A 57,671-nucleotide genomic window follows, 5' to 3' on the forward strand; every position below is an offset into this window, starting at 1 on the left:
TGGACATTACGAAAAGGGCCAATCCGAATAACCAAGGCATCTGTGTAACTATATGCTCGATAGATCCCTTTAATTCAGTCATATTGCCGGCGATAAATGTATCTCCCATCCAAGCGATACCGAAGATCGCTACCACCGCTTGCATGCCTGCGGAAAAAACGGAACCCTGTGCGGCCTTGATACCATCTGTTTTTGTAAATAATAAGATGAAAGCGGAGGCTGTCAACATTAATACCTCAATAATATGTGACATCTGCATCGAGACCTTTTCCGTGCCGACGGTAAAGACCGGACGTAGGGACTCCATAGAACCAAAAATAACGATCGCTATCGTAGCGAGAACAAATATAGAGACCGATAAGGCCGCTTTCATTTGGTTTTCAACGCCTTTCGCCTCGTAATGCTTCGTGCTGAACTCATGGTTCGCTACCCGCTTTAAGTATTCCGGATCTTGATCCAATTCTTTACCAACCCTTAAAGAATAGATCGCTCCCGCCAATACCCCCAATAAGGTACAAGGAACAGATATCATAAGGATATTCATCAAGGAAATATGATATCCGGATAACATACTAAGCATGGCTACCGTAGCCGCCGATATCGGACTGGCCGTAATAGCCTGCTGGGAAGCGATCACGGCGATCGCCATCGGACGTTCGGGACGGATCTTCGTTTCCGTAGCGACCTCGGCGATTACCGGAAGGACCGAATAAGCCACATGCCCCGTTCCGGCTATGAAGGTAAACAAATAGGTGACGAACGGGCTTAATATCGTGATTCGTTGAGGATTCTTGCGAAGCAATTTCTCCGCCCACTTAACCATCAGATCAAGTCCGCCAGCGGCTTGCATACAACTAGCTGCCGCTATTACGGCAACGATCATAAGCATGACATCGATAGGAGGGGAAGTGGGCTGGAGCCCGAATCCAAAGGTGAGTATACCGAGTCCGAGACCTCCTAACACGCCTAATCCGATACCACCGATACGGGCACCTATAATAATGGCTATTAAAACGAAAGCTAATTGTAACAACATGCTGTGCAATTCTTTTGATTTAGTTTGTATTGGAGACAAAAATACTTATTTTTGTTCCGCTATGAATAACAAAAACACAAAAAACGAATGAAAAGAACAAGTTTCGCTATTTTGATCGGTTTGTTTTGCCTTTTCCCTGCGCTTTTCTCGCAAGTACGCAGTGAGTTCCTGTTGGAAAAGAATTGGAAGTTCACCCGGGAAGACCGCCCGGAGTTTATCAATCCTACTTTCAATGATAGTAAGTGGCAATCCGTGACCGTTCCGCATGATTGGGCGATTTACGGCCCTTTCAGCTCTCAGAATGATAAGCAAGAGGTCGCTATCGCCCAAGACGGACAAACGGAGGCCATGGAACATGCCGGCCGAACCGGAGGTTTGCCTTTCGTGGGAGTTGGCTGGTACCGGACCGAGTTTGAGGTTCCTCAATTTACGGATGGGAAGCGTGCCACGATCCTGTTCGACGGTGCGATGAGCCATGCCAAGGTCTACGTGAACGGGCAAGAGGTTGGATATTGGCCGTATGGCTATAATTCTTTCTATTTCGATATCACGAAACAGCTCATCCCGGGGAAAAAGAACACCTTGGCGGTTCGCCTTGAGAACTTGCCGGAATCCTCCCGTTGGTATCCGGGAGCGGGATTATATAGGAATGTACATGTAATCGTGACGGAAAACGCCTATATCCCGGTCTGGGGAACTTATATTACGACCCCGACCGCCACGAAGGAATTTGCGAAAGTCAATGTACAGACGAAAATCGTACTGCCGGAAGGGGCCGATGCCAGCAAGTATAGCGTGAAAACCAGTGTATGGAATCCGAACGGGCAAAAGTTGACGGAGCAGACTACGCCTCTCTCACAGATTAAGTACAATGATAATAGCCTCTCCCAAGAGTTTATCATCCAGACCCCGACTTTATGGTCGCCGGATATGCCTGCCTTGTATTCTGCGGAGACTCGTCTCTATGAGGGCGATCAACTGAAAGATCTCTATACGACCCCGTTCGGTATCCGTTCGATCGAGATCATTCCGAATAAAGGCTTTTTCTTGAATGGTGAGAAGACGGTATTCAAAGGCGTTTGTAATCACCATGACTTAGGCCCGTTAGGGGCTGCCGTCAATGATGCCGCTATCCGTCGTCAGATCCGGATCTTGAAGGACATGGGATGCAACGCTATCCGTACTTCCCATAATATGCCGGCTCCCGAGTTGGTAAAGGCTTGCGATGAGATGGGTATGATGTTGATGGCAGAGAGCTTCGACGAATGGAACAAGGCGAAATGCGCGAACGGCTATAATTTGATTTTCGACGAATGGGTGGAGAAAGACCTCGTGAATTTGGTACATCATTACCGGAATAACCCGAGCGTCGTGATGTGGTGCGTCGGTAACGAGGTGCCTAACCAATGGGATGAGAGCGGTTGTAAGATCTCCAAGTTCTTACAGGATATCTGCCATCGGGAAGACCCGACTCGTCCGGTGACGCAAGGTATGGATGCCCCGGATGCCGTCGTGAATAATAATATGGCGGCGGTAATGGATGTGGCGGGATTTAATTATCGTCCGTTCCGGTATCAGGTGAATTACCAGAAATTACCCCAAGGGATAATCTTGGGAAGCGAGACTGCCTCCACGGTTAGCTCACGAGGGGTGTATAAATTCCCGGTAGAGCGTAAGGCGATGGCTGTCTATGAGGATCACCAAAGTTCCTCGTACGACGTGGAGCATTGCAGCTGGTCTAATCTGCCGGAAGACGATTTTATCCAGCATGAGGACCTTCCGTATTGTATCGGGGAATTCGTATGGACAGGATTTGATTATCTGGGCGAGCCTACTCCTTATTATACGAATTGGCCAAGCCATAGCTCCTTGTTCGGTATTATCGATTTGGCGGGTATCCCCAAGGATCGTTACTATCTATACCGTAGTCATTGGAACAAAAGCGCCAAGACATTGCATATCCTGCCGCATTGGACATGGCCGGGACGTGAGGGCGAGGTGACACCCGTATTCGTTTATACCAATTATCCTTCCGCCGAATTGTTTATCAACGGAAAGAGCCAAGGGAAACGTACGAAAGATCTAAGCATCGGTATCGATAGTAGTTATACCGAAGCGGCTCAAAAGAGTTTCGAGCGCCAGAAACGATATCGTTTGATGTGGATGGATACCAAATACGAGCCGGGAACTTTGAAGGTGGTCGCTTATGACAAGGAGGGTAACGCTGTGGCCGAGGAGGAGGTTCATACCGCAGGGAAGCCGCATCATATTGAGTTATCCGCCGATCGTAACCAATTGACGGCTGACGGAAAAGACCTTTCTTTCATCAATGTTAGAGTCGTAGACAAGAACGGGAACCTTTGTCCGGATGATACCCGACAGATCCAGTTTAAGGTTCGTGGTGCCGGAGCCTACCGTGCGGCGGCAAATGGAAATAGCGCCAGTCTGGAACTCTTCCATCTTCCGGAAATGAAACTGTTTAGCGGGCAACTTACCGCTATCGTGCAGACGGCCGAAGAACCGGGAACGATCTATTTCGAGGCTTCCGCGCCGGGAGTAAAAGGGGCGACCTTGGAATTGATCAGTAAATAAGCTTGATTATCATATAACGCAAACCGTGCGATTCAAGTCCGGAGACGGCTGTGAATCGCGCGGCTTTTTTATACGATATTCCCGAATACATCAAAGGTAATCGTCTCGTCCTGCCCGTTATGTGAAACCTTGAATAGGTAGAAGGTGCCATTGGCATTCAATAACGTATATATTGACTGTACCTTGTCGCTAGCGTAAGCGGAGGATTCGAAGCCTTGCATCACGATCTGCGGAACCTCTTGCTCGGACATGGCCCATGTGGTACTTTGCCACCTGTAATCCTTATTCAATTGCGCCACTTTATAAATCTGGTTATCGATCATATCCAGCTCGTAACCTAGGCTGTTCTGTTGGATATCCAGCAACTCGGCGTTGGCGAAAGTGATCTCCATCAGGTTGCTGACCTCTTTCGGGATAACGATCGGCGCGTCATTATTGATCTCATCATCCACGGCTTTGATCAGGTTTCCATACTGTGAATAATACAGGTCTACTTCGCTATTGGACTGCTCTGCCTCGATCTTGTAAACGATTCCCATATTTAGGCGATTGATGGCGTACGTGTCATCCACGGTCCAATTTGAGTAAAAGCCTTGTTTGAAGGCGGTGGATACCGCTGCCGGTAATTGGGCGAAAGAGATGTCTATCTTTTCCATCATCCATACGCCTTGATCCGTGAACCAAGCGGTTGTCTCGGAACCTTCATTATTGAAATCTACCACATAATAGTTACCTTCGATCTCAAAAACAGGGTTCTTGGCATCGGGATATTTCTCTTGGAAAGCGTTCTCTACCGGGGGGAGAGGGATAATACCTTGATGATCATCATCATTTTTGCTACAGCCAGAGAAAAAGAGAGTCAGACCGGCTATACATGTGAATAGGATAAGTCTTGTGTTCATACATTTTGCGTTTATAAGTTTTGGGCATAGAACAACAGGTCTATCGGAAAAGTTTTGAGCGAAATCGATTTAAGTATATTGAATCAAGAACAAGGATCTTGTTTCGACGAGATCCTTGTTCTTGTATAATTGCTACGGATTTACGTTCAAATAATAGGTTGCTGTGCCTATTAAAGAACTTCCATTATACATTGCGCAGGTGATGCGAAGAGATCCACCGTAATGTTGGGAGTTTAGATAGACACTAACATCTAATCGATTACCGGAAGGATAAGTGTACCATCTATCGCATTCTCCATAGAATTCAGCGTTCCAGCTATACGAGGTCGGAGTTCCTGTCTTTGTGTAAGCATATAAAGTCGTCGTGGCATTACCCCCTGGCGCATTGATAGAGGAACTGCCGCTACTATAATCCTCTTGACTCTTCCCTATATAAACAGTCGGCATATCATTTTTTTTCATATATTTTAAGCTTGATGCATCAAAGGGACAATGAGCTTTGGGATGCCTCATAAGAGCGTATTCCCCCCATTTGGAGATGAATATATTGGGCGTAGATGTCGTTACGGCAGAGTGATTATCACTAAGATAGGATACTTTGGTTGCGGCACCTGTTGTTGATATATAACTACCATCTAACCAATATACGTTTGTGGGATTAATAGTCCATCCCATCCAAACTGCTGATCCGCCTTCTGTCATATACCAAGCATAGGCATGACAATTGTAAGTGGTTGTTGAACTACTTATTAGAGTTGCTTGTGAATAGGTTGTTGTACAATATTGGTCATGGCTCGCTTTTTGTGAGGCTGATAATTCCTCACTTCTGTAGTAAGTGTCATTAACGAGTGTCCCGTTAGGAGTGTAAACAGTAGCGGCTGCTCCTTGAGCTTTTGTCTCAACATTGAGATTCGGCTCCCAAATCATGTTTAAATTCTCCATAGTGATCCATTCATTGGGGAATTTTTCGATTCGTTCTCCGGAAAGCAAGAATAGTAATTGCCCGCAAGAAGCACAAGAATTCACCCCATCCAAAACGAGAATGTGTTCTTTTCCATCTCCTTGAATAGTAAAGACCCAAGGGTATGGATAGTCTGTTCCCTTGACATGGGAGTGAGCGACAGAATCTACTACATTCACCAACCATTTAGGATATGTTATCTTTCCGTCTTTAATGACAATTTCTGAACTGGATGTCAAGATTTCTTTATCACCTCCTTGCATATTATCCATTTCATTGTCACATGCGTTCAGCGTGAATGCCAGCATGATTATTAAATAGTATAATACTTTTTTCATGATCTCAATTTATTAAAGGTTACAATGTATTGTTTTAATAACTCTTCGATTACATTACTGCCCGTTAGCTTTTCATCGATGGTGAATTGTTTAAATTTGGGCGTAATGGTCTTGTTGTCTATCCGTTCTAGACTTCGACCTAGGAGATAGACTACGGTTTTTAGACCATATTGTCCATAAATATCCGGGTTGTTTTGTTTGTAAAGGAGTCTCTTTACGGCTTCGGAGGAGATCTCTTGCTGTAAAAGATTATTTGTATTAGATAATATCGTCTCATTAGACAGAAGAGCCTCGATTACCATTTGCCGACTAATTTCATTACCTATTTCTATGGAAGTCAACACTCCTGCTTTCAGTAATTCTTGTTTTTTCATCTTCTCAAATAGCAAAGAAGCATTGTCTTTCCTTTTGAATAACTCTTGTAACCCGTTAAAACGTGCGGAAACCTTGCTAATGCCTTCCTGTATTCCATTGTAAGCGAATATGTCGCCTAATAATGGGTAAGCAAGGCAAAGTTCTATAAGCTCTTCTGTTGATACCGTTTTTAATATCTCTGCCGGAATTTGGCAGGCTTTCAGCATATCCTCATGTGTGGATAATGCTTGCCAAGCCTCCGTTCCTGGTTTTATGGGGTAATCCCAACTTTTTATTGATTGTGCGTTCATATCTATCGATATAAACACGAGGAGGAAAATGCTCCAGACGAAAGTTACTGTTTTTTTCATCTCTCTTTAGAATTTAGGGTAAATAATATAAGATTGGTATTCCTTGATTATGGATTTTTCCAAAAATAGTCCTTTTTGTAAAGATAATCAAGTATTTATATGTTAATTATGATTGAATATCTGTAGATTCCCATTGCTGATGTCTTTGTTTTCGTACAAAAGCGGACACAGTGTTCGATATCGGACATCTCTTTTGTTTTATTTCTTCAATAAATCAATCACTTACGTTTTTGGCACGGGGTTTGCTCTTTGGAGGGTGGAAAATAAAAACAAACGAAATATGGACAGAGAGATATCAAAAGAGGTTCGGCAGAAGGAGCAGCGTAAACAGTTTATAAAGCTGGGGGCGGGGATCGGTATTGCCGTTGTCTTGATTGGCGGGGTGATCGGTTTTATGCAAACCAGCCTGCAACGGAAGGACTTGGTTTTTTCAACGGTAGATAAAGGAGTGATCGAGGTTTCCGTTAGCGCATCCGGCAAGGTGGTACCTGCTTTCGAGGAAATCATCAACTCACCGATCAACTCCCGTATCGTCGAGATTTATAAAAAGGGAGGCGATTCCGTGGATGTAGGTACTCCGATCTTGAAACTGGACTTGCTAAGCGCCGAGACGGATTATAAGAAACAATTGGACGAGGAGCAAATGAAACGCCTCCAATTGGATCAACTCCGTATCCAAAACCGCAATAAGCTTTCCGAGATGGAGATGCAATTGAAAGTCTCTCGCATGGAACTGAACCGAAAGGAAGTGGAGTTGCGCAACGAGCGTTATCTGGATAGCCTAGGCGCCGGAACGACCGATAAGGTCCGTCAAGTGGAACTGGACTATAACGTTAGCGTCTTGAAACTGAAAGAGGATGAGCAAAAATATGAGAACGAGAAATCCTTGACGGATGCCGATTATAAAGTGAAAGAACTCGACCTGAACATCTTCCGAAAGAGCCTAGCCGAGACGAAGCGTACCTTGGAAGACGCCCAGATACGCTCTCCCCGCAAGGCGATCCTGACCTACGTGAACAACGAGGTAGGTGCCCAAGTCTCTCAAGGCAGTCGTGTCGCTATCGTCTCCGACTTGTCCCATTTCAAGATAGAGGGGGAGATCGCCGATACCTATGGTGACCGGATCGCCGCCGGTAGCAAAGCCGTCGTAAAGATCGGCAACGATAAACTGGATGGGGTGGTTAGCGATGTTACCCCCTTATCGAAGAACGGTGTAATCTCTTTCACGGTACAGTTGGAGGAGGATAATCATCGCCGCTTGCGCTCCGGTTTGAAGACCGATGTATACGTGATGAATGCCATCAAGGACGATGTGCTGCGTATTTCCAACGCCTCGTTCTACGTCGGGAAAGGAGAGTATGAGTTGTTTGTTGTCAACGGAGACCAATTGATCAAGCGGAAGGTACAGCTGGGAGACAGCAACTTTGAGTATGTAGAAGTAGTAGGTGGCTTGGAACCGGGCGACGAGGTAGTCGTTTCCGATATGACAAGCTTCAAGGAAAAGAATAAACTGAAATTGAAATAAAGGATGTTCAAGCAATACTTTAAACAAGCCATCCATGCGCTGAGAGAGAATCGTCTTACAAGCGTGGTTTCTATCTTGGGTACGATGCTGTCGGTGGCCATGATCTTGGTTGTCGTGTTGCAATTCCAAATCAAGCTGGTAGGTTATAGCCCCGTATCGAAGCGAGACCGGATGCTTTATATCTACTCCGTGAACACTAAATCGAAGGATGGGAGCGAGAATAACAATACGGGCCTTTCCGCCGAGACGATACGTGAATGCCTCTATACGCTGAAAAAGCCCGAGGCCGTAACCGTGACGGCACAGAATAGCCACGTTATCTCCATTCCGGGTAAACGATTGTTCGAGGAATATACTGTCTATTATACCGATCCCGCCTTTTGGAAAGTATTTGACTTCAAGTTCCTTTCCGGCAAGCCTTTTACGGAGGCCGATTTCAATTCCGGTCTGCCTCACGTGGTTATTTCCGATAAGTTGGCGGGTATCCTGTTCGGTACCCAAGACGTGGTCGGTCGTGATATCTTGGTAAATAACGTGATGCCTTGCACGATCGCGGGAGTGGTAAAGCGCCCGTCGAAAGCGGCCAGCGAGGCATTCGCCGATGTATGGATGCCTTATACGGCGAATACCCTGTACACCAATAGCGGAGGTTGCGACGGGATGTGTGGCCCTTTCGGGGCGGAGATCTTGGCGCATAAGCTCTCGGACATCGATTCCATATATGCGGAGATCCAGCAAGGGGTAGCCCGCTACAACGCCGGCAAAGCGGATTTCATCTTGACGATTCCCAAGCCTTTCACCCATCTGGAACTGGCCTTAGGTTCCGGTAGTCGGTATGGCTATAACCGGGTAGGTTGGGGCGAATACCTGAAGACAACTGGCTGGGTGCTTCTGTTCCTGCTGCTGGTACCGACCTTGAACCTGACAGGGATCGTACAATCCGCCGTACAGAAAAGGCGGCCGGAGATGGGGCTTCGCAAGGCTTTTGGGGCTACCGGTGAACGTCTGTTTACGCAGGTTGTTTGCGAGAACCTGATCATTACGTTGATAGGAGGTGTTTTGGGGGTAGGTTTGTCGGTCGTATTGCTCTATGTAGGCCGGTCGTTCTTGCTGACAAAAGATACGGTGATAACTTTTGGCATGCTTTTCCAGCCCTTGTTGTTTGTGGCGGCCCTGTTCTTTACGTTGGTATTGAATGTACTAAGCTCGGGATTACCCGCATTCCGGATAGCGAGGGAGCGGATCGTGGAATCGTTGAAGGATGCGAACGTGTGAAAAATAACTACTGAAAAGGAATGATATGATCAAGCATATACTAAGTATAATATGGAACCAGCGCCGAAGTAACGGTTGGATATTCGCGGAGTTGTTGGTGGTGGCCGGTGTGTTCTGGCTGATGGTCGATATGTTTTATGTGGACACGCGAACCTATTACTCTCCCCTCGGATTCGATATCACGAACGTATGGCGTTTCAAGTTAAGCGAGCAGGAACGGAACCCTTCGGATTCGCTTCCCGGGCTATCCGAGCCGGAGAAGCTGACCCGCTTGATGTCGCAAATACGCCAATGGTCCGAGGTGGAGGAAGTTTGCGCTACTTATTACTCCTGTCCCTACTCGATGGGAAATTCTTGGAGGGAGATAGAGCCTCTGGATGGTGACACGAGCTTAACATCCGGGGAGAATTTCCAGATCCGGAATGTCACCCCGGAATATTTCAAGCTTTTCCGGATCAAGACTCCGGAGGGGAAACCTGTAGCGGACGAGATCGCCGGGATACATAACGCCTTGGTCTTGTCCAAGGAGATGGCAGACGTGTTTTATCATGGCCGGCTGGCTCGTGGAAGGAAGGTGAGGCATAGTAAATTGGATAATACCTTTACGGTCGCCTCCGTATCAACCTCTATCCGGACCGACGAGTATAAATCTGCGGAGCCATGTTTTTTCCAGAGCCTTGAGGGGGAATTGTTTAACGAGACTGTCAATCAGTTTGGAGCCCGGAATGCGGAGCTTTGCGTCCGGATGAAAAGAAACTATACACGGGACGACATGAATCGTTTTCTGAATGAGATGGGAGACCGGTTGGCGGCGGACAATCTATTTGTCTATGGCATCAGCAATATCAGGGAGTTCCGGGATATTCATCTGGATGGCAAGGGGCGTGAGATGAGCAATAAGTTCTCCTTGATGGCCTTCATGCTGGTAAACGTCTTTTTCGGCATTATCGGTACGTTCTGGCTCCGTGCGCAGAACCGCCGGGGAGAGATCGGCTTGAGGATGGCGCTGGGTGCTTACGATGGCACGTTACGGCGGTATCTGTATCTGGAAGGTCTTTGCCTATTGGCGTTAACCCTTCCGTTTATCGCCCTCTTCGCTATCAATATGGTGGCGACGGATGCTATAGATACCTATCGCCTGCCGTTTACGACGGGGCGTTTCGCTATCTCTTTCGGTATAACTTATTTAATGATGAGCGGCATGATCTGCCTCGGTATCTGGTTGCCTGTGCGCAAGGTTACCCGAATGGTCCCGGCGGAGGCGTTGCATTACGAATAATATGTAGAATAATAACAAACGATTAGATTTATGTATAAGCAGTACATCAAACAAGCGGTTCAAATGCTGCGTGAAAATACGCTCGTAAGCGTAATCTCTATTTCGGGAACGGCCCTTGCGATCGCCATGGTGTTGGTGATGGTATTGGTGTTCCAGATTAAATCCACGGGATATGCCCCTGAGTCCAATCGGTCTAGATTTATGTATGTCTGGGGTACGGAAGTCGGTACGAAAAATCCCAATGGCCCGGAGTATAACCGTGGAGGCATGTCCAGCGAGGTCGTGAAGGAATGTTTCTATACCTTGCGGAAACCAGAGGCCGTATCCGGCTATTGTAGTGATAGCCATTCCTTGTCATTACCCAATAGACGGCTCTTCAAGGAGTATGAGATTTGTTATACGGACGCGGGCCATTGGAAAATATTCGACCATCCTTTCTTGGAAGGGGGCCCCTTTAGCGAGGCTGATTTTCAATCCGGTATACCGAAGATGGTGCTGTCGGAACAAGTGGCGACCGATTTGTTCGGAACGGGACAGGCCGTCGGGCGGCAGGTCGTGATGGATTTTATCACTTTCACCGTCTGCGGTGTGGTGCGTGACGTACCTTCTTCATTGATGAGCTCCTACGCTCAGGTATGGATACCCTATAGCAGCAATGAGGCCCTGACCCGTGTAAATGGGGAGTATGGGGAGAATATGGCCGGTTATTTCAGCGTGGCCTTATTGGCTCGTTCCTCTTCCGACTTCGATGCCATACGCTCGGAGCTAGACCAACAGGTCCGTCGCTACAATGACAGCAAGACCGATTATAACGTAGGTTTCCCTTCCGGGCTACTTTCCCAGTTGGATACGGCCATGGGAAGCGGCGCTTTTCAAAAGGTGGACTGGCCTACCTTCTTGGCCGGATCGGGCGCTTTCCTATTCTTTTTGCTCTTGGTCCCGGCGCTGAACTTAACGGGCGTGATCCAATCGTCCGTGCAGAAGCGGAAAGAAGAGATCGGTTTACGTAAGGCTTTCGGGGCTACGGGGCAGAATCTTTTGATGCAGATCTTATCGGAGAACTTTGTGCTGACCTTGATCGGTGGCGTGATCGGTATCGGTCTCTCGATGGTGTTGCTGGTGGTAGGGAAGCCTTTCATGTTGAGCGAGAACGTGAGCCTTACGGCGCCTATGCTTATTAAACCGGGCTTATTTATCTCCGCCCTTATCTTTACGTTCTTGCTGAATATATTAAGCGCCGGGATACCGGCATGGCGTACGACACGGCAACCGATCGTAGAAGCGTTAAAGGGGAATGAGTGAATCCAATGAATAATGAACAATGAGTTGTCAATTGTCAACTATCAACTATCAACTATCAACTATCAAATTATGATTAAGCATATATTTAAAATAATATGGGCCCAGCGCAAGAGCAACGGCTGGATACTGGGCGAGTTGGTTATCGTGATGTGCGCCCTTTGGTTTATGATGGATAAGTTATGGGTGGATGTGCGCTGCTATAACGCCCCGATGGGATATGATATCTCGAATACGTGGCGTTTCAAGCTTTCCACGCTCTCGTCGAACGCCCCGGGTTATGTGCCCGACTCACTTTACGACTCGAACGCGACACAGGATTTGTTGAAGCTTATGGAACGTATCCGCCAAGAGCAGGAGGTCGAGGAAGTATGTGTTACGTATTGGTCCATGCCTTATTCAAACGGAAGTTCGTGGGGTACGCTCCTTCCCTTGGGCGCTGATACCTCGAAGGCGGTAGGACAGAACTACCACAAGCTGAAAGTATCTCCTTCTTATTTCGATGTATTCCGTATGAAGGATAAGGAGGGCCGTGCCATCACCCCGCTGGTGGAGAACGCTTACCGCCCGCTCGTCGTGACGGCGGAGGCGGAGGATTTCTTCTTCGGGGGGCAGTCCGCCATAGGCCGGCAGATCTCGGAGAATGACGACCTTTCCGAGCCTTTCACGATCGCCGCTGTCCTTCCTACCTTCCGTAGCAATGACTTCGACCGTCCGGAGAACTGCGCTTTCACGATATTGAAAGGTGAGTCCTTGCGGGAGTTCGTGAAGAATTTCGGCGTAAGGAGCGCTGAACTATCGGTACGTACGAAACGCCCGATGACCGAGGATGAGATGTACGCTTTCTTGGAGAAAACAGCGGATCGGATGACGGTAAATAACACCTTCGTCCACGGTGTCACCCTCCTTGCCGACCAGCGTGATGACCAACTCCGGTTTACCAAGAACGAGAACAGCAAGAAACTCTCCATGATGGCCTTCCTGCTCGTGAACGTATTCTTCGGTATCGTAGGCACGTTCTGGTTGCGTACCGAGCGGCGGCGTAGCGAGATCGGTCTCCGCATGGCGATCGGTTCCAGCCGGGGCAGGCTGGGCGAGTACATGTATCTGGAAGGTCTGGGTCTCTTGGCGATCACTGTTCCGATCCTACTGGTCTTCGTCTTCAATATGGCCTTTTTGGATAAGCTGGATTCCTACCGCGAGCCCCTCTCCATCCTCCGCTTTCTAGTAACCCTCAGCGTCTCCTACCTCCTGATGGCCGGCATGATCTGCATGGGAATCTGGTTCCCTGTCCGCAAGGCGGTAAAGATGGCTCCGGCGGAGGCGTTGCATTACGAATAAATTGTCTATCTTTGCGTCTGTCAATTTATTAATGAGAAAGGAGCAAGCTTATGACAGCTATAGAATTAAAAATGTCGTTACTGCAAGAGGTGATGTCTTTGGAGGATGAACAGTTGATCAAGAAGGCCCTCGACAGTGTCCGCCGTATGAAGATGGCTGCCTTCGGTAAGGCAACCCCGGTAGAGAAGCCGGCAGACGATTACGTGGAGCCTACCAAGGAGGAGATCTTGGCGGGGCTAAGGAATGCCCTGCAAGACGTGAAGGATTTGCGTGAGGGCAAGGATGTGGGGCATAAGTTTAGAGACTTAAGTGAGTTGCTCAATGAGGTATAGGATAAAAACCCATCAAGACTTCGATAAAGAGTTCAAACGTCTCTGTAAGAAGTATAGCTCATTGAAGGCTGATTTATCGGCTTTGGGTAAGTCTTTGAGCGAGAACCCCGATCAAGGGACGAGCTTAGGCAAAGGCGTTCGCAAGGTACGCATGGCCATCGCCTCCAAAGGAAAAGGAAAGAGCCATGGGGCGAGAGTGATTACTTGCACGGAGGCCATTGTCTGCGCAGATAATGAGGGTACGGTTATTCTCCTCACGATCTACGATAAGGCCGACCGTGACTCCATTTCGGCAGCCGAGATCGATGAACTGCTGAGATCCTTACGTTGGGAATTATAAAATCTGAAACTGTCCATAATCGCTGTCCGATAACGAATCAAGTGTTCGTTATCGGACAGCTTTTTTTACGGGGTGATGTTAGGAATCAGGTGGTTACGTTTTTGGCACGTTATTTGCCTCCGTAGGGGCACAAAGTCGGATGATAACGAACAATCGCTGTTTAGGTCGGATAATAGATAATTTATAATACAAAGGTTTATGATAAAGCAATACATTAAACAAGCGTTGAGGATGATCGGGGAGAACAAGCTGTTGAGCGTGATCTCGATACTCGGTACCGCCTTGGCCATTTGCATGATCATGGTGATCGTCATCCTGTATGTCGTGAATACGGCGAGTTTCAAGCCGGAGGTAAACCGTGGCCGCACCTGCTACATAACGACCGTCATGAGCAATGGCAAGGATGATAACCGGCGCATCTCCTACTCGTCGCTGGGACTGCCCTTGGTGAAGGAATGCTGCTATCCGCTGAAAGGGGCGGAGGCTGTTACCGCCATCAATATGGATCGCTACAGGCCGTTGACCGCCTCGTCCATGGACGGGCTTAAGAACCGGACGAGTTACATCTCTTATACGGATACCGCCTTCTGGAAGATCTTCCAGTTCGATTTCCTGCAAGGAGGCCCCTTCAGCCCGGCGGCTTTCACGAGCGGTATCCGCGACGCCGTGATCAGCGAGAGCGTGGCCTTGGCCCTTTTCGGCACGGACCAAGTCGTGGGGCGGGAGATGAAGCTCGATTTCATCGTCTACAATATCTGCGGGGTCGTGAAGGATGTATCCCGGTTCGCCTCGAAAGCGTGGGCGGAGGTCTGGATCCCTTACACGGTGCGGGACGACGGGGGATACCAAGAGGGTATCAACGGCTCGTATAGCTGTTGCGTCCTGCTGAAACCGGGTGTCACGAGGGAGGAGTTGAGGACCGAGGCGTTGCGGAAGGTCGAGGAGTTCAACGCCAAGACCCGGGATGTCAAGGCCGATATCCTTCACCAGCCCTCCACCCAGATCGAGGAATGGATCGGCGGCGGTAGCGAGTTCGGGGCGAACCTCTTCTACCTCTACGTCCGTTACGGCATCATCCTTTTCATCCTCCTGCTGGTTCCGGCCTTGAACCTATCGGGCATCACCCTGTCGAGGATGCGCCGCCGGATGGCCGAGCTTGGCGTACGTCGGGCTTTCGGGGCTACGCAAGGCACCATCCTCTGGCAAGTGCTGTCCGAGAACATGGTCTTGACCCTGCTCGGCGGACTGCTGGGATTGGCGATGTCGTACGGCGCCATGTTGTTGCTGAGGGACTGGTTGCTGGTCACCTCGCTGGGGAAGACGGGGCTTTCCACCGGGATGTTTAACGGGGCGGTCTTTATCGCCGCCTTCCTGTTCTGCCTCGTGCTGAACCTGTTTTCCGCCGGCCTCCCGGCTTGGCGAATGTCAAGATTGAATATTACGGACTCTATAAATGGTTGACGCTATGTATAAGATGATTCTAAAACAACTCTGGAACGAGCGCAAGGGGAACTTGTTTATCTGGTTGGAAATGCTCGTGGTCTCTATCTTCCTTTGGTACGCGGCGGACGCCTTGTTCGTGATGTACAGACTCTACTCGCAGCCTTTGGGCTTTAACATCGAGCATACGTATCATGTGAGTTTCGGCGTGATCCCGGAGGAAAGCCCCGATTATGACACGACCTCCGTGCATAGCGAGCGGGGAGGCGGGGATTACCTGACCTTGATGGACCGCATCCGCCGGAACCCCTCCGTGGAATCAATCTGTTTCACCACCGGCGTGCATTTCCATTACCGGGGATCGAATCAATACGCCACGTTCCGGAAGGACTCGTTGATCCGTAATGGCTTCGTGCGCTTCGTCTCGCCCACCTATTTCGAGGTGTTCGGCGTGAAGACGGCAGAAGGCGGTTCCCCCTCGGAGTTGGTGGACGCCCTGCGTGACAACCAAGTGGTGGTGACGGGTACGGTCGCCGACAGCTTCTTCGGCGATCCTGCGGCGGCCGTGCGCCAAGAGATCTATATCACCGACCAAGGCTCTCGTGATAGCGTGGCCTACCGTATCGGTGGTGTCTGCGAGAAACAACGTTACTGCGAGTTCACCGGCTATGATTACGCTTACTATAAGCTGGTGGACGAGAACAAGGTGGCCGAGGAGGGCGATTGGGTCGGAGAGGGCTTGAACACCTTCATCCGGGTGAAGCCCGGCGCGGACGGCGCCGCTTTCGCCGCCGATTTCCGGAAGGAGATGGAGCAGCAATTGCGCGTGGGTAATATCTATTTGAAGGATGTTTTCCCGATGTCCCATTACCGGGACCAGTTCCTTGAGCGTTGGTTGGATCAAGTCCGCCTTTACGTGGCGGGCATCGCCTTCTTCCTGCTGAATGTCCTGCTCGGCGTGGTGGGAACCTTCTGGTACCGCACGCAACAAAGGAGCGCCGAGATCGGCCTCCGCATGGCGATGGGAGCCACCCGCAAGGGCATATTCTGGCAATTGGTGAAGGAGGGCTTGGCGCTACTCACCATCGCTTTCATCCCCTCTGCCGCCATCTTCGCCAACCTGCTGTATATGGAGGTGACGCAAGGCTCGGAGATACCGCCCGACATGGCCTCACGCCTGTTGTTCGGCTTCGTGTTCTCGTATGCGGTGATGGCCGCGATGATTGTCGTAGGAATCAGTTTCCCGTCTTACCGGGCCATGCGGATGCATCCGGCGGACGCCTTGCGGCAGGAATGATCGGACACGGACGGCACGGATGGCACGGGCATCCGTGTCCGGAAACGAACCGACTGTTCGGAAATGAATCGACTGTTCGATAACGGACAGTACTTTTTTATGGAGATGTCATGGAATCAATGAGATACGTTTCTGGCACGTAATTTGCTTTTAGGTGTTAACGTCTAGCGATAGCAAGTGCTTAACGATAGTAAGAGTTGAATGATAACAAGAGTCAAACAATAACAATTAAAATATTACAGTCATGATCAAACTAACGAATTTACAGAAGATTTACCGTACGAAAGAGATAGAGACAGTCGCGTTGGAAAACGTGAACCTAGAGGTACAGCAAGGCGAGTTTCTCAGCATCATGGGACCCTCCGGATGCGGGAAATCCACCTTGTTGAATATCATGGGCCTGCTGGACTTGCCTACCTCCGGCACGGTCGAGATCAACGGCGTGAACACGGTAGGCATGAGCGACAAGGAGTTGGCCGCTTTCCGTAACAAGCAGTTGGGTTTCGTCTTCCAGAGCTTCCACTTGATCAATTCCCTGAACGTGCTGGACAACGTGGAGCTTCCCTTGCTCTATCGCAAGGTCTCTTCCTCGGAGCGCCGCAAGCTGGCCGAGGCCGTGCTAGAGAAGGTCGGCCTGAGCCACCGTATGCGCCATTTTCCGACGCAGCTTTCCGGCGGTCAATGCCAGCGTGTGGCCATCGCCCGTGCGATCGTAGGTAACCCCGACATCATCCTCGCCGATGAGCCGACCGGTAACTTGGACTCCAAGATGGGTATCGAGGTCATGGACCTGCTCCACCAACTCAACAAGGAGGACGGCCGCACCATCGTAATGGTAACCCACAACGAGGCGCAAGCCAAGCAAACCAGCCGCACCGTGCGCTTCTTCGACGGAAGGCAGGTGCAGTGAGGGTGTCGCATAGGGGGGATCTCCATGTGTGAGGCACCACGGGTGACACCTTGCCTCATAGCTATGAGGTACGATACGTCAAACCTATGAGGTATGACACCTCAAAGCTATGAGGTACGATACCTCAAACGTATGAGGCAAGGTGTCACCCGTGGTGTCTCGATACCTCACATCACGGTGAAGGTAAGCGTACCATACCGAGGCTCTTTATAAAGGTGATAAGTCGGGGTGAACTGGGTGCAGACGATGGCTTCCCACTCGCCTGCCCCGAAAGCGAAGCCGGGGACGAAGCAGAGCCGCTGCCCGCTGTTGACGAGCATATCGGCGGCGGGGTAGAAATGCTCATCGCCGGTCTCGACGGAGCGTAGCGTAAGGCCTACCTTGGGAGAGTCGCCCGCCAGCTTCAGCCTATCGCCATAGATGGAGATAAAGGGATGCTCGCCCGCGGGGAGTTGGTTGTAAGGCTCGTCGCTGTCGGACGTACGGGGCTGGATGCGGAGGCTGACGTAGGTGGGGCGGGGCATTGAGTTGTAGGCTAGCTGGTAGGTCTCGTTCACGGCCCGGAGGTTGCCCACCCGCTGCTTCAGTTGCGGCGCGGGGCGCAGGCGTGGGGCGAGCGTATGGCGGTCGGGGTCGAACTTCTCGTACAGGGTCTCGAAAGGCCCGTTCACGGTCAGTTCCGTCCGCCCGAAGCCGAAGTCCACGTTGTAGCCCTCCTCGATGGCGTCGTAGATCTCCCGCTTGAGGAGGTTGAAGGTGGTGATGAGCGTCTCCTTGCGATACTCGCTCCGTTTGTCTACGACACGGGCGGCGATGTCATCGATGCTGAGCGTACGTTGCCATACGACGTTCCCCTTATAGCTCGTGTTACCGGGCAGGTGGCTCTTGCTGACGCGGATGCTCAGCTTGCGAAACGGCTTGGGCAGCTCCGACTTAGGTATTTCTTTATCCATGATCTCGTGGTTTAATGAATGATTAAGTGGCAAAGATAAGAAAGATAACATGAATAGTATTTGGAAATACATGCTAAGCGTATAATAATTACGGAAAGCAGGCGGCAGATACCCATAAAACAAACTAACAAATAATGAACGATGTACAAGGTATACCTTAAACAAGCTTGGGCCTTGATGGGGCAGAATCGCTTCTTCACCGCCGTTTATATCATCGGTACGGGCTTGGCGATCTCGATGGTGATGGCCATAGCGGTGGTCTATCATATCCGGACGGCGAATATCGCCCCGGAGGTGAGCAGGGACCGGATGGGCTACGTATCGAACGTATCGTATGAGTTTAACGGGGGCAAAGGCTCGTTGAACAGCGGTTGCGGGCCCCGGTTCGTGAAGGAGGTCCTCTACGGCCTCGAGACACCCGAGAAAGTGGCGGTCACCACCAACGCCGCCATCATGCCTTATGAGGTGGGGGACATCTTCATCCAAGCGCCGGGTAGCGACGAGTCGCCGAAAGTACAATTGATGGGATGCGACGACGCGTTCTGGCAAGTCTACCGTTTCAGCTTCTTGGACGGGAAGCCGTTCGCCAGTGCCGAGTTCCTTTCCGGGATGCCCCGCGTGGTGCTCGACCGTTCCTTGGCACGCCGCCTGCTCGGGCGTACCGAGGTAGCCGGTCAGACCGTCTTGATCAACGATATAGAATATACGGTAAGCGGCGTGGTGGAGGATATATCCGCCGTCGCTTCCGACGTTTACGCCGAGGCGTGGGTACCCTACACCTCGATGGCGAGTATCATGGATACCGCCTTGGAGGAGCGGGAAGGCTCGGTGGGACTGCTGCTCGCCAACTGCCTGCTGCGTGACGCCTCGGACCTTCCGGCCCTCTCCGCCGAGTTGGAGAAGGGAGTAAGACGCTACAACAGCGGCTTGCGGGAGGGACAGGTGAGAGTGGAGCCGCCCTGCTCGTTCGGCGACCAGTTATTGTCGCGGTTGTTCGGGCCGGAGACGTATATCGTCTTGGGCGTCGCCCTCTTCCTCTTCCTGCTAGTCCCGGCGCTGAACCTCTCGGGCCTGAACGCCTCGAGGATGCAAGACCGGGTGTCTGAGCTAGGCGTACGCAAGGCCTTCGGGGCGTCGCGGAAGACGTTGATGGGGCAGGTCTTCTGGGAGAATATGCTGCTGATGTTGCCCGGGGGCATGGCGGGACTGCTGTTCTCGTACGTGCTGGTGTTCGTATTCCGGGGCATCCTTCTTTCCCCCGGTTTGTATCGCATGGGCTCCGGGGCGGGTAATGATATCTTCCTCTCGCCGGGGATGCTGCTGAATATGGAGGTGTTCGCCTACGCGTTCGCTGTCTGCGTGGCGCTGAACCTGCTCTCTTCGATGATACCCGCTTGGCGTACCGTGCGGGTGAGTATAACGGATGCGTTGAACGATAAATAGGATACGGCTATGGTAATACATCTATTAAAGTTGATAAGGTCCCGTTTGGGAGGAAGCTGCTGGATACTGGTGGAACTGCTGGTCGTATTCGTGATCCTGTGGTTCATGATGTACTACTTCGTGGCGCAAGGGATGCTGACGCGGATGCCGGTGGGCTTCAAGCTGGATCGCGTGTACAACGTGACGCTCGCCATACGGCCGTCCGACAGTCCCTCGTTCATCGCCTACGAGGAGGGAAGCGAGGAGCCGGCGCGGAACATCGAGCGTATCGTGGAGCGTATCGAGCGGCATCCTGACGTGGAGGTGGTAGGGCTCTCGTATTATTCGCTGCCTTATACCGACTCGAACATCGGCAGCAGAGTCTTGAAAGACTCGATCAACCAGCGGGTGCGGGCAATGATCGTCTCGCCGGGGTATTTCCGGGTGTTCGGCATTCGCTCCGCTACGGGAGAAAGCCCGGAGAGACTGGGGCAGACCCTGTCGGGGCTTCGGGAGGGGAGGGAGATGATCCTCTCCGCCGATCTGGCGAGCAAGCTATACGGCCATACCGACGTGATCGGGGCCGAGATCTATAATTACAACGATACCGTGCCCTGTCACGTGATAGCGGTTACGGAGCCGGTGCGAAACTCCGAGTACGATTCCCGGAATCAGCATAGTGTCTTCTCTCCACTGGACTTGCGGGGGATGTCTGGCAAGGGCCAGTTGGACGAGAAGGGACTCACGCGGGTACAGATCACGTTCCGCATCCGTCCGGAGGTTTCTACCTCCAACTACGCCGCCAAGTTCCGGAAGGAAATGAGTAGATCCTTGATGGTGGGTAATTACTGGGTATCGGAAGTGAGGGACTACAAAGGGATACGGGCCTTTTACCTCGAGAACTCGGAGCGGACGAGCGCCCATCGGCTGGTATCGGCCATGGGATTGTTCTTCTTGGTGAACGTGTTTCTGGCGGTGATCGGTACGTTCTGGTTTCACGTGAGCCGTCGCCGTTCGGAGTTGGGGCTACGTATGGCGATGGGCTCCACCCGCAAGGGTATAGAGGGGCTGATGATCGGCGAGGGCTTGTTGCTGCTGGCGATCGCTTCCGTGCCGGGCTTGCTGATCTGCCTGAATCTGGCGGTGGCCGATATCGTGCCCTGCGGCGTGATCCGCTTCACGGCCATTAGCCTGCTGACAGGGGGTGTCTTGGCGCTCGTCGTCTTCTTGGCTATCTGGTACCCGGCCCGTAAGGCGGCCCGGCAGGAACCGGCTGACGCGTTACGGTATGACGGATAATAGAAAACAGGTAATACTCGGTTGTAGAGACGAGGCATGCCCCGTCTCCCACCGACTGATAGAATATTTAAATCGAATGAATATGTATAAGATCTACTTAAAACAAGCATGGGCCCTGATCCGGCAAGAACGGCTGTTCAGCTCGGTCTACATCGTGGGAACGGGATTGGCGATCTCGCTGGTGATGGTGCTGTCCATCGTGTTTTACGTGAAAATGGCCTCTATTTATCCGGAGATGGACCGGGACCGGTTGCTGACCGTGAAGAGCGCCACGCTGAAGAATGAGAAAGGGGGAACGAGCAGTAGCCCGGTATCGCCCCGCTTCGTGGAAGAGTGCCTTGCGGGGGTGCCCGGCTTGGAGGCGTTGGCGCTGTGTTGCGATGACGCTGCCTCCGCTTTCGTGCAGCCGGCGGGCAGTCCCGTGCAGGTGCCGGTCGTGAAGATGGGGGTGAACGATGGGTTCTGGAAGGTATTCTCCTTCCGTTTCTTGGAGGGCAAGCCTTTCACCGAGGCCGATTTCCGGTCGGGCATGCCCGTGGCGGTAATCGCCCGCTCGCTGGCCAAGCGGCTTTATGGAGACGGTAGCGCCGTGGGGCAGACCTTAAGCCTCGACTTCATGCCCGTCCGTGTGGTGGGCGTGGTGGATGATGTGTCCTATCTGATGAATCGGGTTTATTCGCAGCTATGGCTTCCGTATACCCTAATGCCCGACCTCGAGGAGCGGTTTCGGGACGCGGAGGCGCATATGCCCGGGCTAGGCCCCTTGAAGGTCTATATGCTCGTGAAGGACAAGGCCGATATCGGCAAGGTACGGGAGGCGGTGGCGGATAACGTGCGTCGCTTCAACCAATCGTTGAACGTGGATGGTAAACGTGAGTTCTCCCTTCTTGGGCAGCCGGATCGCCATTGGGAGAGTATCTTCCGGTATTGGTCGAACGTGGAGCCGGATATCGTGGGAGACTTGAGCCGTTATGGGGTGATTTTCCTGCTCCTGCTGCTCGTCCCCGCCGTCAGCCTCTCGGGCATGGCCGATTCCCGCATGGAACGGCGTCTGGGCGAGCTGGGCGTGCGGCGTGCTTTCGGGGCTCCCAAGGGGGCGTTGATCGGGCAGGTCTTGATGGAGAACTTCCTGTATACGCTGCTGGGCGGCTTGGTGGGACTGCTATTCTCCTTCCTGCTGGTGACGTTCGCCAGTTCGTGGGTCTTCAAGATCGGCAAGGGGTTTTCGGATGCCGCCCCGGATGGCGTGGACGTATCGCTCTCCATGGGGATGCTGTTCAACCCGTGGGTCTTCTTGATCGCCTTGTGCGTATGTTTCCTGTTAAACCTGATGTCGGCGTTGTGGCCCGCTTGGCGTGCGTCAAGACGGCCTATCGTTGATTCGTTGAACGCTTAAATGGAGGGAAGAAAGATATGTGGAAAATGACTTGGATACAATTGATGAACCGCTGGCGTAGCAACGTGTGGGTGTGCGTGGAGTTGCTGCTCGCCTTTTGCTTGGCGTGGTACATGGTGGATTACTTCTTCGTGGAGATCTATAACCGTAGCCTCCCCTCCGGGCGCGACTACGCCGATGTCTGGCAGGTAGAGATGGGCCTCTTGCCGGAAACCTCCCCCGACTATCGAGCCGCCGAGAGCGATTCGATCGCCATGCAGGAAAATTATGAGCGGATAAAAGACCGCCTGTGCGATTATCCGGGAGTGCAGGCGATGGGCGCGGCCTCGGGCTGTTACTCCACGCCTTATACGGGCTGTTATTACGGTATCGGTTTAGCGAACGCGGCCGATACGAGTAAGCGGGAAGCGGTCATGAGGTATGAGATAGATCCTACCACGGATTTCCTGTCGGTCTTCAACCATTCGTACGCCAAAGACGGCCGTCCGGTATCTACATCCGATTTTGATTGGGGAGACCCTCGCGCTATAGTAACCACCCGGATGGTGGAGCGAAAGGTATTTGGAGAGGCTTCCGCTGTAGGACGTGGGGTAAAAGACCCTTTTGACGAGGAGGGGCCGACTTATATCGTAAAGGGTGTCTTAGAGGATATCAAGCGTTTTGATAATCGTTTACCTCAAGGTGCCGCGTTCTTCGCGATCCGTCCCTCGGTGGAGGAGATCCCCGAGATGAATTATTTCATACGGATCGATCCTGCCGTTGCAGGCCCTCGTTTCGCCGATACGTTCCGGGAGAAGATGAGCCGTGAGCTTCGGGTAGGGAACTTCTACCTGAAACGACTGACCTCCTATGACCGGATCAAGGCCGATACCGATTATTCCTTTGGCGTTACCTACGATTACCGGGTCCGTATGGCGTTGATGGCCTTCTTGGGACTGAATATCCTGCTTTGCGTGATGGGTACGTTCTGGTACCGGGTGCGGATGCGCCGGGGAGAGATCGGGTTGCGCATGGCGATCGGTTCGCCCCGTGAAGAGATACGTAGCCAGATGGCTCGTGAGGGCATATGCCTGTTACTCATGGCTACCCCGCTCGCTTTGTTGATAGAGGCTCAATTCGTGATGGTCGGCTTCTTGGACATCCCCAAAGGGACCTTGCCGGAGCATTACTGGCCGGCGATCCTGCCGCTCCGTTTCTTGCTGGTGAATATCCTGACATGGATACTGCTGGCTATCGTCATCCTGCTCGCCGTCTGGCTCCCCGCCAGCAAGGCCGCCGAGATGGAGCCGGCCGAGGCGCTGCGGTATGACGGATAACAGATAATACCCGGTTGTAGAGACGGGGCGTGCCCCGTCTCCCACCGACTGATAGTATAATTAAATTGAATAAATATGTACAAGATCTATTTGAAACAAGCCTGGGCCTTATTGAAAGAGAACAAGCTCCTTTCCGGAGTCTCTATCTTCGGTACGGCCTTGGCGATTTGCATGATCATGGTGATCGTGATCGTATGGCAGATGCGTACCGCCAATTACGCTCCGGAAGACTATCGGGACCGGATGATGTACGTCAGTGATACCCGTGCCTCCTACAAAGAGAACGAATCTTATAACGATTGCTACCTTCTCGCTTCCCGGGTAGTGAAAGATTGTTTCTATCCCTTGCGCTCTGCCGAGAAGGTCGGCATGGCCTATCATGGCGTGCAACGCTTGGCGGCAGTGGCGGATCATACGGTGGAGTTCAAGTGCGACGTGACCTTTACGGACGCGGCGTTTTGGAATATCTTCAACTTTCGCTTCCTCTCCGGTAAGCCTTATGGCGAGGAAGAAGTACAAAGTGGCATCATGGATGCTGTGGTAAGCGAGTCCGTGGCACGCCGGTTGTATGGCACGACCGAGGTTGTAGGCCGTACCGTCGAGATCAGCTACGTGCCCTATACCATCCGTGCCGTCGTGCGGGATGTCTCCCTGCTAGCCGAGTCTGCCTATGGCGATGTCTGGTTGCCTTATACCACCGACAATTCCCTGTATGATGATAGTTCCGACCGTCTCATCGGGGGCTTCCGTTGTTATATCCTCGCTAGTTCGTCCGCCGATTTTGACGCGATCCACTCCGAGGCCGAGGCGAATATCGCTCGCCTTAACGAATCACAAAGCACGCACCTGCTGAAAATTGGAGGAGGACCCGATACCCATTTGGGCGATTTGGCTCGCGAGGACGCTTTCTCTGAGCCGAATGTACGGGAACTGGTCATGAAATATGTTATCATCGTTCTTGTCCTTTTGCTGATCCCTGCCATCAACATGAGCGGTATCACGCAAAGCCAGATGCGTAAACGTATGGCGGAGATCGGGGTGAGGAAGGCGTTCGGGGCGACACGCTCGGAATTACTGACGCAGGTACTCTACGAGAATCTGTTGCAGACCTTGCTGGGAGGTGTGTTAGGTCTGTTTTTCTCATACGCCTCCGTACTGCTCTTGTCCGATTGGTTGCTGGATACGGGCACGGCATCGATGGGTATCGGTCGCACCTTCGTCAATGCGGAGATGATGTTCAATCCATTGATCTTCCTTTATGCGTTCCTTGCTTGTCTTGCGTTGAACCTGCTGAGCGCCGGCATCCCGGCTTGGCGAGCCTCACGGATGCGTATCATCTCGGCTCTCAACGAGAATGTTCATTAATCTCCCGCGTTGGATGATAGCTATACTAAAATAATAGAAAGATATGATACGACATTTATTACAATTGATCTGGAACCAGCGCAAGCAAAACGCTTGGTTGTGGGCTGAGTTATTGCTGGTCTCGGTCTTCCTTTGGTTCCTTGTGGACTACCTGTATGTGATGGGGCGCACATATACGGCTCCTCTGGGCTTCGATATCCGGCATACGTACAGCATCGTGATCAGCAGCCTCTCGGAAAGAAGCCCGGATTATATCCCGAAGGAGAAGCGGGAGCGGCCGGATGGTGTTCATCTGCTGACGGCGTTGGATCGCATCCGTGCTTATCCCGGCGTGGAATCGGCCTGCCTTACGGATGGGGGGATGCCTTATTATATGGGAAGCCGTAACCTCGTTTGGCGGATTGATACATTGCAGGTGCCCTGCCGCTATGCTTTCGTCACCCCGGAGTTCTTCGACGTGTTCCGTATCTATGATAAGGACGGCAAGACGGCTTCCTTGAAACGGGCCATCGAGGATAACAACTCCATCGTAATCTCCGCCGACGTGGAGACGATGAATCCCGGCCTTTCCCTACTCGGGCAAAAGGCGTACCGGGGGAATGTGACCGACGAGATCGAGGAGACGATCCGTGGTATCAGCGTCCCCATCCGCCGTCATGAGTACACCAAGGCGGAACCCAACGTCTATAGGGCCCTGCGGCTAAGCCGGATGGAGGAAGGATACTATGAGGGGATGATAGATGCCGTGCGACTCTGCGTACGTGTCCGTCCGGATATCGATAATGCTGATTTCCCCGCACGCTTCCGCAAGGATATGGCCGAACAGCTTCGGCTAGGCAACCTCTATCTGCTAGACGTACAGCCCTTGTCATATATTCGCGACGGCTATATCCGTTCGATCGGCGTAGAGAACGAGGTGAAAACCCGTGTGGCGGTAGCCTGCTTCCTATTGGCGAATATATTCCTCGGCATCATCGGTACCTTCTGGTTCCGTACGGAATATCGCAAAGGCGAGATGGGGCTTAGGATGGCCTTAGGCTCTACCCGCCGTCAGTTGAACTCGATCATGGTGGGAGAGGGTGTCCTATTGCTGGTATTGGCGTTCATCCCGTCCTTAGTCATCAGCTTCAACATCGCCCATATGGATTTGATAGATACCTATCAGCTTCCGTTCACGTGGCTGCGCTTTGCGATTTGCGGAGGGATTACGTTTGTCTTGATCGTCCTCATGATCATCTGTGGCGTATGGTATCCCGCCCGCTCGACAGCCCGCTTGGAGCCAGCGGAGGCGTTGCATTATGAATAAGAGTTAACTTACATATTTCACACATACACACAATTGAAAGCCCGGTCTTGTAGTGATACATGGCCGGGCTGTTTTCGTGCTTGGCAAAAATTCGCGAGTTAAAACGTCATTGACGCATATACCCCATAATGCCCGTCTCCCGCTACCGGGCTGATAGACAGGTTATGTTTCTTTGCGAACGGACGGGTAAAGATATAGGCGCTACCGGCGCCGATAACGGCTCCCGCCGCCACGTCCCACCAATCATGCTTCTTTCCATAGACCCGGCTCCAACCCACGTAGGTAGATACCGCATAAGCCGGAATACCCCATTTCCATCCATAACGCCTTTGGATAAAAGCGGCTCCCGCAAAGGATACGGAGGTATGCATGGATGGGAATGAATGATTATCGCTGAAGTCGGGCCGCTCTTTCTTCACTAGGTATTTCAGCGCATAGGTTACGCCCAATGTCGTAACCCCGGTGAATACGCCTTGTTTCAGCCCTTGCCAATCTTGGGTTGCCAATACGGTCGCTAGACTCGCCACCGGAGTGATAAACACCAATACGTCTCCCGAGGTCCGTACGGCTTTCCGGCTACCGGTCACCTTCAATTCTTGTCCGTTAACGGACAGGCATAGCATGAGCATTGTAATTGCGAAAAGGATATGTCTCATAGATTTAAAATATAGTTGCTATTTTAGGTATAAAAATGATAAACCCGACGATCGCTGCCGCTATCGCCATCAATAATACAGCTCCCGCCGCCAAGTCTTTCGTTCGCTTGATAGCCTCATTATACTCAGGGGAGACCAAATCTGCTAGGGCCTCGATGGATGAATTGACCGCCTCGGCAGCTAATACCGCTCCGATCACGATCGTTACTGCGATCCATTCCATGCGGGAAAGTCCGAATACCACCCCGGCTATAAGTACACAAACTGCCGCGAAACAATGGATCCAAGCGTTATGCTCCTTCGTGATCAATAGCTTGATTCCGTTGAAAGCGAATTTAAAGCTTCTGGCTCTCTTTCGAAATGTGAAACCGTCATTCTTCATTTTTATAGCATCTCTTATTGAGGAGGGCAAATATAGGTATTTTTTGCCTTTATCGCATATCCTGACGAACAAACAGGATATTCACCTTTCATATTCCGCAATTCGTCAAGATTACTTGTTGGTTTTTATCTGGAACGATAACTTCGTTGATTAAAAAAGTGCCCGTGATACGAGCATAGATCAAAGTAAAAGAATAAATTTATGGCTTGAAATCAGATATGAAGATAAAATATAACTTTCTAAGTCCGTTGCTAATGGCGATATTGACGATCTGTTGCCTGTGGATTGTTACGGATGTCGCTTATGGTGTCCGCATGTGGGAGCTGGGAGTGGATGCGTGGATCGGGCGTATCAAGGCCCTTGCTATTATATTGATCGGCGTTAGCTTATCTTATTTGTTTTTTAATTACTTGGCTAATATTTTTTTAGATAGGAGTAAAGAGCGGAGGTCCCGCCCGGTGTTCCGGGAATATCTATGGGTGGTCTTGTTTAATTTAGTCGTGCTCAATATCGGCTTATATATCGTGATCTATTCTATAAATGGAACGACCTATCGGTGGGGAGAGGCGTTAATGATCAATGCGGTAGCTGTGCCGATCTTTCTCCTATACTATTTCTTGATCCGTAATAATATATTAGCCAAACGCTATTCGGAGAAAATCGTTCAATTGGAGAAACTGAGAGTAGATCAGCTGGAAACGCAATTGAAGCTGCTGAAGATGCAATACCATCCCCATTTCCTGTTTAATGCCTTGAATACGATCTATTTCTTGATCGATGAGGAAAATGAGGAAGCGATTGAGGCTGTAGAGTTACTTTCGGACTTACTCCGTTATCAATTATATGATATAAATACGAAAGTGACGATCGATGAGGAGATTGATTATTTGCGAACATATATTCAATTCCAGCGACTTCGTATGACGAAACGCTTACAGTTCGAGGAGTCCTTTGACCCGGAATTGACCGGACAAAAAATACATCCGTTGCTTTTCCTTCCATTATTGGAGAATGCGTTTAAATATGTGGGCGAAGCGTATTGGATACAAGTATCTATGCGGGAAGAGGGTTCAAAGGTATGCTTTGGGGTAAGCAATACTTTCAATCCGGACTCCTTGGAACAAAGAAAGGGGAAAGGCATTGGGATCGACAATCTGAGAAAACGGTTGGAGCTATTGTACCCGGATAAACATGAGTTACGTATAAAAAAAGACAATACCCGTTTTAGGGTTGAGTTATGTATTGATTTATCAGAATAATATGGAAATAAAGTGTATCATAACGGATGATGAGCCAATCGCCAGAAAAGGACTTCGGCGACACATCGGTAAAATTGATTTTCTGACCATCGTCGGAGAATGTGAGGACGCTATACAACTCAATAATATGCTGAATTCGGTTCAAGCGGATTTGCTTTTTCTGGATATAGAGATGCCGGATATGTCTGGACTGGACTTTTTGGAGAGTGCTCAGAACGCTCCTAAGGTAATTATCACCTCGGCATACGAGCGGTATGCGTTGAAAGGATATGAGTTTGACGTGGTGGACTATTTATTGAAACCGATCTCTTTTTCCCGTTTCCTGAAATCGGTCAATAAAGCACATGCGTTGATGGAATCTACATCGAAAAGCGAGGAGCCTGCTTATATCTTTGTCAAGACGGAGAAGCAACTTAAAAGGCTTTATTTAAAGGAGATTCAATTTATAGAGGGCATGGAGAACTATATTGTTATCCATACCCTCACTTCCAAAGAGATCGTTCATCTCCGGTTGAAGAGTATATTGGAAACGTTGCCGGCACAAATTTTTATGCAAGTGCACCGCTCTTTCATCGTGAATCTTTCTTATGTACAAGCGATAGAAGGAAATCTATTAATCATTGGGGAGCATAAAATACCGGTGTCGCGCCCTTTACGGGAAGAGGTCTATAAATCGATCGTCAATAATCAACTCATTCAAAGATAAGTATCCAAAAACGAACACACTGTTCATTATCGAACACTTTAAATATTCCTATTTGTCGGATTATCAATAGTATATGTTTTTGGCATGCCTTTTGCCTTAGGCAGGATAAAAAAACTTATACTAAGATGAGAAGGATCTATATAGCGATGTGTTGTCTGTGGGCGGGGATTTCGGGAGTATGTGCCCAAGACAATACGAATAAAGTTCGAATAACCCTGCGGCAAGCGATCCAGATCGCACAGCTTCAATCCGTAGACGCTGCCGTGGCGCTCAATGAGTTGCGAACGGCCTATTGGGAATTCCGTACGCATCGGGCGGATCAGTTGCCGGAAGTGATATTTACGGGGACTCTGCCTTCATATAGCAAGCAATACTCGAAGTACCAGCAATCGGATGGTTCTTATACCTATGTGCAAAACAATGCCTTAGGCTTAAATGGAGAGATCTCTATCGCCCAGAACATAGCCTTGACCGGAGGTAAGATCGCCTTGAATACCTCCTTGGATTTTACCCGTCAGCTAGGTAGTGGCGCTTACAACGAGTTTATGAGCGTACCTGTTAGTTTGACATTGACGCAACCGATCTTCGGCGTGAATGACCAAAAATGGAAACGTCGTATCGAGCCTGTTCGTTACCAAGAGGCTAAGGCCGCTTATATGGAGAACGTGGAGAATGTAACGATCGCTACCATCACGAATTACTTCAACTTACTGTTGGCGGAAGATAATCTGGATATCTGTAATCAGAACTTGCTGAACGCCAATAAACTCTATGACATAGCGGTAGCGAAGCGTAAGATCGGGCATATCTCGGAGAGCGAGTTGATGCGTTTGAAACAGTCGGCCTTGCAAGCGAAAGGTAAGCTAACCGAGGCTCAATCCAATTATAACGCGATGATGTTCAAGCTCCGTTCCTTTTTAGGGATGAGCGAGCAAGACGTGATCGAGCCTGTTCTTCCCGAGGCGATAGAAGGGGTCCGTATGGATTATCAGGCGGTATTGGAGAAGGCTCAAGAAAATAACTCGTTCTCAAAGAATATCATGCGCCGTCAGTTGGAAGCGGATTATGATGTGGCGACCGCCAAGGGAAACCGTCGAAGTATTAACCTGTTTGCCTCCGTGGGTTATACCGGTAAGGATGTGTCCATGCGAGGAGCTTACAACCCGTTGAAAGATAACCAGATCGTAGAGGTCGGGCTTTCGATTCCTATCTTGGACTGGGGAAAACGAAAAGGTAAGGTAAAAGTAGCCGAATCGAATCGGGATGTCGTACTTTCCAAGATCCGTCAGGAGCAAATGGATTTCAATCAAGATATCTTCCTCTTGGTGGAGAATTTCAACAATCAGGCCGCTCAATTGGAGATAGCCGCCGAGGTGGACACGTTGGCGGAAAAGCGCTACAAGACCTCGATCGAGACTTTCATGATCGGAAAGATCGATATCCTAGACTTGAATGACGCCCAGAGTTCGAAGGATGATGCGAAGCAAAAGCATATCCAAGAACTGTATTATTACTGGCGTTATTTTTATAACATCCGTAGTATAACATTGTATGATTTCTTGAATAATCGTACATTAGATGCCGATTTCGAGGAAATCGTGAAACGATAAATTGATTATATGATACTGATAATAGATGATGATGCGGCTGTTCGTTCCTCGCTTACATTCCTGCTAAAACGTGCGGGTTTCCGGTCGGAGGCGGTTCCGGGGCCGAAGGAGGCCTTGGAGGTGGTCCGTGCCACGGCGCCGGAGCTGATCTTGATGGATATGAACTTCACGCTGACTACCACGGGCGAGGAGGGGATTCAATTATTGAGACAGGTGAAGATCTTTCGTCCCGATGTACCTGTGATCTTGATGACCGCTTGGGGATCGATCTCTTTGGCAGTGCAGGGAATGCAAGCCGGAGCCTTCGATTTTATCACGAAGCCTTGGAATAACTTGGTATTATTGAAATCGATCCGGACCGCCTTGGAATTGAGCGAGCAGAAGAAAGAGACAAACGCTCCCTTGAACCGTTCGGATGCCGACCATAAATTTCATTTTGATAAGATCGTGGGGCAAAGTGCCGCTTTGATGGATGTATTGGGGACGGTCTCGCGTATCGCCCCGACAAACGCCTCTGTTTTGATTACCGGCGAGAGCGGTACGGGTAAAGAGCTGATAGCGGAAGCGATCCATGCGAATAGCCCCCGGTCGAAAGAGGCTTTCGTAAAGGTAAACCTAGGCGGACTTTCCCAAAGTCTTTTTGAGAGCGAGATGTTCGGACATAAGAAGGGGGCTTTTACGGACGCGTACATGGATCGGGTAGGGCGTTTCGAGATGGCGAACAAAGGCACGATCTTCTTGGATGAGATCGGCGATTTGGAACTGTCTTGCCAAGTAAAGCTGCTTCGGGTATTGCAAGACCAGACCTTTGAGGTCTTGGGGGATAGCCGCCCCCGGAAGGTGGATATACGGGTCGTAAGCGCTACGAACCGGGATTTACGATCGATGGTGGCGGACCGTACGTTCCGTGAGGATCTTTTTTACCGGATCAATTTGATCACGGTGCATTTACCCGCCTTGCGTGAGCGAAGGGAGGATATCCCATTGCTGGCCCGATATTTCGCGGATAAGCAATCGGAGGTCAATGGGCTACCGAGGGTGGAGTTCTCATCGGATGCCCAGACCTATTTAAGCCGTCTTCCTTTTCTCGGTAATATCCGTGAGTTGAAGAACTTGGTGGAGCGGACGATCCTTGTGTCGGGTAAGACGCTTTTGGATGCCGCTGATTTCGAGGTTCATTGCATGAATACATCCGGCTCTAAATCAACGATTCCGTCTTCTTTGGAGGGCTTGACCTTGGATGAGTTGGAGAAGCAAACCATCTTACGCTCCTTGGAAGCGCATGGAGGGAATTTATCGCATGTCGCTACGGCGCTGGGAATCAGTCGTGCCGCATTGTACCGGAGATTAGAGAAATACGGAATCCCGATCGATAAATAAGAAGAGGCGAGGATGAGGCTGAAAGGATTATTTTGGATATTGACGACGCTGCTGTTGACTATATTGGCGGTGGTGACTTATTATGTCTTTTATACGTCTTCTATCCGGATGTTTTTTGCGGTAGAAGCCTTGGTCTTGCTTACGATCATCTATTTATTTGTCTTTTATCGCCGTATCATAAAGCCCTTGCATATCATCGGTAACGGTATGGAGTTGTTGAAAGAGCAAGACTTTAGTTCCCGCTTGGGAAAGGTCGGGCAAACGGAGGCAGACCGGGTGGTCGATGTGTTTAATAAGATGATGGAGCAGTTGAAGAATGAGCGTTTGCACCTCCGGGAGCAAAACCATTTCTTGGACTTGCTGGTCAACGCCTCTCCGATGGGAGTGATCATCTTGAACTTGGATGAGGAGATTCTATCCATGAACCCGGCCGCATGTAAATTGTTTGGCGCGCAAAGCTCGGAGGATATGGTGGGAAAACGTTTTCTTCAACTAGATTCTCCCTTGGCGGAAGAATTGGTACGGGTTCCGATGTATCAAGCGCAAACCGTCCGATTGAACGACGCTAATATTTATAAATGTACGCATTCTTCATTCGTGGACCGGGGCTTTCACCACCAGTTTTATTTGATAGAGACGTTGACCCAAGAGGTGTTCAAGGCCGAGAAGAAAGCGTATGAGAAAGTGATACGTATGATCTCTCATGAGGTGAATAATACGACCGCGGGTATCACCTCTACCTTGGATACGTTGGAGTCTACTTTCAGCGGGATGGAAGATATGGAGGATGTCTGCGAGGTTTTGCGGGTCTCCATAGAACGCTGCTATAGCATGAGCCATTTTATCACCAATTTCGCTGATGTGGTGCGTATACCCGAGCCCCAAAGTCGTCCGCAAGAATTGAACCAAGTGGTGTCCGCTTGTAAACGCTTTATGGAGACGGTTTGCCAGAACCGGAATATCGAGATTGTTATGGATCTGAGCGAGGAATCTCCAGTCGTGAATTTGGATAATTCATTATTCGAGCAAGTCTTGGTCAATATTATCAAGAATGCCGCCGAATCCATCGAGCGAGATGGAAAGATTTATATCCGGACGACTGTGCGTCCCACCTGCTTGGAGATAGCCGATACGGGCAAGGGCATCGACAAGGAAACGGAAACTAAACTATTCAGTCCGTTCTTCTCTACGAAACCGAACGGACAAGGTATCGGCTTGATCTTTATCCGTGAGGTACTGTTAAAACATGATTGCCGATTCTCTCTCCGCTCTTACGCGGATGGATTGACAAGGTTTAAGATTTGGTTTAGTTGAAATAATCCCTTTATTGTTTAAGGTTTTTTTCTTGTAGGCTAAGACTGTATCCTTACAGATGTTAGCCTTTTTGTCTGCTTGTATTCATCATGCAACAGCCGTTGCATGATCATCTACCAACTGTTGCACGATCTTCTACCAGCCGTTGCATGATCGTCCAACAGTTGATAGATGATGGATGTCTCTAGAGGAAAAGTCTAAAGATAGGGATGGAAAGGACTAAAGGATACGGAGGTTTTGGGCAAGCTGTACTGGATTTTATACTATCTTTGGGCCGTATAACAAAGCAATAGAAATCTAATCTTGAATATCATGAAGAAAGTAGTATCTGTATTATTTATCCTTGCGATTATCGTATTTTCTGTATTAATGGTAAGCTATTCGAGTGATCAAAAGCCGGAGAAAGTTCTTCGCCATGTTGTTATGTTCGGTTTTAAGCCGGATGTGTCTGAGGCGCAGGTGAAAGAGGTTGAGGATGCCTTTTGTAAGTTGCCTTCTCAAATCGACTTGATCAAAGGATATGAGTGGGGAACGGATTGTAGTCCGGAGGGATTGCAACAGGGCTTGACTCATTGCTTTTTCTTGACTTTTCATTCGGATGCGGATCGGGACGCCTATTTGGTACATCCGGCGCATAAAGCATTTGGCAAGGTGTTAGGAGGGAAGGCATCGGCGGTTACGGTGTTGGATTATTGGACGAAATAAAAAGAATGGGCGGGATGAATCAATGAGTCACCCCGCCCGTTTTTATATTCCTTAGTTACTTTATATTATAACCATTGATTCATGAACTGATCCATCTCTTCCGCATGGGCTTCCAGACTTTGAAGTAGCTTGAATTGAGCTTTTGTGCGGATTAAGTTATGTTTCGGGCTATGGATCTTGTAATAGGTATCGCCGTTGATATAATCGGTTAAGAAACGAACGGTCTGCATATAAGTCAATAAGCGTCCACCGTAAGGTAGCAATTTGATCTCGGTAGGAGTTAAGAACGCCTTGGCCTTTTCCATGTATCCACGGGTATAGGCTTTGAATATCTCCATGTTAACGTTTACGTTATCCAGATTCTCATCGTCCTCGGCACCCGTATTGGCTCCGGTACGGATAAAGTCGCCGATATCGGAAAGAACGAAGCCCGGCATTACGGTATCCAAGTCGATCACGCAAAGCACCTTGTCGCTATCAGCGTCAAACATCATATTGTTAACTTTTGTATCGCAATGGTTCGTGCGTTTCTTCAATTGGCCCTCACGGTACAGGCGTTCTTGGATGCACATCGCTTCGGCACGTTTCTCGATCTCCTCTACCAAATCTTTCACCTCTTCCAACCGGCCTGCCGGATTAGCGGCTACAGCCTCATGGAATTGTCGCAAGCGGAACTCCATATTATGGAAATCCGGGATGGTCTCGCCCAGCGTACCCTCGGGTATATCGGACAACATAGTCTGGAAATCACCGAACGCTTTGCCAGCCTCATAAGAAAGCTCAGGAGTTACTTCCTCATAGCTTTTGCTGCGAGGGATGAATAGGCATACCCGCCAATAACTATCTCCATCGAAATAATATTTTTTCCCGTCTTTAGTCGGCAAGAAGGTTAATACCTTACGGTCGATATCCGTTTCACCTTTTTCCTCCAGCTTTTTGCGGATATGAGTGGTAACCACATGGATGTTATTTTGCAGCATATCCACATTGGTGAAGATTAAATGGTTGATACGCTGTAGCACGTATTTGATCTCCCCTTTCTCGTTGGTCACTTTCAATGTATCATTAATGTGTCCGTTTCCGAATGGTTCAGCGGAAACTACTTTCTCGTCCAACTGGAACTGATCCAAGATGTTTAGTAATTGTTCTTTCGTTTTTGCCATGATATTTCATTATGTTAACTCCCGCGAAGATACAAAAAAAGGCCACGATACAAATCGTGACCTTTTTTTATTTCTTAAAGAAAGAAATCTTATTTCTTGTTACGGTTACCATAACGGCTCATGAACTTATCAACACGTCCGGCTGTATCGACCAACTTAGACTTACCAGTGTAGAACGGGTGAGAAGTGTTAGAGATCTCGACCTTTACCAACGGATAAGTTACGCCGTCGATCTCGATCGTCTCTTTAGCGTTAATAGTAGAACGAGTGATGAATACATCATCGTTTGACATGTCCTTAAATACTACAGGACGATAATTTTCAGGATGAATACCTTTTTTCATTGCTTTATTATCTATTTTAATTTATACTCTGTATATATTTGGTAACCGGTATTTTGGCTTGCAAAGGTAAGGGTTTGCCACAAACAAACAAAGAAAATCGTATTATTTTTTTCAAGGGCGTTGATTTTGTGTTATTTTATATGCTTTGAAGCATCATTTGTCGTGAATCTTGATTATCTTTGTGCAAGTTTTTAATCATTAACGTAATAACATAATAACAACTATGGTAAATTACAAAGATTTGGGCTTGGTGAACACAAAAGAAATGTTCGCTAAGGCTATCAAGGGCGGATATGCTATCCCTGCTTTCAACTTCAATAACATGGAACAGATGCAGGCTATCATCAAGGCTGCTGTAGAGACAAAATCTCCGGTTATTTTGCAAGTTTCAAAGGGCGCTCGCCAGTACGCAAACGCTACTTTGCTTCGTTACATGGCACAGGGTGCTGTTGAATATGCTAAGGAATTAGGTTGCCCGAATCCTCAGATCGTTCTTCACTTAGACCATGGTGATACGTTTGAGACTTGCAAGAGCTGTATCGACTCTGGCTTCTCATCTGTAATGATCGACGGTTCTCACCTTCCTTATGAAGAGAACATCGCTTTGACTAAGAAAGTTGTTGAGTACGCTCATCAATTCGATGTAACTGTAGAAGGCGAGCTTGGTGTATTGGCAGGTGTTGAGGATGAGGTTTCTTCAGACCACCACACTTATACCAATCCTGAGGAAGTTATCGACTTCGCTACTCGTACGGGCTGCGATTCTTTGGCTATCTCAATCGGTACTTCTCACGGTGCTTATAAGTTCACTCCGGAGCAATGTACGATCGACCCTGTTACAGGTAAGATGGTTCCTCCTCCATTGGCATTCGACGTTTTGGACGCTGTTATGGAGAAACTTCCGGGATTCCCTATCGTTCTTCACGGTTCTTCTTCTGTTCCTCAGGAAGAGGTTGAGACTATCAACAAATTCGGTGGCGCTTTGAAGGCTGCTATCGGTATTCCTGAAGAGTGGTTGCGTAAGGCTGCTAAATCTTCTGTATGTAAGATCAATATCGACTCAGACTCTCGTTTGGCGATGACTGCCGCTATCCGCAAGACTTTCGCTGAGAAACCGGCTGAATTCGATCCTCGTAAATATCTGGGCCCGGCTCGTGATAACATGGAGAAACTTTACAAACACAAGATCATCAACGTTCTTGGTTCTAACGACAAGTTATAATCGGAAGTTTCTTGATATAAATAAAGAAAGCCATCTCGGTATCGGGATGGCTTTTCTTTTGGTCTGTAGTTTAGTCTTTTAATACCTTACGAAGCGCTTCCAACATCGGATCTACGGTAAGATCGTTGCCGGTAGCTTGCTTGATCCACACATTCGGGGTGAGGCGGCCTTGCTTGAAGATACGGCTAACCTCATTCGCGAAATCCTTGCCGTTGAGGTAGTTCTCAAGTTGGAACTCGATAATCTGTCCGAAAGCGTAGGCGGAAAGGTAGAGCGGATAACCGATCATATGGGAGTAAATCGCTAGAACGGTCTCGTCTTTCACACCGAATACCGGAGCGTAATACTTATTCCAGATTTCCTTGGAAAGACGGATCACGGCCTCCTGCAATTCCCCGGCGGTAGCGTTAGGATGTGCGTACATCCATTTCCATACGGAGATATCCAGCATGGAAACACCGCAAATCTCATACATGCTCCATATCTTATCCAAGATATCCATCTTTTCTTTTTCCGGATTCTCGTCTTTTATGCCCAGTAACTCAAGGTCTCTTTTCTGGAAGACAAAGGCCAGCGCTTCGGTGAAAGCCGTATTGGGAACTCCGTTGAGCATATAATAATCGACATCATATAATGAGATCGTTTGCTCTACGTTGTGCCCAAACTCATGGATGGCGATATTATATCCTTTGTAATCCATCCCTTGTGAAGGAATACGGGTACGTAAACGGGAACGCTGGCCTTTCATGGAGGCTCCCCACGCATGACCGGAACCACGGGCGGGATCGACTGCGATCTTATCCGCCAGATATTGGGCACGATCGGGGCTGAATCCTAGTTTCTGTAAGATTTCCGGTAGCTTCTTTTCCATCGTTACCGCATCGGGATACAGGGTACGGGTTTGCTCGTTTAGCTTGTTCTCGTCCAGATTGCTACGGGCCTTGAAGCCATCGTACCATATATCGTAGGCTTCCAGTTTGCGTCCGAGGCGTTTGGAGATGATTTTCCCCACTTCCTTTAGTTCGGGGGCGGAAAGGAACTGATCGAACAGGGCTTCTACATCGTTGACATCTATTTCCATATCTTCCGTGAACTTACGGTCTATATAAGTGTTTCCCGTATATTTGTCTATACACTGCATGGCGTTGAAATTATTCAACATTTTCTGATAGCGGGCCGGGCTTTCAGGGGTACCTTCTAGTTCATTTCCAGCTTGGGATAACGTATTGGCGTACGGGTTCCATTCGTAACGATCCGAGTTGATCACCTCTTTCGGGATTTCTTGCGAGATGATTCGCTTCATGACCTCATATACCATCCGTTGTTTTTCCAATCCCTCTTTTCCTTTGTTATAATTGGCCTTGATCTCGTCGCGAAGGTTCCAATGGCAAAGTAAGCGCATGTCGGAGGGGAAAATGGTTTTTCCTTTAGGAGTTAGTAAATGCCCCATATAGATATTATAATCCGCGATGTAAATATCTGCGTCACTTTCCGTATCGGCGGCGGCTTGCTTTACTTCCGCCGGTATCCGTTCCGTAAACATATCGCCCAGACGGGCGTAGGCCCATGCTTTACGGTCATCACCTAACGCCTCTTTCTCCTTGAGAGTAAGTTGGGGAAAGTTGAGGGCGATGATGAAGCCGATCTTGTTGGCGTATAGATCGTCCATTAGGTGGGAACTGGGGCTGTAGGACCCGAATTTCTCATCGATGGCGTGTAGAGGTCCGGTATCTAGGTTCAAATTTCGTTGCAGACAGAGTACCATCTCGTTGAAATTGCCATTGATACCTTCAAGATACTCGCTGATCTTGAGGAAAACTTGGTCTTTTTCGGCGGGATCGGATAGATAATTCTCCCGGCAGAAGGTTTGAAACGCTTGCTCATCCCCATCGGAGGTTTGCCAGAGGCGGGCTACTTGCTCGACACCCTTCGTGATTCCTGCTTGATTCTTAGCGTCCTTGGCTATTAGCTCGTCTATCGTAGCTTTTACGATAGAAGGCTGGATGCTGGCTTGCCCTTGCATAAAGCCAAAGGCGCAGGCCAGTAACATACAAATACGTACGACTTGCTTTCTCATGGTATGTTTGTATAAAGTTATTTAAAACAAATGTATGAATAATATTCGTATCTTTGGCCGATTTTTCTAATTGAGTAAAAAACAAAGAGATGAAAAAGTTACTATGTATGTGGATGGCCGTATGCGGCCTTTTGTTGATTCCCGGAAACATGAAGGGACAGTCCTTGAAAGATATCTTAAATTCATCTGCCGTAAAGAACGCCGTGACTTCTGTCACCGGAGGGAAAGCCGTGACTTTCGAGAATTTACAGGGAACTTGGATGTATGTGAATCCTGCCTTGCGACTGGAAGGTGATAATGCCTTGAAGAATGTAGCGGGAAGCTTGGCGGCTACCGAGGCAGAGAAGAAAATGAAGGAATATTGCGAGAAAGTAGGTATCGTGGAAGGTGTATTTAATTATGTCTTTAATTCGGATAGTACGTTTACGAGCGCATTGAAAAGGGGAAGCCTGAAAGGTACTTACTCGGTGAGTCCGGAAGATAAAACGGTGACGTTACGGTATACGGTGGGTAATAAGAAGCTGACCGTTTCTACGCTTACCGCCCATGTCATCCTTTCTGGTAATGAGTTGACATTGCTTTTTAACGCGGATAAATTACTGAAGTTCTTGAGCACGGTTTCTTCTATATCTAGCAATACGACCTTGAAAGCCATCAATAAGTTGGCGAGTGAGTACGATGGCATGATGCTGGGTTTCGATTTGAAGAAATAATGTAATATGATACGATTTATACCGAGGCGCTATTGGGCAGTAATAGCGGTTGCGTTGGCATTAATCATGTCCGTGTTGGACGGCACGATTGTCAACGTGGCGCTTCCTACCTTGTCCCGTGAATTCGGGACATCCCCTTCCTCCACGATCTGGATTGTCAACGCTTATCAGCTAACGATTACGATGTCTCTTTTATCGTTCTCCGCTTTGGGAGATATTTATGGATATAAGCGGATTTTCTTGATCGGGACGACAATATTCTGCTCAACGTCATTATTCTGTGCCTTATCCTCGTCTTTCGCCATGTTGACGGTCGCGAGAATATTGCAAGGGATCGGAGCCTCGGCTATCATGAGCGTGACGACCGCTTTACTTCGTATTATTTATCCTCCTCAATATATAGGGCGGGGAATGAGTATCAATGCCATGGTCGTGGCGGTATCGATTGCTGCCGGGCCGTCGTTGGCGGGCGCTATCTTATCAGTCGCTTCTTGGAATTGGTTGTTCGCTATCAACGTACCTTTAGGGATTTGCGCGATTATAACGGGTTATTTTCTTTTGCCTCAAAATCCTTGCAAGGATGGGCCGAAACGAAAGTTTGATAAGATCGGTGGAATCTCGAATGCCTTGACTTTCGGATTGCTGATTTATTCGTTGGAAGGCATCGCCCATCATGAGAACTGGAGAATGATCGCTTTACAGGTTCTTCTTCTATTGGTGATCGGAACATTTTTTATCCGCAGGCAACTACGGCAGGAGGTTCCGATATTGCCATTGGACTTGATGCGGATTCCGATATTCGCCTTGTCCGTATTATCCTCGATTACTTCATTTACGGCACAGTTGTTGGCGATGGTATCATTACCCTTTTATTTGCAAAATGTAGCCGGCAGAAATGAGGTGGAGACGGGGCTGCTGTTGACTCCTTGGCCGGTAGCGACGATCTTGACCGCTCCGGTAGCCGGGAGGCTGATCGAGAAATATCATCCCGGATTGTTAGGCGGTATCGGAATGGTGGTGTATGCGACCGGACTTCTTCTATTGGCTTTATTGCCGGGGCAACCCACCAATATGGACATCGCTTGGCGATTGATGCTTTGCGGTATGGGCTTCGGCCTGTTCCAGACCCCGAATAATAGTACGATGATATCGGCCGCCCCTCGTTCCCGGAGTGGTGGGGCGAACGGTATGCAAGGTACGGCACGACTGCTGGGGCAAACGCTGGGGACGACATTTGTCGCTTTGATCTTTAGTGTCACCTCTGCGACCGATAGTATGCCGGTTTGTATGTATGTGGCGGTCGGTTTCGCTTTAGTCGCCGCTATCGTGAGTTGTCTCCGTATCTCACAGCCCGTTCCCATGCGTGGAAGGTGAGTAGGAAGATACGATTTCTAATAGGGTCTCACCGTAGTTCTCTATGATCTTTTTGCCGATTCCGGGTATCTTCAACAGTTCTTTCGAGTTCGTGGGCAAAGTGTTGCAAACGCCAATTAAGGCTTTCTGTTGCAAGATCGTGTAAGGAGGCAACTCCTTTTCTACGGCAAGCTCGTATCTCCATTGTTTCAAACGGGCATATAGCTCAGGATGTAAGACATCCGTGGAGACGGGGATCTTTTCCGCTTCCGTCGATTTCCGTGTCGATTTCCGCTTGCTGGCAACAGCCGACTCCTCAATGTTCGCTTTAGCCTTGGCGGATAGATAGTCGATGAGACGAAAACCATCTTGGCAGGCTTTTAATGTAGCGACCTTGATCGTAAGCTCATCGCTGAAAGCTTTTAATGCGGATGTAAATGCCTTACGGGCCTCTTTATTGTCGATCTCCACGTCGGAAGCCTCTATCAAAGGGAGGCAATAGGTCTCGATCTTTTCCAGAAAGTAAGCGCAACCTTTTCGGATGCGGTCTTGTATATGCTCGTCCGTATCATAGAGATTCGTGCTGGAGATCATACGGGTGAGTTGCTGGCAGAAACGTTCGCCTACTTCTACTATATCCGAACGGAAATAATCCCGTACCCGGGGATATTGGTTGCTTAATTCCGGGTATAGTTTTTGCAGATGGGTGTATGCCGCGTAAGATGTATATTGCAACTTTTGTTGTACGGGATTGAAGTCGAATAGCTCGGTTGCCAATCTCAAATAATACTGTTGTTGGGCTTGACGCAGTTGGTCTTCACACGGTTGACGCTCCGAGAGGGAAGAGGTATAACTTAATATCTTCTCATCGCTAATCATGGCGTTTCGAGTGATCGGGCTACTCAATACCATTCCTTCCAATGTCTTGCAACGGCTCAAGGCAACGTAGACTTGTCCGTGTGAGAAGGCGGCGGATGCGTCGATGATGGCATGTTCGAAAGTCAAGCCTTGGCTTTTATGGATCGTGATCGCCCAAGCGGTTTTCAGTGGGTATTGGCTGAAAGAGCCGGCGATTGTTTCCGTGATATCCTTCGTGTTCTCGTCGATCGTATATTTCACGTTTGTCCATGTCTCCCGGTCTACGGTGATATCGTTTCCTAATTCGTCGGATACGATAATCTTGCTCGGGCTGATGAAGACAATTCGGCCGATCTTTCCGTTATAATATCGTCTTTCGCCGGAAGAGTCGTTTTTTACGAACATGACTTGAGCGTCTTGCTTTAGCTCCAATACCTCGTCGGTCGGGTAGGAGTAAGCCGGAAAGTCATCCTTGATCTCTGCCTTATACGTATAAGCCGGGCCGGGTAATTCTTGCAATTTCCGGTTATTGATTTGCTGGGCTTGATAATTATGGGTTGTCAGTGTGATATAACCCGCTTTGTCATTTGGTTTAAAATTGGGGATATAACGTTGGTTTAAGGTGTGTAGCGTATTCTCGTCGAAGCGGTTTTCCCGGATATTGTTCAATAAGTGTACGAACGTATCGTCCGCTTGGCGATATACTTGAGTTAATTCGATGCAAAGATAATCACTTTCGGAAAGAGCCTTACTGTCAAAAAAGAAGGGAGAGGCGTAATGTTCTCTCAACAAATTCCATTCGTCCTCCTTCGCTACGGGGGCTAATTGTTGTAAATCTCCGATCAATAATAATTGAACGCCCCCAAAGGGTTTATTCCTATCCCGGTAACGACGTAGCATATCACTGATAGCGTCCAGCAAATCGGCACGTACCATACTGACCTCATCAATAACGAGCAGGTCCATACTACGGATGATATTGATCTTATCCCGGCTGAATTTATGAGAATAGGATTTATTTTGCCCGGAGGCCATTTCGCTACCCGGTATATACGGTCCGAAAGGTAGCTGAAAGAAGGAGTGAATGGTTACCCCTCCCGCGTTAATCGCCGCCACTCCGGTAGGTGCTACCACAATCATCCGTTTTGGGGAAGTCTCTTTAAGTTTTTTCAAGAATGTGGTCTTTCCTGTTCCCGCTTTTCCGGTAAGGAAGATGTTGGTTCCGGTATTTTCCAGATAGTTGAAGGCAAGGTCCAATTGTAAATTTGTTTGCATCATATTTAAGTCGTTTAGGTGAATTCACAAATGTACGTATAATCTTTCAAACGTCCTTCTCAAATGGAAAATAAACGGAGTAACTGCGCTAAAATCTACATCCCTTTTTCCTTTTTAGGAAGAGATTGATATACGATATCGTAGGATTGTTTTATAAGCTCTTTGATCTTGTTGTCGGGTACATCTTGATTAAAATAGATACTAATCCAGTATTTTTTATTCATATGCCAACCGGGTGTTATTCCTGAATATCGGGCTTGTAATTCACCCGACTCATTGGGATCGCATTTAATACAACAAAAATCAAATACTTCGATATTCACAAAACAAAACCATTTACTTCCTACATAAAAGCAAAGAACGTCCCGACTGTATTTATCAGGGACATTCGTGAAAGGCATTTTTTCATAAACACCATTCAACGAAAGGCAATATTCCCTAAACTCTTCAATATTCATAACTTTCGTATGTATGATAGATTATAGCGATATCCTATAGACTAAGAAACTTAATGGTTGGACGGAGACTTCAGTAGCGGGAGCCTCTAGTTCCACCGCTGATTCAATGGGTATGACTGTTTCCGGTTTACCCAATGTATTCTTCGCTTCTAGGTCTGAGGCATGTAAGACTGTCAACTTTCCTTTATGCTTGCCGGATGAGATTCCGTTTAGGTTTAATTTGATTTTTTTGCTCTGGATGCTGGTATTGACGATTTTGATGATGAACTCGTTTGTGCCTTTGTCGAAAGCGGCTGTGGCGAATAGCTCGCTTTGCCCGGTAACGGCTTCTTTGTTCATCGTCAGGGGCAATACGTTTGTTCCAGCATTGTGCCCGTATAATTGTTGTACATAGTAGTTAGGAGTTTTCACGATGTTTAGGTTGTCGAACCAGATTAAGTCCGGGCGCCATTGCCACGCATCGACATGTGCGAATAAAGGGGCGTATGTGCATAATTCGACCACGTCGGCATTCCGTTCAAGACCGGTCATAAACGCAGCCTCGCATAATGCGGTCAGGAAGCTATTCTCCCGGTTAGTCGGGTGGCAAGCATATTCACCGGCGAACACTTTGGGACCTTGCCGATCATACGAATCATATCGTTTGGCACTATTTAGGAACCATTCAGGTGAGCGATAGAAATGTTCATCCACCAGATCTACTTTTAAGCGTTTCATCTCCGGCCATAGATATTCGAAATCTTTTCCTTCCGAATTGGGACCGGAACTACCAATGATTTTGATCTCCGGATATTTAGCTCGGATGGCTTTCACGAACGGCTCGAGGCGTTCGGGATATAGCGGTCCCCATTGCTCGTTACCGATAGCGATAAATTTCAGATTAAAAGAAGCCGGATGCCCCATATCTGCACGCATTTTGCCCCATTGGGAGGTAACCGGGCCATTGGCGAATTCGATTAAGTCCAAGGCACCGTCTATATAAGGTTGTAATTTATCTACTGGCACATGCTGGTCCATGTCCTCATTCTCAAACTGGCATGACAGCCCGCAATTCAACACAGGCAAGGGCTCGGCTCCGATATCTTCGCTTAATTGGAAATACTCAAAGAATCCCAAACCGTAAGATTGATAATAATCCGGGAATTTCTTGTGAGGAAATGTATAATTCCACCGGTTGATATTGATAGGCCGGTTCTCTACGGGGCCTACCGTATTTTTCCATTGGTAGCGTGTGGCGATGGTTGTACCCTCAACGATACATCCACCCGGAAAACGAAAGATTCCCGGCTTTAGATCTTTCAACGCTTGTGCTAGATCGCGGCGTAGGCCGTTCGTGCGATTGTTGAATGTCTTTTGCGGAAAAAGGGAGATATGTTCCAGATCCAAGGTACCTGCCGTTTCCATCGTGATGCGTAGGCGTGATTTAGCCTCGGTCGCTTTGGGAGACAAGATAACGGAATATTTCTTCCAGTCTTTTCCTTTTATCTCTAGGTGTTGTGTCTCATAAATATCGTTATCTCTATTTACCAATTCGATACGTAGTTTGATCGGGTTATTGGTCTCGGTACGGGCATATAAGGAAAAGTCGTAATTTTCATTAGCTTTTATACCGATACCTTTGAAGCCTTCGTTCTCCAGACCGGTTCCGGTGATTTGTCCGGCATAAGTCAGGGGTGCGTAATGGGGGTTTTTGTCGAAACAGGGATTCTTTTCAGCTATGCTTACATCACCGAAAGGTTCCCAACCTCCCCATGGATTCTCAAACTCGAAGGAGCGGTTCTTGATTAGTTCCGCATACAATCCTCCATCTGCCCCGAAATTGATATCCTCGAAGAAGATTCCATACATAGTTGATTGGATAGGCGCACCTACATTCTGTACATCGATGTCAAACTCATACACAGGCACGATGTCTTGTGCGGTCATGCAGTTTATACCGACACTTAAGAGGAATAAAGTCGCAGTTTTTTTCATGTTCTTTCTTCTCATATTCTGTGTTTTTCAATAAATAAAGATTTAGACAATCAAATTCGCTATCATCTGTATAAACAAGATCAGGAATACTATCGCTATCGGATAAACTGTCGCATAAGCCACGCTTGGGGCTGGGCTGTCTGTCATGGAATCCGCGGCGGCAAGCCCCGGGGTACTGGTCATACCGCCGGCGATTGTTCCGACTAAATCGAGAATGTTGATCTTAAAGAAATAATATCCGGCTAATACAGCTACGATCATAGGGATCATTGTTATAGCGATACCGACTCCGAATAACGTTAAACCGCTTGATTGGAAAGTGGAAACTAGGTTTACACCGGCAGATGTCCCTACTTCGGAGAGGAATAGTAATAACCCCAATTGGCGAAGCAGGTTATTAGCGGAGCCGGACATAGACCAAATGATCGGGCCTGTTTTTCCGATGGCGCTTAATACCAAGGCAACCATAAGGATACCGCCGGTCAGTCCCGGAGAGAATGAGAAAGAATCCGAGAAGGATATATTTAATTTTCCAAACAATACGCCTAATACGATACCCATAGCGATCGGGAAAAAGTCCGTATCTGAAAGACGTTTCTCGTCATTGCCAATGAATTGGGCGAGTTCATTTACGCTTTCTTTCTCGCCGGCGACCATCAACTTATCTCCAAACTTCAACACTAAATTAGGTTCTGGGGAAAGGTCGATTCCGCTTCGACGTACACGGGTTACCGTACAACCGAAAGTTCCTTGTAAATTTAAATGGCCTAGCGATTTATTGATAATGCTCTTATTGGTCAGTAACAGGGATTGCAAGGTCTGTCCGCCACTTAACGGCAGATCTCCCTCGATACGTTCTCCCAACAATAATGTCAGTTGCTCCAAGGCTTTGTCGTTACCTACGGCCTTCAGTAAATCTCCTTCGTTAAGCGTGGTATGGGGAGTTGGCATAGATATGACATTGTCGTGTTTTATACGGGAGACTACCGCTCCGGTCATGGCCCGTACCTGCAATTGAGCCAAACTCTTTCCGCAGATGTTTTTATTCGTGACTTTAAATGCGGCGGTATGTAATGTAGGATATTGGCTTTTCCTTTGGGTTTCCAGCACTTTAGCCTCGGCTATCAAATCCTTGCGAAGCATTTTTGGCAATAGTTTCACGAAAAGGATCACGCCGATTACGCCGAACGGATAAGCGATACCATAGGCGATGGATGCGGCGGATGATTGCGTGGAGTCGATCGCTACCGCCAAACCGGGCGTACTCGTCAATGCCCCGGCGATCAGACCGACGATACTCGGGGTATCGATATCCAAGATATACTTGAATAAGATTCCTGTCAGGCATGCCGAACCGACAATTAATAACGTCAGGATAATGAGTGTCTTGCCTTTGGAACGGAAGGAGTCGAAAAATCCGGGGCCCGCTTGGATACCAATGGTAAAGATGAATAACACCAACCCCATATTCCCTAATTCCTTGGGTATGATAACCCCAAAATGACCGAATAACAGGGCGATGAAAATAACTGCCGATACATCTAGCGAAAGACCTTTGATCTGTATCCGGCCTAGCATGAATCCAAGCGCTATGATCAGAAACAGGGCAAAATAAGAAGACTGAAGTAATGTTTCAAACATGTCAGATAGTTTTGAAGTGAAGCTGTTAAAGATGCAAAATTAAACTTTTTAGTCCATTCAGGCAACGGCTTGGCTGGATTTCTGTACCTTTGTGCCATATTTTAGAAAAGATAAAGTAAAGAGTATAAGCGTGAGACGATATTTTATATATCTGGGGTATAACGGAAAGAATTTTCGGGGTTGGCAGATCCAGCCGAATGGTATGACGGTGCAGCAATCTATAGAGGAGGCCTTGGCCATCTTGATGCGTAAGCCCGTGCCTATTGTGGGGGCCGGCCGTACCGATGCCGGTGTACATGCCCGCTTAATGATCGCCCATTTTGATTGGGAAGGACCGATCGAGGATTTGGCTTTCCTTGCGGAAAAATTAAATAGGCTGCTGCCTAAAGATATCGCCGTTTATAAGATCGTGCCTGTCGTACCGGAAGCGCATGCCCGCTTCGACGCCACTTCACGAACCTATAAATATTATATTACGACCAGGAAAGATCCGTTTAATTATGAGCTGGTTTATAAGCTTCCCGGTCGTTTGGATTTCGAGGCGATGAACGAGGCGTGTAAGGTCTTATTCGATTATATCGATTTTACGAGTTTCAGTAAGTTGCATACGGATGTAAAGACGAATAATTGCCATATCCAACATGCGGGTTGGACGCAAGAAGGGGATATTTGGGTGTTTACGATCCGTGCAGACCGTTTCCTTCGTAATATGGTGCGTGCGATCGTTGGTACTTTATTGGAAGTCGGAAGAGGACGTTTAACGATAGACGGCTTCCGAAACGTGATTGAGGCAAAGGATCGTTGCAAGGCCGGAACCTCCGTGCCGGGACACGCCCTGTTCTTGGTAGACGTCACGTACCCGGAAGAACTCTTTCCTGTGGAGGGTTAAATCATGTGGTTAGCTCTAGCCTTCCTCTCTGCCTTTTTGTTAGGTTGTTACGAGGTCAATAAGAAAATGTCGTTAAATGGGAATGCCGTTATTCCCGTTTTATTCTTCAATACGCTCATAAGCAGTTTGATTTTCGTCCCGTTCATCTTGCTCTCTTTTTATACGGATTGCTTGGACGGGACGATGGTGTATGTACCCCGTGCCTCTCTGGAGGATCACGTGAAGGTGTTGATAAAAGCGGTGATCGTCTTATCCTCTTGGATATCGGGGTATTTTGCCTTGAAACATTTGCCGCTGACGATAACTGGGCCGATCAAGGCCAGCCAGCCCGTGCTTACATTACTGGGTGCGATGCTTCTGTTCGGGGAACGGCTGAATCTATTTCAATGGGTCGGAGTCTTGCTTTCTATCGCTTCCTTTTATCTCCTTTCCTCATCGGGGAAGAAAGAGGGGATTCATTTTGCCCATAATAAATGGATCTTCTTCACGGTCCTGTCTATCTTGACCGGGGCGATGAGCGGATTGTATGATAAGCATTTGATGCGTAGCATGGATGTAATGACGGTACAAGTCTGGTTTAATGTCTATCAATGTGTTATCATGTCATTTATCCTGTTGTTTCTATGGTATCCGAACCGGAAAAAGAGCACGCCTTTCCAATGGCGATGGAATATCATCTTTATCTCCGTATTCTTATGCGTTGCTGATTGGGTGTACTTTTATGCCTTGACATTCCCGGATTCCATGATCTCGATCGTATCGATGGTACGTCGGAGTAACGTATTGGTGACATTCTTGGCGGGAGCCATCTTCTTCCATGAAAAAAACTTAAAGAACAAGGCGATCGACTTATTCCTTGTGTTGTTAGGAATGATATTCCTATATTTGGGGACAAAATAGAAAATTAGATAATGAGACGAGTTATAGTTACGTTGTTGATCTGTGTCTTTGCGTTGGGAATGAACGCACAGGATATGACAAGTGTGTTCACGGCGATGCCAGACCAATACATTCCTCAATTGGAGCACGCTTGGCGAAAGGATTTGGTGGATCTTTATACTTCAGGAAAAGAATCCCGGCTGAAAAATACGATGAATGGCTTTTCTACCTTGCAAAAGCTAACGAACGATTACCTTTTGCTACAGACTACGGAGCGTAGCACGGTAGAGATGAAATTACTTCCCTTGGTAAACAATACCTACGTGGTTTGTATGATCTCTACGGTAAACGGCCCGGTTCCGGATAGCCGTATCGAGTTTTTCACGACCAATTGGGAGCCTTTGGCAACATCCGATTTATTCACGCAGCCAACTTCCGATTGGTATATCAAGCAGGGAATGGATAAGAAAGACGAAGCCTATCAAGAGGCCGCCTCACATTTGGATATGGATTTAATTCAATATCGATTGAGTCCGGATGATCAGACTTTGACCGCCATTTATACGACTCCTCAGTATCTGAGCCAAGAGGCTCGTGAGAAAATAGAGCCGTATCTCAGTGAACCGAAAGTCTATACGTGGCAGAAATATCATTTTCAGTAATTCTTTCCTTATCCATCCACTCCGATATAGTTCATGAGGTTTTACTGCAACCCGCTTTGCAGTACTACTGCACGTGGGTTGCAGTAGTACTGCGATAAAGAGTCTTTTTTTAATGGGTAGGAGAGACTAAGATCCCTTCTTCATTAAAAAGAATCGTTATATCTCGGTCTCCTTGCTCCAGCTCGAACTCATAAGAGAGTCCTTCCGCTTTTTGAATGACATGGATATCATCGATTCGATAAGAGGCATATGCGGAGGCCTTGAATGCGGTCATCACGATATCGGGTACTTGGGAAGAGCGTATTTCCCACTCTGTATATAACCATTTGTTCTGGGTATCCAGCCAAACTTCCTTATGGATATTCTCATGAAGGATATCCACCTCGGTACCTTTTGCCTCCGTATCTATCTCAAGGATTGTCGCTCCCGGATACATCTCTGAAATGAGTTCCTTAATAGCGCTGGGGGTAACGGAGGGACGATGCTCGTTGTCGCCGTTACCATCGGTTACTTCCTTGATGAGAATACCGCCTTCCGTATAATGTAGGTCTGCATCTTGCTCGCCATTTTCAACGTCGAGAACGTAAATGGTACCAGCGTCCGGACGTTCTAGCATATCTACATCGTCTATCTTCCATTTAGCGTATAGGCTTGCCTCGAAACTGTTTTTTACGGTTTGGGGCAAAGCCTTGTAAGGAAGATCGGTCTCTGTCAGCATCCAGTTGCCTTGCGGATCAAACCACGCTTCAGCCTCATATGAACCGGTGTAAAATTCTGCTTTGACATAGCCTGCCTCGTTCTCCCAACTGACACGTTGCGCATCCGGATATTTTGTGTCAAAGGCTTTTGTTACAATACTCTCAGGTGTGAATTTGTCATCATCGTCATCACATGACATGAATACGAATGAGCTGCAAACCAAAGTTGCCATTATGAATGCTTTTGTTTTCATACGATTGATTTTAATTAAAAATATATTAATACTTATCTTAGAGTGTCTATTAGTCATCGATATCAATCAAGTTCCCTTTTAAGTCGAATGTCATCTCAAGACCGTTATCTAGCTTTATCTCATAATCCCGTATCTCTTTTTCTATTTTAACAACCTTATTCGATGAATAGTTTTTCTTGATAAGGTCTTGTATTACCTCCGGAATGATCGCTTGCGGGATAGGGAGCCCATGCCGTTTAATCTCTTTCCATTCTCCTTTATGGTTAAACTCAACATTGGTCCCGTCCGTGAGGATCACGTCGTAACTGCTAATCCGGATCAGATTTTTCTCTATTTGGATATGCGATACCGGGATGTCCTTAAAATGATCCGATATGAATTGGCGGCTGGAAACCGGCAATACGTTGGTGTCACTCGTGATCTTATCGTTGCCGGCACAAGCCATGACAGATAATAATGATAAGACTATCAGTAAATAATTGATCCTTTTCATATGCCTTGTTTTTTATTATACCGCAAAGAAAAGGATGCATTTTGGAAAAAATTGGGAATTTCGGCCGTTAATAGAATAATAATGTGAATGTATGCATACCATTTGCGTATTGGTAATCTATCCGGATCGAATATAGATCGACTATTGATTTGACAATGGCCAACCCAAGGCCCGTCGATTCTTGTTGTTTGCTTTGGCTGGCAAAACGGGCAAATAATAATTCCTTATCAAGGGTTTTGTCGATTCCCGTATTTGCGATCGTAAGCATACGGCGAGAGATCGTGATTCCTATATCCCCTTTCTCGTAATTATGGACATAGGCGTTTTTAATGAGATTGGTGATTAACGTAGTGGCCAGCGATTCATTCATGGTGCATACCAAACTCTCTTTTTCTGAAACTCGTAAGTGGAGAGCTTTTCTTTCGTATATGTCATTAATTCCTTCTAATATCTTATGGATAAGATGATTTAGGCAAATATCCCGGGTCTCGGGGAATTGTTTGTTATCTATCCGAGAAAGTAATAGGAGGGATTTATTCAACCGGATGATGCCGTTCAACGCTTGATGCAAGCCAGCGATCTCTTTCAGTTGATCTTCCGTGCAATCTGGATGTTCGCTTAATAATTCTAATTTGTTCATGCATACGGCCAATGGAGTTTGTAACTCGTGGGCGGCATTCTCTACGAAATGTCTTTGTTTGTTGTATAGCTTGTCACTCTGGTTGACGCTTTCTTGAACGGTCTCGTTTAATATCTTAAATTCCTCGATGGGTGTAGGGTTGTTTAATGGAGGATTATATTTGCCTACTTGAAAACTTTTCAGCCAGCTTAATAGCTTATATAAAGGCTTAAAGCTTCTTTTGAATCCTCGATGGATCACGAATAAGATGCAACTTATCAATGCGATATATAAGACGGCCATGCTCCAGATAATCGTCTCGATCATATCTTCTTGTTCTAAGGTGGATAACTCCAGCGTCAGTTCGTAGAATTTACGATCTTTTGTCATGAAATAAGTGCGTAAGGCACGAACCGGTTCGTATTCTTGCTCTATCTCTATGTATACCGTAGTATCGTAGAACTCGTCCTTATCTAGTTTCGCTTCGCTTTCCGGAACCTCACGAATGTAGTACCGGGTCATGATATCCACATGATCTTTCAGCAATGTGCTGTCCGCTAAGGCGGAGCGGATGATAATCTCTTTGTAGTTCTCAAGGCTGTCATTCGTCTCGTCTTCTACCTCATGTAGAATCATAAGGCAGAAAACACATCCCCAAGCGGCGAAAATGACCAATATGGGGACAAATAAATTGCGGAGGGTGTAATGGATTAGCTTCATATTTATTCCTCGTCGGTCATTTTGTAACCGAAGCCATAGACCGCCTTTATTTCGGGGATGGCTCCGGCGGCTTTTAATTTCTTTCGCAAGTTTTTTACTTGGCTATAGATGAAGTCGAAATTATCGGCTTGGTCTATATAATCTCCCCAGACGGACTCGGCTAAAGTAGCTTTGCTGATCAAACGGTTGGGGTTGGATATGAAATAGTAGAGCAGATCGAACTCCTTACGGTTCAATACGATCTCTTTCCCGTTTATATAGACGGAATGTTTATCGGGATATATCGTTAGGTTCGCTAAAGACAGTTGCAATTCCCCATCTTGTTGCTTGCGGCGGATAACGCTCTTGATGCGGGCGTTCAATTCCGCCAGATGGAAAGGCTTGGTCAGATAATCATCGGCCCCAAGATCTAATCCTGTAACTTTATCCTCGATAGAGTCTTTTGCGGAGATAATGATGATGCTGTCTTTCTTGCGTAAGGCCTTTAATTCCTTCAAAAGGGTAAGGCCGCTACCTCCCGGAAGCATGATGTCTAATACGATACAATCGTAATCATAATCATTTATTTTAAGAGAAGCTTCCCGGAAAGAGGAAGCGCTCTCTATCACATATCGTTCTTTCTCAAGAGAACGAACGATAACTTCTCTCAATGCGTTTTCATCTTCGACTACCAGAATTTTCATAGGCTAGCTTGTTAATCATACAAAGCTACTGAAATATTCTGGTAAAAATCTGGAATAAGAAAAGATTCAGTACCGTTCTACTTCAATAATTGGGCCTCTGAGTTAAACGTGAGGCGAACCTCATTGTTCTCATGCTCTAGTTTGAATACGTAAAATGTTCCCGAAGGCTTGTCTATTTGTGTCACCTCATCTATCTTATATTCATGATAAGCCGAATTTGTTAGGTTGTCCATGATGTCTACGGGAACATCTTCGGCATGGATATCGAATTTCGTGCTTAGCCACTCGTTATTTTTGCCGAGCAGAACCTCTTTCTTAACGCCTTTATCCTTGATGTCGACTTCTACACCTGCGGCATCTTTATCGTAATCGGTAATGGTCGCCCCTGGATATTTCATCTGGATAACCTTTTGAATCGCTTGAGGGACCGATTTGTCATCGGAACCTTGTTTCTTTTGTTGGCAACCTACGGTGAGGAATAAGCAGTAGCTCATGAATAAAATGGCTGTAAATGATACTTTTAGTTTCATAACGTTTAAGTTTTCTATTACAAACAAGCGGGTGACAGGCAAAGTTTTTTCCAAATAAGTTAATTTTCCATGATATGTTTTTCTTCCTTTGTCGTCTTGATTATAGAAATGGAACTTGAGACGTTTAAAATAACCGTACTACCTCTCCGGCAGAAGATGTTGAATTTCTCCCAGAGACTGGTTGAGGACACAGCCGATGCTGAGGATGTGGTGCAAGAGGCATTCATAAAGCTTTGGTATATCCGGGAAAAACTGGATGCCTACCATAGCGTGGAGGCGCTGGCTATGCAGGTTACGAAAAATCTCTCATTGGATAAGATAAAGTTGCGAAAGCCGCAGGGATCGGAGTTGGAGAGCGTTACGTTGGTATCGGATGCGGTAAGCCCCGACGAACAACTGGAGCAAAGGGATGCCGCCGAATGCATACGGCACTTGATCGCCCAGTTGCCCGCTTTGCAGCAAACCATTATCCGGATGAAGGATGTAGAGGGCTATGAGTTAGCCGAGATTGCGGAGATCACGGCTACACCGGTCGAGAATGTCCGGGTGAATCTCTCAAGGGCTCGGAAAAAGATACGGGAACAGTTTTTACAATTAAATAAACAAGAGAAATGGACATAGACGAGTTATTAAACCGATATTTTGAAGGAGAAACCTCTTCGGAAGAAGAGCGGGAACTTCGAGCCTTCTTTACTTCCGGGAATGTTCCGGACAGGTTGGCGGTCTATACGCCTATGTTTGCCTATTTGGAGGAAGAGAGCCGGAAGGAGCGACAGCCGGATGAGGCATTGATTCCGATTGATGAGGATATCCTTTTTATGCTGGATGCGGAAAAGGTGGAGGAAAAGAAGACGTTTACTTTACGATCCGTGTTGTATTTGGTATCCGGTATCGCCGCCAGTTTCTTGCTGCTTTTGGGGCTTAACCATCTGTTGAATCCGGTAGATCCTTGCTTCTGCTCGGATAATTATGTCGTTATAAACGGTCGTTGTTATACGGATATTCATAAAGTTCGCTCCATGGCGCTGGAAGCTTTGCAGGAGGTGGCCACACCTGCGGATGAGTACTTTCCGGAAGCGGATCGTGATGAGGCCGACCGTATGATTATTGATAACCAATTGAACGAGCTTCGTTCTTTATTTGATGATAATGAATAAAAATACTGTAAATATGAGACGGTTCAAATACATGTTATGGTTGCTGGTGGCGGTATTTTGCTTAATGCCTTGTGGTGTCTCGGCTGCCGAGACACAGAAAGACTTGAAGATTCAGGAAGTCTTTCAACGATATGGCAAAAAACGTAATGTCACGATGGTGGAGTTGTCTAACGAGATGTTGGAAACGTATGGCATGACTCGTTATAAGAGTATTACGATCAAAGATGATCCGGAAGCCCTGCGGTTTACCCGCCAATGTCTGGAAGCGGACCAGAAAGGGGCCCGGAAGATCAAAGAGGTGACGGACGATGGAGGGGTAGTCTCCGCTTATTACCAGTTGAAGGGCGTAGAAGCAGATATCAACCGTTTTGTCCTTTTTAAGGTCAGCAAGAAAGGGGTAATAACCTTGGTGTACATTGAGGGAGATTTGGATAGTGATGATTTAATCACGCTATTATTTACGAAGAAAGATTTATAAACAAACAAAACAGATAGGAAGATGAAAAGAATACTTTTAGTCTTAATGGCTTGCTTCCCGGTAATCGGGTTGATGGCCGCTGAGGTTGAGCCTTTGGCTGGGGATACGATTATCACCCTTGAGAGAAAACGTATCGAGGTGAAAGATAATGGCGATCGCATGAAAGTCAGGGTGTATGAGGTAGACGAGGATGGTGATTCCGTGGACGACGAGTTGATCTTCGAAGGGCATTACCGGGACGGACAAAGCTATGAACGCCGTAAACACGTGAAGTCTATCAATATCCCTGTGCCTACTTGGGATAAGGACTTCAATCCGCATTGGGCCGGTTTTGGAATGGGCTTCGCGAACTTTGCGGATGGGAGTTTACATGTAAATGATGTAGACGGAGTCTCCCTTCGTAGTGGAAACTCATTGGAATATAATTTGAATGTATTGGAAAAAGCGTTCCCGTTCTCTCGGTATCGTTGGGCAGTGGTGATCGGTGCCGGTATGCGTTGGAGCCGTTACCGTATAGATTCGAATGAGTATTTCAAGGAGATAGACGGTGTTACGGCTTTACGTCCGGCTCCTGAGGGTGTTACGTTGAAAGCGAGTAAGTTGAATATCACGAGTCTGACCATTCCGTTGTTATTGGAATGGCAACCTAAAAAGCGTTCGAGTGAATTCTTCTTGTCTGCGGGTGTAGTCGGTGTGATCAAGACTTGTTCTTCCTCGAAGATCGTATATAATGACGCTTCCGGTAAAAAGCACAAAGAGAAAATGGATTCCGGTATGAATATCCGTCCGGTAACTATGGATTTCTTATTTCAAGCCGGTTGGGATTGGATCGGTCTTTACGCCAAGTACTCACCGATCGACCTCTTTGAAAATGGGAAAGGTCCGAAGGTGCATCCGGTTTCTATCGGCTTGCAGTTGCATTTGTAGATCGTTGAGGTTTTACGGAAAAAGAATGTACGATATGCCGGATCTTGTTAACCAAGGTTCGGCATTTATCTTGAAAAAACTTATTTTATACTTTTTTGATGGGGATCGGGAAGTATTGCAAACTTATCCGGCGATATGGCCATTTCTTAATCGTGGAAATAAGATGAACTTTGCAATATAAATAGAAGACAAAGTAATAAATAAAAAGGAGGTTCAAGATGGGTTTTATTAAGGTCGGTGCCGTATTGTTCGCAAGTCTTTTGGTAGGAATGGCGAACGCTAGTAATGGAAATAAGAATAATAACAATAAAACAGAAAATAAAATGACAGTAACAGGATTAACACAAGAAGATTTCGTAAAGAAAGTGTATGACTTTGAGACAAACCCGAACGCATGGAAGTTCGAGGGTGATAAACCTGCGGTTATCGATTTCTATGCCACTTGGTGTGGCCCTTGTAAGATGATGTCTCCTATCTTGGATGAGATCAGCAAAGAGTACGAGGGTAAAATCAACGTATATAAGGTGAATGTCGATAAAGAGGCGGATTTAGCGAGTGTTTTCGGTATCCGTAGTATTCCTTCTTTATTGTTTGTACCGATGAAGAAAGAACCGAGTATGGTTCAAGGGGCTATGCCGAGGAATGAGTTGAAGAAATTGGTAGATGATATTTTATTAGAGTCGAAATAACTCGTATAGTGTGTTTTGGGGATTAGTGATGCGGAAGTTTGCTGGGAATAAAGTGAACTTCCGCTTTTTGTTTATATAATATTGTTATCTTTATCCGTCTTAAAATCCGGAAGAAATCTATGGAATATATTTTTAATACTCGCTTAAGAGGTAATATAGCGTTGACCGATTCGTATCACACGAACCTTGCTTTGCAGAAAGATAATACGCTTTACAAGTTTATTTGGGTACAAAGCGGTTCGTTGCAACTGGAG

General features: G+C 47.8%; 54 protein-coding genes (2 of these 54 cut by a window edge). 35 read left to right on the plus strand and 19 right to left on the minus strand.

The genetic code is table 11. The features are described from left to right. Positions 1-1,036, minus strand: the 5' portion of a protein-coding gene (locus NBH16_RS04905) for an anaerobic C4-dicarboxylate transporter family protein (RefSeq protein WP_008773446.1). Its footprint begins 275 nt before the window's first position; 1,036 of the gene's 1,311 nt are visible here — the first part of the coding sequence; it begins with the start codon at positions 1,034-1,036; its stop codon lies off the left edge, out of view. Between the two features lie 87 nt (positions 1,037-1,123). On the opposite strand from NBH16_RS04905, the gene galB reads away from it, so the two are divergent. Further along, positions 1,124-3,628 (plus strand): beta-galactosidase GalB, encoded by a 2,505-nt coding sequence (gene galB, locus NBH16_RS04910; protein ID WP_036613125.1) that lies wholly within the window; start codon positions 1,124-1,126, stop codon positions 3,626-3,628. A 68-nt stretch (positions 3,629-3,696) separates the two neighbouring features. Here the strand turns inward: galB and NBH16_RS04915 are convergent, their stop codons facing one another. The 3 genes from NBH16_RS04915 to NBH16_RS04925 all read right to left on the minus strand — a co-directional run bounded on the left by NBH16_RS04915 (position 3,697) and on the right by NBH16_RS04925 (position 6,554). After that, a complete protein-coding gene (locus NBH16_RS04915) occupies positions 3,697-4,530 on the minus strand; it encodes a PepSY-like domain-containing protein (RefSeq protein ID WP_122368833.1) in 834 nt (277 codons plus the stop codon). Between the two features lie 132 nt (positions 4,531-4,662). Then, on the minus strand, positions 4,663-5,829 hold the full coding sequence (locus tag NBH16_RS04920; protein WP_005854648.1) for a hypothetical protein: 1,167 nt from the start codon (positions 5,827-5,829) through the stop codon (positions 4,663-4,665). Beyond that, the gene (locus NBH16_RS04925) at positions 5,826-6,554 is read right to left on the minus strand and encodes a hypothetical protein (protein WP_005854650.1); all 729 of its coding nucleotides are present in this window, start codon (positions 6,552-6,554) and stop codon (positions 5,826-5,828) included. Before NBH16_RS04925 ends, NBH16_RS04920 begins: the two co-directional genes overlap by 4 nt. A 280-nt stretch (positions 6,555-6,834) precedes the next feature. On the opposite strand from NBH16_RS04925, the gene NBH16_RS04930 reads away from it, so the two are divergent. From NBH16_RS04930 to NBH16_RS04975, 10 genes are all read left to right on the plus strand, one after another. Then, a complete protein-coding gene (locus tag NBH16_RS04930) occupies positions 6,835-8,079 on the plus strand; it encodes an efflux RND transporter periplasmic adaptor subunit (protein ID WP_009275788.1) in 1,245 nt (414 codons plus the stop codon). A gap of 3 nt (positions 8,080-8,082) precedes the next feature. Further along, on the plus strand, positions 8,083-9,354 hold the full coding sequence (locus tag NBH16_RS04935; protein ID WP_005864750.1) for an ABC transporter permease: 1,272 nt from the start codon (positions 8,083-8,085) through the stop codon (positions 9,352-9,354). A 25-nt stretch (positions 9,355-9,379) separates the two neighbouring features. Next, positions 9,380-10,633 (plus strand): ABC transporter permease, encoded by a 1,254-nt coding sequence (locus NBH16_RS04940; RefSeq protein ID WP_057326925.1) that lies wholly within the window; start codon positions 9,380-9,382, stop codon positions 10,631-10,633. 30 nt (positions 10,634-10,663) lie between these two features. After that, on the plus strand, positions 10,664-11,935 hold the full coding sequence (locus NBH16_RS04945) for an ABC transporter permease (protein ID WP_005864755.1): 1,272 nt from the start codon (positions 10,664-10,666) through the stop codon (positions 11,933-11,935). Between the two features lie 69 nt (positions 11,936-12,004). Next, complete coding sequence (locus NBH16_RS04950) at positions 12,005-13,273, plus strand: ABC transporter permease (protein ID WP_057326952.1); 1,269 nt, start codon at positions 12,005-12,007, stop codon at positions 13,271-13,273. 50 nt (positions 13,274-13,323) lie between these two features. After that, positions 13,324-13,605 (plus strand): hypothetical protein, encoded by a 282-nt coding sequence (locus NBH16_RS04955; protein ID WP_005864759.1) that lies wholly within the window; start codon positions 13,324-13,326, stop codon positions 13,603-13,605. Further along, positions 13,595-13,945 carry a hypothetical protein gene (locus NBH16_RS04960; RefSeq protein WP_057326923.1) on the plus strand — a complete coding sequence of 117 codons (351 nt, stop codon included), beginning with the start codon at positions 13,595-13,597 and terminating at the stop codon, positions 13,943-13,945. Before NBH16_RS04955 ends, NBH16_RS04960 begins: the two co-directional genes overlap by 11 nt. A 198-nt stretch (positions 13,946-14,143) precedes the next feature. Next, entirely contained in the window at positions 14,144-15,406 is a 1,263-nt protein-coding gene (locus NBH16_RS04965) for an ABC transporter permease (RefSeq protein ID WP_005864764.1), read from the plus strand. Between the two features lie 4 nt (positions 15,407-15,410). After that, on the plus strand, positions 15,411-16,682 hold the full coding sequence (locus NBH16_RS04970; RefSeq protein WP_057326951.1) for an ABC transporter permease: 1,272 nt from the start codon (positions 15,411-15,413) through the stop codon (positions 16,680-16,682). A 244-nt stretch (positions 16,683-16,926) separates the two neighbouring features. Further along, positions 16,927-17,592, plus strand: a complete 666-nt coding sequence (locus NBH16_RS04975; protein ID WP_005854666.1) for an ABC transporter ATP-binding protein — start codon at positions 16,927-16,929, stop codon at positions 17,590-17,592. A 167-nt stretch (positions 17,593-17,759) separates the two neighbouring features. Here NBH16_RS04975 and NBH16_RS04980 read toward each other — a convergent pair whose 3' ends face one another. Continuing rightward, on the minus strand, positions 17,760-18,545 hold the full coding sequence (locus tag NBH16_RS04980) for a DNA-binding domain-containing protein (protein WP_250788192.1): 786 nt from the start codon (positions 18,543-18,545) through the stop codon (positions 17,760-17,762). Positions 18,546-18,686: 141 nt separating this feature from the next. Between NBH16_RS04980 and NBH16_RS04985 the strand changes: the two genes are divergently transcribed. The 6 genes from NBH16_RS04985 (at position 18,687) to NBH16_RS05010 (ending at position 26,649) form a co-directional block, all read left to right on the plus strand. After that, positions 18,687-19,988, plus strand: coding sequence for an ABC transporter permease (locus NBH16_RS04985; RefSeq protein WP_146334090.1), 1,302 nt, complete (start codon positions 18,687-18,689; stop codon positions 19,986-19,988). Between the two features lie 9 nt (positions 19,989-19,997). After that, positions 19,998-21,266, plus strand: coding sequence for an ABC transporter permease (locus NBH16_RS04990; RefSeq protein WP_146334091.1), 1,269 nt, complete (start codon positions 19,998-20,000; stop codon positions 21,264-21,266). A gap of 76 nt (positions 21,267-21,342) precedes the next feature. Beyond that, on the plus strand, positions 21,343-22,662 hold the full coding sequence (locus NBH16_RS04995; protein WP_146334092.1) for an ABC transporter permease: 1,320 nt from the start codon (positions 21,343-21,345) through the stop codon (positions 22,660-22,662). Between the two features lie 17 nt (positions 22,663-22,679). Next, positions 22,680-23,978: an ABC transporter permease gene (locus NBH16_RS05000; protein ID WP_146334093.1), complete on the plus strand. Its 1,299-nt coding sequence runs from the start codon at positions 22,680-22,682 to the stop codon at positions 23,976-23,978. A gap of 75 nt (positions 23,979-24,053) precedes the next feature. Then, on the plus strand, positions 24,054-25,343 hold the full coding sequence (locus tag NBH16_RS05005; RefSeq protein WP_146334094.1) for an ABC transporter permease: 1,290 nt from the start codon (positions 24,054-24,056) through the stop codon (positions 25,341-25,343). A 43-nt stretch (positions 25,344-25,386) separates the two neighbouring features. Continuing rightward, a complete protein-coding gene (locus NBH16_RS05010; RefSeq protein ID WP_195320280.1) occupies positions 25,387-26,649 on the plus strand; it encodes an ABC transporter permease in 1,263 nt (420 codons plus the stop codon). A 98-nt stretch (positions 26,650-26,747) separates the two neighbouring features. Here NBH16_RS05010 and NBH16_RS05015 read toward each other — a convergent pair whose 3' ends face one another. Together NBH16_RS05015 and NBH16_RS05020 are read right to left on the minus strand one after the other, a co-directional pair. Beyond that, positions 26,748-27,305, minus strand: a complete 558-nt coding sequence (locus NBH16_RS05015; RefSeq protein ID WP_005854688.1) for a phosphatase PAP2 family protein — start codon at positions 27,303-27,305, stop codon at positions 26,748-26,750. 4 nt (positions 27,306-27,309) lie between these two features. Continuing rightward, entirely contained in the window at positions 27,310-27,687 is a 378-nt protein-coding gene (locus NBH16_RS05020; protein ID WP_005854690.1) for a diacylglycerol kinase family protein, read from the minus strand. Positions 27,688-27,905: 218 nt separating this feature from the next. Between NBH16_RS05020 and NBH16_RS05025 the strand changes: the two genes are divergently transcribed. From NBH16_RS05025 to NBH16_RS05050, 6 genes are all read left to right on the plus strand, one after another. Next, positions 27,906-28,946: a sensor histidine kinase gene (locus tag NBH16_RS05025; RefSeq protein WP_121961157.1), complete on the plus strand. Its 1,041-nt coding sequence runs from the start codon at positions 27,906-27,908 to the stop codon at positions 28,944-28,946. 1 nt (position 28,947) lies between these two features. Then, positions 28,948-29,652: a LytR/AlgR family response regulator transcription factor gene (locus NBH16_RS05030; protein WP_048927702.1), complete on the plus strand. Its 705-nt coding sequence runs from the start codon at positions 28,948-28,950 to the stop codon at positions 29,650-29,652. A 125-nt stretch (positions 29,653-29,777) separates the two neighbouring features. Next, positions 29,778-31,262 (plus strand): TolC family protein, encoded by a 1,485-nt coding sequence (locus NBH16_RS05035; protein ID WP_048927625.1) that lies wholly within the window; start codon positions 29,778-29,780, stop codon positions 31,260-31,262. A 9-nt stretch (positions 31,263-31,271) separates the two neighbouring features. Beyond that, the gene (locus tag NBH16_RS05040; RefSeq protein WP_122144334.1) at positions 31,272-32,642 is read left to right on the plus strand and encodes a sigma-54-dependent transcriptional regulator; all 1,371 of its coding nucleotides are present in this window, start codon (positions 31,272-31,274) and stop codon (positions 32,640-32,642) included. 12 nt (positions 32,643-32,654) lie between these two features. Further along, positions 32,655-33,956: a sensor histidine kinase gene (locus tag NBH16_RS05045; protein ID WP_005864800.1), complete on the plus strand. Its 1,302-nt coding sequence runs from the start codon at positions 32,655-32,657 to the stop codon at positions 33,954-33,956. A 312-nt stretch (positions 33,957-34,268) separates the two neighbouring features. Further along, positions 34,269-34,661: a Dabb family protein gene (locus NBH16_RS05050; RefSeq protein WP_005854703.1), complete on the plus strand. Its 393-nt coding sequence runs from the start codon at positions 34,269-34,271 to the stop codon at positions 34,659-34,661. 65 nt (positions 34,662-34,726) lie between these two features. Here NBH16_RS05050 and NBH16_RS05055 read toward each other — a convergent pair whose 3' ends face one another. Continuing rightward, positions 34,727-35,824 carry a phosphotransferase enzyme family protein gene (locus tag NBH16_RS05055; RefSeq protein WP_005854705.1) on the minus strand — a complete coding sequence of 366 codons (1,098 nt, stop codon included), beginning with the start codon at positions 35,822-35,824 and terminating at the stop codon, positions 34,727-34,729. Positions 35,825-35,913: 89 nt separating this feature from the next. Continuing rightward, positions 35,914-36,168, minus strand: a complete 255-nt coding sequence (locus NBH16_RS05060) for a type B 50S ribosomal protein L31 (RefSeq protein WP_005854707.1) — start codon at positions 36,166-36,168, stop codon at positions 35,914-35,916. Between the two features lie 223 nt (positions 36,169-36,391). Between NBH16_RS05060 and NBH16_RS05065 the strand changes: the two genes are divergently transcribed. Next, complete coding sequence (locus NBH16_RS05065; RefSeq protein ID WP_005854709.1) at positions 36,392-37,390, plus strand: class II fructose-bisphosphate aldolase; 999 nt, start codon at positions 36,392-36,394, stop codon at positions 37,388-37,390. Between the two features lie 70 nt (positions 37,391-37,460). Here the strand turns inward: NBH16_RS05065 and NBH16_RS05070 are convergent, their stop codons facing one another. Next, positions 37,461-39,467: a gluzincin family metallopeptidase gene (locus NBH16_RS05070; RefSeq protein ID WP_250788194.1), complete on the minus strand. Its 2,007-nt coding sequence runs from the start codon at positions 39,465-39,467 to the stop codon at positions 37,461-37,463. Between the two features lie 89 nt (positions 39,468-39,556). On the opposite strand from NBH16_RS05070, the gene NBH16_RS05075 reads away from it, so the two are divergent. Together NBH16_RS05075 and NBH16_RS05080 are read left to right on the plus strand one after the other, a co-directional pair. Continuing rightward, a complete protein-coding gene (locus tag NBH16_RS05075; RefSeq protein ID WP_122297561.1) occupies positions 39,557-40,180 on the plus strand; it encodes a DUF4923 family protein in 624 nt (207 codons plus the stop codon). A 6-nt stretch (positions 40,181-40,186) separates the two neighbouring features. After that, a complete protein-coding gene (locus NBH16_RS05080; RefSeq protein ID WP_057326676.1) occupies positions 40,187-41,554 on the plus strand; it encodes an MFS transporter in 1,368 nt (455 codons plus the stop codon). Here NBH16_RS05080 and NBH16_RS05085 read toward each other — a convergent pair. The 4 genes from NBH16_RS05085 to NBH16_RS05100 form a co-directional block, all read right to left on the minus strand. Next, complete coding sequence (locus NBH16_RS05085; RefSeq protein WP_121961160.1) at positions 41,525-43,669, minus strand: HRDC domain-containing protein; 2,145 nt, start codon at positions 43,667-43,669, stop codon at positions 41,525-41,527. The genes NBH16_RS05080 and NBH16_RS05085 overlap by 30 nt on opposite strands. A gap of 92 nt (positions 43,670-43,761) precedes the next feature. Continuing rightward, positions 43,762-44,124, minus strand: a complete 363-nt coding sequence (locus tag NBH16_RS05090; RefSeq protein WP_121961161.1) for an MmcQ/YjbR family DNA-binding protein — start codon at positions 44,122-44,124, stop codon at positions 43,762-43,764. Positions 44,125-44,145: 21 nt separating this feature from the next. Continuing rightward, positions 44,146-46,098 carry an alpha-L-arabinofuranosidase family protein gene (locus NBH16_RS05095; protein ID WP_502921411.1) on the minus strand — a complete coding sequence of 651 codons (1,953 nt, stop codon included), beginning with the start codon at positions 46,096-46,098 and terminating at the stop codon, positions 44,146-44,148. A 42-nt stretch (positions 46,099-46,140) separates the two neighbouring features. Continuing rightward, positions 46,141-47,739, minus strand: a complete 1,599-nt coding sequence (locus NBH16_RS05100; RefSeq protein WP_121961163.1) for an aspartate:alanine exchanger family transporter — start codon at positions 47,737-47,739, stop codon at positions 46,141-46,143. Between the two features lie 130 nt (positions 47,740-47,869). Between NBH16_RS05100 and truA the strand changes: the two genes are divergently transcribed. Genes truA through NBH16_RS05115 form a run of 3 tightly spaced genes read left to right on the plus strand, consistent with a single transcriptional unit; the run spans position 47,870 to position 50,169 of the window. After that, a complete protein-coding gene (gene truA, locus NBH16_RS05105; protein ID WP_005854725.1) occupies positions 47,870-48,628 on the plus strand; it encodes a tRNA pseudouridine(38-40) synthase TruA in 759 nt (252 codons plus the stop codon). Positions 48,629-48,631: 3 nt separating this feature from the next. After that, on the plus strand, positions 48,632-49,528 hold the full coding sequence (locus NBH16_RS05110) for a DMT family transporter (protein ID WP_005864820.1): 897 nt from the start codon (positions 48,632-48,634) through the stop codon (positions 49,526-49,528). 11 nt (positions 49,529-49,539) lie between these two features. Continuing rightward, entirely contained in the window at positions 49,540-50,169 is a 630-nt protein-coding gene (locus NBH16_RS05115; protein WP_005864822.1) for a DUF3256 family protein, read from the plus strand. A gap of 109 nt (positions 50,170-50,278) precedes the next feature. Here NBH16_RS05115 and NBH16_RS05120 read toward each other — a convergent pair whose 3' ends face one another. The 5 genes from NBH16_RS05120 to NBH16_RS05140 all read right to left on the minus strand — a co-directional run bounded on the left by NBH16_RS05120 (position 50,279) and on the right by NBH16_RS05140 (position 54,166). Continuing rightward, positions 50,279-51,121, minus strand: a complete 843-nt coding sequence (locus NBH16_RS05120) for a PepSY-like domain-containing protein (protein WP_005864824.1) — start codon at positions 51,119-51,121, stop codon at positions 50,279-50,281. 49 nt (positions 51,122-51,170) lie between these two features. Beyond that, on the minus strand, positions 51,171-51,614 hold the full coding sequence (locus tag NBH16_RS05125) for a PepSY-like domain-containing protein (protein WP_005864826.1): 444 nt from the start codon (positions 51,612-51,614) through the stop codon (positions 51,171-51,173). Positions 51,615-51,681: 67 nt separating this feature from the next. Then, complete coding sequence (locus NBH16_RS05130; protein WP_008780170.1) at positions 51,682-52,953, minus strand: sensor histidine kinase; 1,272 nt, start codon at positions 52,951-52,953, stop codon at positions 51,682-51,684. Positions 52,954-52,955: 2 nt separating this feature from the next. Then, on the minus strand, positions 52,956-53,636 hold the full coding sequence (locus NBH16_RS05135) for a response regulator transcription factor (RefSeq protein WP_121961818.1): 681 nt from the start codon (positions 53,634-53,636) through the stop codon (positions 52,956-52,958). A gap of 77 nt (positions 53,637-53,713) precedes the next feature. Continuing rightward, positions 53,714-54,166, minus strand: coding sequence for a PepSY-like domain-containing protein (locus NBH16_RS05140; RefSeq protein ID WP_121961817.1), 453 nt, complete (start codon positions 54,164-54,166; stop codon positions 53,714-53,716). Between the two features lie 69 nt (positions 54,167-54,235). Here NBH16_RS05140 and NBH16_RS05145 point away from each other — a divergent pair, with 69 nt between their 5' ends. The 6 genes from NBH16_RS05145 to NBH16_RS05170 all read left to right on the plus strand — a co-directional run. Then, positions 54,236-54,787: a GFO_1088 family ECF-type sigma factor gene (locus NBH16_RS05145; RefSeq protein ID WP_081024228.1), complete on the plus strand. Its 552-nt coding sequence runs from the start codon at positions 54,236-54,238 to the stop codon at positions 54,785-54,787. After that, positions 54,778-55,323 carry a PG0215 family putative anti-sigma factor gene (locus NBH16_RS05150; protein WP_048927640.1) on the plus strand — a complete coding sequence of 182 codons (546 nt, stop codon included), beginning with the start codon at positions 54,778-54,780 and terminating at the stop codon, positions 55,321-55,323. The genes NBH16_RS05145 and NBH16_RS05150 overlap by 10 nt, the downstream gene beginning before the upstream one ends. A 13-nt stretch (positions 55,324-55,336) precedes the next feature. After that, the gene (locus NBH16_RS05155) at positions 55,337-55,801 is read left to right on the plus strand and encodes a DUF6108 family protein (protein WP_005854747.1); all 465 of its coding nucleotides are present in this window, start codon (positions 55,337-55,339) and stop codon (positions 55,799-55,801) included. 21 nt (positions 55,802-55,822) lie between these two features. Then, complete coding sequence (locus tag NBH16_RS05160; RefSeq protein WP_008773404.1) at positions 55,823-56,728, plus strand: Rossmann-fold NAD(P)-binding domain-containing protein; 906 nt, start codon at positions 55,823-55,825, stop codon at positions 56,726-56,728. A gap of 218 nt (positions 56,729-56,946) precedes the next feature. Continuing rightward, positions 56,947-57,417: a thioredoxin gene (trxA, locus tag NBH16_RS05165; protein ID WP_250788196.1), complete on the plus strand. Its 471-nt coding sequence runs from the start codon at positions 56,947-56,949 to the stop codon at positions 57,415-57,417. A gap of 119 nt (positions 57,418-57,536) precedes the next feature. Further along, positions 57,537-57,671, plus strand: partial view of a helix-turn-helix domain-containing protein gene (locus NBH16_RS05170; protein WP_211738201.1) — the start only. The gene runs 702 nt beyond the window's last position; only the first 135 of its 837 coding nucleotides appear in the window; the start codon lies at positions 57,537-57,539; its stop codon lies beyond the right edge, outside the window.

It is taken from the genome of Parabacteroides sp. Y3-G-102, from assembly GCF_023656845.1.
Lineage (GTDB): Bacteria > Bacteroidota > Bacteroidia > Bacteroidales > Tannerellaceae > Parabacteroides > Parabacteroides distasonis.

What these genes read in the sequence shown, in the direction of transcription:
- galB (WP_036613125.1), top strand. Translation starts at nt 1,124, where the DNA reads ATGAAAAGAACAAGTTTCGCTATTTTGATCGGTTTGTTTTGCCTTTTC.
- NBH16_RS04915 (WP_122368833.1), bottom strand. Translation starts at nt 4,530, where the DNA reads ATGAACACAAGACTTATCCTATTCACATGTATAGCCGGTCTGACTCTC.
- NBH16_RS04920 (WP_005854648.1), bottom strand. Translation starts at nt 5,829, where the DNA reads ATGAAAAAAGTATTATACTATTTAATAATCATGCTGGCATTCACGCTG.
- NBH16_RS04925 (WP_005854650.1), bottom strand. Translation starts at nt 6,554, where the DNA reads ATGAAAAAAACAGTAACTTTCGTCTGGAGCATTTTCCTCCTCGTGTTT.
- NBH16_RS04930 (WP_009275788.1), top strand. Translation starts at nt 6,835, where the DNA reads ATGGACAGAGAGATATCAAAAGAGGTTCGGCAGAAGGAGCAGCGTAAA.
- NBH16_RS04935 (WP_005864750.1), top strand. Translation starts at nt 8,083, where the DNA reads ATGTTCAAGCAATACTTTAAACAAGCCATCCATGCGCTGAGAGAGAAT.
- NBH16_RS04940 (WP_057326925.1), top strand. Translation starts at nt 9,380, where the DNA reads ATGATCAAGCATATACTAAGTATAATATGGAACCAGCGCCGAAGTAAC.
- NBH16_RS04945 (WP_005864755.1), top strand. Translation starts at nt 10,664, where the DNA reads ATGTATAAGCAGTACATCAAACAAGCGGTTCAAATGCTGCGTGAAAAT.
- NBH16_RS04950 (WP_057326952.1), top strand. Translation starts at nt 12,005, where the DNA reads ATGATTAAGCATATATTTAAAATAATATGGGCCCAGCGCAAGAGCAAC.
- NBH16_RS04955 (WP_005864759.1), top strand. Translation starts at nt 13,324, where the DNA reads ATGACAGCTATAGAATTAAAAATGTCGTTACTGCAAGAGGTGATGTCT.
- NBH16_RS04960 (WP_057326923.1), top strand. Translation starts at nt 13,595, where the DNA reads ATGAGGTATAGGATAAAAACCCATCAAGACTTCGATAAAGAGTTCAAA.
- NBH16_RS04965 (WP_005864764.1), top strand. Translation starts at nt 14,144, where the DNA reads ATGATAAAGCAATACATTAAACAAGCGTTGAGGATGATCGGGGAGAAC.
- NBH16_RS04970 (WP_057326951.1), top strand. Translation starts at nt 15,411, where the DNA reads ATGTATAAGATGATTCTAAAACAACTCTGGAACGAGCGCAAGGGGAAC.
- NBH16_RS04975 (WP_005854666.1), top strand. Translation starts at nt 16,927, where the DNA reads ATGATCAAACTAACGAATTTACAGAAGATTTACCGTACGAAAGAGATA.
- NBH16_RS04980 (WP_250788192.1), bottom strand. Translation starts at nt 18,545, where the DNA reads ATGGATAAAGAAATACCTAAGTCGGAGCTGCCCAAGCCGTTTCGCAAG.
- NBH16_RS04985 (WP_146334090.1), top strand. Translation starts at nt 18,687, where the DNA reads ATGTACAAGGTATACCTTAAACAAGCTTGGGCCTTGATGGGGCAGAAT.
- NBH16_RS04990 (WP_146334091.1), top strand. Translation starts at nt 19,998, where the DNA reads ATGGTAATACATCTATTAAAGTTGATAAGGTCCCGTTTGGGAGGAAGC.
- NBH16_RS04995 (WP_146334092.1), top strand. Translation starts at nt 21,343, where the DNA reads ATGAATATGTATAAGATCTACTTAAAACAAGCATGGGCCCTGATCCGG.
- NBH16_RS05000 (WP_146334093.1), top strand. Translation starts at nt 22,680, where the DNA reads ATGTGGAAAATGACTTGGATACAATTGATGAACCGCTGGCGTAGCAAC.
- NBH16_RS05005 (WP_146334094.1), top strand. Translation starts at nt 24,054, where the DNA reads ATGTACAAGATCTATTTGAAACAAGCCTGGGCCTTATTGAAAGAGAAC.
- NBH16_RS05010 (WP_195320280.1), top strand. Translation starts at nt 25,387, where the DNA reads ATGATACGACATTTATTACAATTGATCTGGAACCAGCGCAAGCAAAAC.
- NBH16_RS05015 (WP_005854688.1), bottom strand. Translation starts at nt 27,305, where the DNA reads ATGAGACATATCCTTTTCGCAATTACAATGCTCATGCTATGCCTGTCC.
- NBH16_RS05020 (WP_005854690.1), bottom strand. Translation starts at nt 27,687, where the DNA reads ATGAAGAATGACGGTTTCACATTTCGAAAGAGAGCCAGAAGCTTTAAA.
- NBH16_RS05025 (WP_121961157.1), top strand. Translation starts at nt 27,906, where the DNA reads ATGAAGATAAAATATAACTTTCTAAGTCCGTTGCTAATGGCGATATTG.
- NBH16_RS05030 (WP_048927702.1), top strand. Translation starts at nt 28,948, where the DNA reads ATGGAAATAAAGTGTATCATAACGGATGATGAGCCAATCGCCAGAAAA.
- NBH16_RS05035 (WP_048927625.1), top strand. Translation starts at nt 29,778, where the DNA reads ATGAGAAGGATCTATATAGCGATGTGTTGTCTGTGGGCGGGGATTTCG.
- NBH16_RS05040 (WP_122144334.1), top strand. Translation starts at nt 31,272, where the DNA reads ATGATACTGATAATAGATGATGATGCGGCTGTTCGTTCCTCGCTTACA.
- NBH16_RS05045 (WP_005864800.1), top strand. Translation starts at nt 32,655, where the DNA reads ATGAGGCTGAAAGGATTATTTTGGATATTGACGACGCTGCTGTTGACT.
- NBH16_RS05050 (WP_005854703.1), top strand. Translation starts at nt 34,269, where the DNA reads ATGAAGAAAGTAGTATCTGTATTATTTATCCTTGCGATTATCGTATTT.
- NBH16_RS05055 (WP_005854705.1), bottom strand. Translation starts at nt 35,824, where the DNA reads ATGGCAAAAACGAAAGAACAATTACTAAACATCTTGGATCAGTTCCAG.
- NBH16_RS05060 (WP_005854707.1), bottom strand. Translation starts at nt 36,168, where the DNA reads ATGAAAAAAGGTATTCATCCTGAAAATTATCGTCCTGTAGTATTTAAG.
- NBH16_RS05065 (WP_005854709.1), top strand. Translation starts at nt 36,392, where the DNA reads ATGGTAAATTACAAAGATTTGGGCTTGGTGAACACAAAAGAAATGTTC.
- NBH16_RS05070 (WP_250788194.1), bottom strand. Translation starts at nt 39,467, where the DNA reads ATGAGAAAGCAAGTCGTACGTATTTGTATGTTACTGGCCTGCGCCTTT.
- NBH16_RS05075 (WP_122297561.1), top strand. Translation starts at nt 39,557, where the DNA reads ATGAAAAAGTTACTATGTATGTGGATGGCCGTATGCGGCCTTTTGTTG.
- NBH16_RS05080 (WP_057326676.1), top strand. Translation starts at nt 40,187, where the DNA reads ATGATACGATTTATACCGAGGCGCTATTGGGCAGTAATAGCGGTTGCG.
- NBH16_RS05085 (WP_121961160.1), bottom strand. Translation starts at nt 43,669, where the DNA reads ATGATGCAAACAAATTTACAATTGGACCTTGCCTTCAACTATCTGGAA.
- NBH16_RS05090 (WP_121961161.1), bottom strand. Translation starts at nt 44,124, where the DNA reads ATGAATATTGAAGAGTTTAGGGAATATTGCCTTTCGTTGAATGGTGTT.
- NBH16_RS05095 (WP_502921411.1), bottom strand. Translation starts at nt 46,098, where the DNA reads ATGAAAAAAACTGCGACTTTATTCCTCTTAAGTGTCGGTATAAACTGC.
- NBH16_RS05100 (WP_121961163.1), bottom strand. Translation starts at nt 47,739, where the DNA reads ATGTTTGAAACATTACTTCAGTCTTCTTATTTTGCCCTGTTTCTGATC.
- NBH16_RS05110 (WP_005864820.1), top strand. Translation starts at nt 48,632, where the DNA reads ATGTGGTTAGCTCTAGCCTTCCTCTCTGCCTTTTTGTTAGGTTGTTAC.
- NBH16_RS05115 (WP_005864822.1), top strand. Translation starts at nt 49,540, where the DNA reads ATGAGACGAGTTATAGTTACGTTGTTGATCTGTGTCTTTGCGTTGGGA.
- NBH16_RS05120 (WP_005864824.1), bottom strand. Translation starts at nt 51,121, where the DNA reads ATGAAAACAAAAGCATTCATAATGGCAACTTTGGTTTGCAGCTCATTC.
- NBH16_RS05125 (WP_005864826.1), bottom strand. Translation starts at nt 51,614, where the DNA reads ATGAAAAGGATCAATTATTTACTGATAGTCTTATCATTATTATCTGTC.
- NBH16_RS05130 (WP_008780170.1), bottom strand. Translation starts at nt 52,953, where the DNA reads ATGAAGCTAATCCATTACACCCTCCGCAATTTATTTGTCCCCATATTG.
- NBH16_RS05135 (WP_121961818.1), bottom strand. Translation starts at nt 53,636, where the DNA reads ATGAAAATTCTGGTAGTCGAAGATGAAAACGCATTGAGAGAAGTTATC.
- NBH16_RS05140 (WP_121961817.1), bottom strand. Translation starts at nt 54,166, where the DNA reads ATGAAACTAAAAGTATCATTTACAGCCATTTTATTCATGAGCTACTGC.
- NBH16_RS05145 (WP_081024228.1), top strand. Translation starts at nt 54,236, where the DNA reads ATGATATGTTTTTCTTCCTTTGTCGTCTTGATTATAGAAATGGAACTT.
- NBH16_RS05150 (WP_048927640.1), top strand. Translation starts at nt 54,778, where the DNA reads ATGGACATAGACGAGTTATTAAACCGATATTTTGAAGGAGAAACCTCT.
- NBH16_RS05155 (WP_005854747.1), top strand. Translation starts at nt 55,337, where the DNA reads ATGAGACGGTTCAAATACATGTTATGGTTGCTGGTGGCGGTATTTTGC.
- NBH16_RS05160 (WP_008773404.1), top strand. Translation starts at nt 55,823, where the DNA reads ATGAAAAGAATACTTTTAGTCTTAATGGCTTGCTTCCCGGTAATCGGG.
- trxA (WP_250788196.1), top strand. Translation starts at nt 56,947, where the DNA reads ATGGGTTTTATTAAGGTCGGTGCCGTATTGTTCGCAAGTCTTTTGGTA.